The sequence below is a fragment of the Enterobacter sp. 940_PEND genome, from assembly GCF_001059415.1.
In the GTDB taxonomy this organism is placed as follows: domain Bacteria; phylum Pseudomonadota; class Gammaproteobacteria; order Enterobacterales; family Enterobacteriaceae; genus Enterobacter; species Enterobacter cloacae_M.
This window is the reverse complement of record NZ_JUMS01000015.1, coordinates 1-57,671: the sequence shown is the minus strand read 5'-3', so window position 1 is coordinate 57,671 and position 57,671 is coordinate 1. Positions and strand designations below refer to the sequence as shown.

At 55.2% G+C, this 57,671-nt stretch carries 50 protein-coding genes (1 of these 50 running past the window's edge); 34 read left to right on the top strand and 16 right to left on the bottom strand.

Annotated features, from left to right (window positions below):
• A protein-coding gene (gene nagB, locus ADJ24_RS03580; RefSeq protein WP_023310765.1) for a glucosamine-6-phosphate deaminase crosses the window boundary here: on the bottom strand, nucleotides 1-586 show its 5' portion. Its footprint begins 215 nt before the window's first position; 586 of the gene's 801 nt are visible here — the first part of the coding sequence; its start codon is at nucleotides 584-586; its stop codon lies beyond the left edge, outside the window.
• Between the two features lie 328 nt (nucleotides 587-914).
• Between nagB and nagE the strand changes: the two genes are divergently transcribed.
• From nagE to chiQ, 4 genes are all read left to right on the top strand, one after another.
• Complete coding sequence (gene nagE, locus ADJ24_RS03575; RefSeq protein WP_032668102.1) at nucleotides 915-2,936, top strand: N-acetylglucosamine-specific PTS transporter subunit IIBC; 2,022 nt, start codon at nucleotides 915-917, stop codon at nucleotides 2,934-2,936.
• Between the two features lie 169 nt (nucleotides 2,937-3,105).
• On the top strand, nucleotides 3,106-4,773 hold the full coding sequence (gene glnS / locus ADJ24_RS03570) for a glutamine--tRNA ligase (RefSeq protein ID WP_023310767.1): 1,668 nt from the start codon (nucleotides 3,106-3,108) through the stop codon (nucleotides 4,771-4,773).
• Between the two features lie 446 nt (nucleotides 4,774-5,219).
• Entirely contained in the window at nucleotides 5,220-6,617 is a 1,398-nt protein-coding gene (gene chiP / locus ADJ24_RS03565; protein WP_023310769.1) for a chitoporin ChiP, read from the top strand.
• 47 nt (nucleotides 6,618-6,664) lie between these two features.
• On the top strand, nucleotides 6,665-6,991 hold the full coding sequence (chiQ, locus tag ADJ24_RS03560; RefSeq protein ID WP_032668313.1) for a ChiQ/YbfN family lipoprotein: 327 nt from the start codon (nucleotides 6,665-6,667) through the stop codon (nucleotides 6,989-6,991).
• A 141-nt stretch (nucleotides 6,992-7,132) separates the two neighbouring features.
• On the opposite strand, the gene fur is transcribed toward chiQ, so the two are convergent.
• From fur to ybfF, 4 genes are all read right to left on the bottom strand, one after another.
• Nucleotides 7,133-7,579, bottom strand: coding sequence for a ferric iron uptake transcriptional regulator (gene fur / locus ADJ24_RS03555; RefSeq protein WP_023310771.1), 447 nt, complete (start codon nucleotides 7,577-7,579; stop codon nucleotides 7,133-7,135).
• A 290-nt stretch (nucleotides 7,580-7,869) separates the two neighbouring features.
• Nucleotides 7,870-8,400, bottom strand: a complete 531-nt coding sequence (gene fldA, locus ADJ24_RS03550; protein WP_008501067.1) for a flavodoxin FldA — start codon at nucleotides 8,398-8,400, stop codon at nucleotides 7,870-7,872.
• A gap of 155 nt (nucleotides 8,401-8,555) precedes the next feature.
• The gene (ybfE, locus tag ADJ24_RS03545; RefSeq protein ID WP_023310772.1) at nucleotides 8,556-8,843 is read right to left on the bottom strand and encodes a LexA regulated protein; all 288 of its coding nucleotides are present in this window, start codon (nucleotides 8,841-8,843) and stop codon (nucleotides 8,556-8,558) included.
• Nucleotides 8,844-8,971: 128 nt separating this feature from the next.
• Entirely contained in the window at nucleotides 8,972-9,745 is a 774-nt protein-coding gene (gene ybfF / locus ADJ24_RS03540) for an esterase (RefSeq protein ID WP_023310773.1), read from the bottom strand.
• Nucleotides 9,746-9,928: 183 nt separating this feature from the next.
• Between ybfF and seqA the strand changes: the two genes are divergently transcribed.
• On the top strand, nucleotides 9,929-10,477 hold the full coding sequence (seqA, locus tag ADJ24_RS24910; protein WP_008501070.1) for a replication initiation negative regulator SeqA: 549 nt from the start codon (nucleotides 9,929-9,931) through the stop codon (nucleotides 10,475-10,477).
• Between the two features lie 24 nt (nucleotides 10,478-10,501).
• Nucleotides 10,502-12,142, top strand: coding sequence for a phosphoglucomutase (alpha-D-glucose-1,6-bisphosphate-dependent) (pgm, locus tag ADJ24_RS03530; protein ID WP_023310774.1), 1,641 nt, complete (start codon nucleotides 10,502-10,504; stop codon nucleotides 12,140-12,142).
• Between the two features lie 143 nt (nucleotides 12,143-12,285).
• Here pgm and potE read toward each other — a convergent pair whose 3' ends face one another.
• The 9 genes from potE to kdpF all read right to left on the bottom strand — a co-directional run bounded on the left by potE (nucleotide 12,286) and on the right by kdpF (nucleotide 24,218).
• Entirely contained in the window at nucleotides 12,286-13,599 is a 1,314-nt protein-coding gene (potE, locus tag ADJ24_RS03525) for a putrescine-ornithine antiporter (RefSeq protein ID WP_023310775.1), read from the bottom strand.
• A complete protein-coding gene (speF, locus tag ADJ24_RS03520) occupies nucleotides 13,596-15,794 on the bottom strand; it encodes an ornithine decarboxylase SpeF (protein ID WP_023310776.1) in 2,199 nt (732 codons plus the stop codon). The genes potE and speF overlap by 4 nt, the downstream gene beginning before the upstream one ends.
• 254 nt (nucleotides 15,795-16,048) lie before the next feature.
• A complete protein-coding gene (gene speFL, locus ADJ24_RS23845; RefSeq protein WP_003858645.1) occupies nucleotides 16,049-16,153 on the bottom strand; it encodes a leader peptide SpeFL in 105 nt (34 codons plus the stop codon).
• A 279-nt stretch (nucleotides 16,154-16,432) separates the two neighbouring features.
• Nucleotides 16,433-17,110: a two-component system response regulator KdpE gene (gene kdpE, locus ADJ24_RS03515; RefSeq protein ID WP_008501074.1), complete on the bottom strand. Its 678-nt coding sequence runs from the start codon at nucleotides 17,108-17,110 to the stop codon at nucleotides 16,433-16,435.
• Nucleotides 17,107-19,794 (bottom strand): two-component system sensor histidine kinase KdpD, encoded by a 2,688-nt coding sequence (kdpD, locus tag ADJ24_RS03510; RefSeq protein ID WP_023310777.1) that lies wholly within the window; start codon nucleotides 19,792-19,794, stop codon nucleotides 17,107-17,109. The genes kdpE and kdpD overlap by 4 nt, the downstream gene beginning before the upstream one ends.
• The gene (kdpC, locus tag ADJ24_RS03505) at nucleotides 19,795-20,370 is read right to left on the bottom strand and encodes a potassium-transporting ATPase subunit KdpC (RefSeq protein WP_023310778.1); all 576 of its coding nucleotides are present in this window, start codon (nucleotides 20,368-20,370) and stop codon (nucleotides 19,795-19,797) included.
• A gap of 12 nt (nucleotides 20,371-20,382) precedes the next feature.
• Nucleotides 20,383-22,431 carry a potassium-transporting ATPase subunit KdpB gene (kdpB, locus tag ADJ24_RS03500; RefSeq protein WP_023310779.1) on the bottom strand — a complete coding sequence of 683 codons (2,049 nt, stop codon included), beginning with the start codon at nucleotides 22,429-22,431 and terminating at the stop codon, nucleotides 20,383-20,385.
• An 18-nt stretch (nucleotides 22,432-22,449) separates the two neighbouring features.
• Nucleotides 22,450-24,129 (bottom strand): potassium-transporting ATPase subunit KdpA, encoded by a 1,680-nt coding sequence (gene kdpA, locus ADJ24_RS03495; RefSeq protein WP_023310780.1) that lies wholly within the window; start codon nucleotides 24,127-24,129, stop codon nucleotides 22,450-22,452.
• Nucleotides 24,129-24,218 carry a K(+)-transporting ATPase subunit F gene (gene kdpF / locus ADJ24_RS24770; protein ID WP_014069365.1) on the bottom strand — a complete coding sequence of 30 codons (90 nt, stop codon included), beginning with the start codon at nucleotides 24,216-24,218 and terminating at the stop codon, nucleotides 24,129-24,131. Before kdpF ends, kdpA begins: the two co-directional genes overlap by 1 nt.
• A 309-nt stretch (nucleotides 24,219-24,527) precedes the next feature.
• Between kdpF and ADJ24_RS03485 the strand changes: the two genes are divergently transcribed.
• From ADJ24_RS03485 to nei, 7 genes are all read left to right on the top strand, one after another.
• On the top strand, nucleotides 24,528-24,734 hold the full coding sequence (locus ADJ24_RS03485) for a YbfA family protein (RefSeq protein WP_023310781.1): 207 nt from the start codon (nucleotides 24,528-24,530) through the stop codon (nucleotides 24,732-24,734).
• Between the two features lie 598 nt (nucleotides 24,735-25,332).
• Nucleotides 25,333-26,745: a deoxyribodipyrimidine photo-lyase gene (gene phrB / locus ADJ24_RS03480; protein WP_048702138.1), complete on the top strand. Its 1,413-nt coding sequence runs from the start codon at nucleotides 25,333-25,335 to the stop codon at nucleotides 26,743-26,745.
• A gap of 10 nt (nucleotides 26,746-26,755) precedes the next feature.
• Nucleotides 26,756-27,499: a type 2 GTP cyclohydrolase I gene (locus tag ADJ24_RS03475; RefSeq protein WP_023310783.1), complete on the top strand. Its 744-nt coding sequence runs from the start codon at nucleotides 26,756-26,758 to the stop codon at nucleotides 27,497-27,499.
• A gap of 14 nt (nucleotides 27,500-27,513) precedes the next feature.
• Nucleotides 27,514-28,170, top strand: coding sequence for a 5-oxoprolinase subunit PxpB (pxpB, locus tag ADJ24_RS03470; RefSeq protein ID WP_023310784.1), 657 nt, complete (start codon nucleotides 27,514-27,516; stop codon nucleotides 28,168-28,170).
• Complete coding sequence (pxpC, locus tag ADJ24_RS03465; RefSeq protein WP_023310785.1) at nucleotides 28,164-29,096, top strand: 5-oxoprolinase subunit PxpC; 933 nt, start codon at nucleotides 28,164-28,166, stop codon at nucleotides 29,094-29,096. Before pxpB ends, pxpC begins: the two co-directional genes overlap by 7 nt.
• On the top strand, nucleotides 29,083-29,823 hold the full coding sequence (gene pxpA, locus ADJ24_RS03460; RefSeq protein ID WP_023310786.1) for a 5-oxoprolinase subunit PxpA: 741 nt from the start codon (nucleotides 29,083-29,085) through the stop codon (nucleotides 29,821-29,823). The genes pxpC and pxpA overlap by 14 nt, the downstream gene beginning before the upstream one ends.
• Before the next feature lie 19 nt (nucleotides 29,824-29,842).
• The gene (gene nei, locus ADJ24_RS03455) at nucleotides 29,843-30,634 is read left to right on the top strand and encodes an endonuclease VIII (protein ID WP_023310787.1); all 792 of its coding nucleotides are present in this window, start codon (nucleotides 29,843-29,845) and stop codon (nucleotides 30,632-30,634) included.
• Nucleotides 30,635-30,733: 99 nt separating this feature from the next.
• On the opposite strand, the gene ADJ24_RS03450 is transcribed toward nei, so the two are convergent.
• Nucleotides 30,734-32,017 (bottom strand): citrate synthase, encoded by a 1,284-nt coding sequence (locus ADJ24_RS03450; protein ID WP_023310788.1) that lies wholly within the window; start codon nucleotides 32,015-32,017, stop codon nucleotides 30,734-30,736.
• A gap of 639 nt (nucleotides 32,018-32,656) precedes the next feature.
• Here ADJ24_RS03450 and sdhC point away from each other — a divergent pair.
• The 8 genes from sdhC (at nucleotide 32,657) to sucD (ending at nucleotide 42,332) form a co-directional block, all read left to right on the top strand.
• Entirely contained in the window at nucleotides 32,657-33,061 is a 405-nt protein-coding gene (gene sdhC, locus ADJ24_RS03445) for a succinate dehydrogenase cytochrome b556 subunit (protein ID WP_020684965.1), read from the top strand.
• Complete coding sequence (gene sdhD, locus ADJ24_RS03440) at nucleotides 33,055-33,402, top strand: succinate dehydrogenase membrane anchor subunit (protein WP_008501088.1); 348 nt, start codon at nucleotides 33,055-33,057, stop codon at nucleotides 33,400-33,402. Before sdhC ends, sdhD begins: the two co-directional genes overlap by 7 nt.
• Nucleotides 33,402-35,168: a succinate dehydrogenase flavoprotein subunit gene (gene sdhA / locus ADJ24_RS03435; protein WP_023310789.1), complete on the top strand. Its 1,767-nt coding sequence runs from the start codon at nucleotides 33,402-33,404 to the stop codon at nucleotides 35,166-35,168. Before sdhD ends, sdhA begins: the two co-directional genes overlap by 1 nt.
• A 15-nt stretch (nucleotides 35,169-35,183) precedes the next feature.
• Nucleotides 35,184-35,900, top strand: coding sequence for a succinate dehydrogenase iron-sulfur subunit SdhB (sdhB, locus tag ADJ24_RS03430; RefSeq protein ID WP_048702134.1), 717 nt, complete (start codon nucleotides 35,184-35,186; stop codon nucleotides 35,898-35,900).
• Nucleotides 35,901-36,170: 270 nt separating this feature from the next.
• On the top strand, nucleotides 36,171-38,978 hold the full coding sequence (gene sucA, locus ADJ24_RS03425) for a 2-oxoglutarate dehydrogenase E1 component (protein WP_023310790.1): 2,808 nt from the start codon (nucleotides 36,171-36,173) through the stop codon (nucleotides 38,976-38,978).
• A 14-nt stretch (nucleotides 38,979-38,992) separates the two neighbouring features.
• Nucleotides 38,993-40,213 carry a 2-oxoglutarate dehydrogenase complex dihydrolipoyllysine-residue succinyltransferase gene (gene odhB / locus ADJ24_RS03420; protein WP_008501093.1) on the top strand — a complete coding sequence of 407 codons (1,221 nt, stop codon included), beginning with the start codon at nucleotides 38,993-38,995 and terminating at the stop codon, nucleotides 40,211-40,213.
• A gap of 83 nt (nucleotides 40,214-40,296) precedes the next feature.
• Nucleotides 40,297-41,463, top strand: a complete 1,167-nt coding sequence (gene sucC / locus ADJ24_RS03415; protein ID WP_023310791.1) for an ADP-forming succinate--CoA ligase subunit beta — start codon at nucleotides 40,297-40,299, stop codon at nucleotides 41,461-41,463.
• The gene (gene sucD, locus ADJ24_RS03410; protein WP_008501094.1) at nucleotides 41,463-42,332 is read left to right on the top strand and encodes a succinate--CoA ligase subunit alpha; all 870 of its coding nucleotides are present in this window, start codon (nucleotides 41,463-41,465) and stop codon (nucleotides 42,330-42,332) included. Before sucC ends, sucD begins: the two co-directional genes overlap by 1 nt.
• Nucleotides 42,333-42,416: 84 nt before the next feature.
• Here the strand turns inward: sucD and ADJ24_RS03405 are convergent, their stop codons facing one another.
• On the bottom strand, nucleotides 42,417-43,133 hold the full coding sequence (locus ADJ24_RS03405; RefSeq protein WP_023310792.1) for a GntR family transcriptional regulator: 717 nt from the start codon (nucleotides 43,131-43,133) through the stop codon (nucleotides 42,417-42,419).
• Between the two features lie 169 nt (nucleotides 43,134-43,302).
• Here ADJ24_RS03405 and mngA point away from each other — a divergent pair, with 169 nt between their 5' ends.
• The 13 genes from mngA to cpoB all read left to right on the top strand — a co-directional run bounded on the left by mngA (nucleotide 43,303) and on the right by cpoB (nucleotide 57,460).
• Nucleotides 43,303-45,219 (top strand): PTS 2-O-a-mannosyl-D-glycerate transporter subunit IIABC, encoded by a 1,917-nt coding sequence (gene mngA / locus ADJ24_RS03400; RefSeq protein WP_023310793.1) that lies wholly within the window; start codon nucleotides 43,303-43,305, stop codon nucleotides 45,217-45,219.
• Nucleotides 45,220-45,242: 23 nt separating this feature from the next.
• The gene (mngB, locus tag ADJ24_RS03395) at nucleotides 45,243-47,873 is read left to right on the top strand and encodes a mannosylglycerate hydrolase (RefSeq protein ID WP_023310794.1); all 2,631 of its coding nucleotides are present in this window, start codon (nucleotides 45,243-45,245) and stop codon (nucleotides 47,871-47,873) included.
• A gap of 680 nt (nucleotides 47,874-48,553) precedes the next feature.
• Entirely contained in the window at nucleotides 48,554-50,122 is a 1,569-nt protein-coding gene (gene cydA / locus ADJ24_RS03390; RefSeq protein WP_023310795.1) for a cytochrome ubiquinol oxidase subunit I, read from the top strand.
• Between the two features lie 15 nt (nucleotides 50,123-50,137).
• Nucleotides 50,138-51,277 carry a cytochrome d ubiquinol oxidase subunit II gene (gene cydB, locus ADJ24_RS03385; protein ID WP_023310796.1) on the top strand — a complete coding sequence of 380 codons (1,140 nt, stop codon included), beginning with the start codon at nucleotides 50,138-50,140 and terminating at the stop codon, nucleotides 51,275-51,277.
• Nucleotides 51,278-51,291: 14 nt separating this feature from the next.
• A complete protein-coding gene (gene cydX, locus ADJ24_RS23370) occupies nucleotides 51,292-51,405 on the top strand; it encodes a cytochrome bd-I oxidase subunit CydX (protein ID WP_003858598.1) in 114 nt (37 codons plus the stop codon).
• Complete coding sequence (ybgE, locus tag ADJ24_RS03380) at nucleotides 51,405-51,695, top strand: cyd operon protein YbgE (protein ID WP_023310797.1); 291 nt, start codon at nucleotides 51,405-51,407, stop codon at nucleotides 51,693-51,695. Before cydX ends, ybgE begins: the two co-directional genes overlap by 1 nt.
• A 148-nt stretch (nucleotides 51,696-51,843) precedes the next feature.
• Nucleotides 51,844-52,248: a tol-pal system-associated acyl-CoA thioesterase gene (gene ybgC / locus ADJ24_RS03375; RefSeq protein ID WP_003858593.1), complete on the top strand. Its 405-nt coding sequence runs from the start codon at nucleotides 51,844-51,846 to the stop codon at nucleotides 52,246-52,248.
• Nucleotides 52,245-52,937: a Tol-Pal system protein TolQ gene (gene tolQ / locus ADJ24_RS03370; protein WP_008501101.1), complete on the top strand. Its 693-nt coding sequence runs from the start codon at nucleotides 52,245-52,247 to the stop codon at nucleotides 52,935-52,937. The genes ybgC and tolQ overlap by 4 nt, the downstream gene beginning before the upstream one ends.
• A 3-nt stretch (nucleotides 52,938-52,940) precedes the next feature.
• On the top strand, nucleotides 52,941-53,369 hold the full coding sequence (gene tolR / locus ADJ24_RS03365; RefSeq protein ID WP_003858589.1) for a colicin uptake protein TolR: 429 nt from the start codon (nucleotides 52,941-52,943) through the stop codon (nucleotides 53,367-53,369).
• 28 nt (nucleotides 53,370-53,397) lie between these two features.
• On the top strand, nucleotides 53,398-54,672 hold the full coding sequence (gene tolA / locus ADJ24_RS03360; protein WP_023310798.1) for a cell envelope integrity protein TolA: 1,275 nt from the start codon (nucleotides 53,398-53,400) through the stop codon (nucleotides 54,670-54,672).
• Between the two features lie 134 nt (nucleotides 54,673-54,806).
• Nucleotides 54,807-56,099 carry a Tol-Pal system beta propeller repeat protein TolB gene (tolB, locus tag ADJ24_RS03355; RefSeq protein WP_013097529.1) on the top strand — a complete coding sequence of 431 codons (1,293 nt, stop codon included), beginning with the start codon at nucleotides 54,807-54,809 and terminating at the stop codon, nucleotides 56,097-56,099.
• Between the two features lie 35 nt (nucleotides 56,100-56,134).
• The gene (pal, locus tag ADJ24_RS03350; RefSeq protein WP_003858578.1) at nucleotides 56,135-56,656 is read left to right on the top strand and encodes a peptidoglycan-associated lipoprotein Pal; all 522 of its coding nucleotides are present in this window, start codon (nucleotides 56,135-56,137) and stop codon (nucleotides 56,654-56,656) included.
• Nucleotides 56,657-56,665: 9 nt separating this feature from the next.
• Nucleotides 56,666-57,460 (top strand): cell division protein CpoB, encoded by a 795-nt coding sequence (cpoB, locus tag ADJ24_RS03345; protein ID WP_023310799.1) that lies wholly within the window; start codon nucleotides 56,666-56,668, stop codon nucleotides 57,458-57,460.
• Nucleotides 57,461-57,671 lie beyond the last annotated feature (211 nt).

Below are 57,671 nucleotides of genomic sequence, written 5' to 3'. Positions count from 1 at the left end.
CATCCAGCAGGGTGCCTACGCCAACGGTCAGGGCGTATTTTGGAACCTGGTTAACATCGCCGTCAAAGAAGCGGGAGTTTGCCACGCGCGTGTCATGGGTCAGCGTTTTAATACGGGTGCGGGAAGCCAGAGATGACGCCGGTTCGTTAAATGCGATATGACCATCATTGCCCACGCCACCCATGAACAGGTGGATCTTACCGTAAGAACGGATTTTTTCTTCATACTGACGGCATTCTGCGTCAATATCAGGCGCGTTTCCATTCAGCAGGTTAATATTTTCAGATGGAATATCAACGTGATCAAAGAAATTGCGGTGCATAAAGCTATGGTAGCTTTCCGGGTGGTCTTTCGGTAAGCCAACGTATTCATCCATATTGAAGGTTACAACATGTTTGAAGCTAACCTGGCCTGCTTTATGCATCTCAACCAGCGCCTTATAGGCGGTCAGCGGCGTGCCGCCTGTCGGAAGTCCAAGAACGAAAGGACGATCGGCGGTCGGTTTAAAGGCGTTAATGCGGTTAACGATATGGCGAGCGGCCCATTTACCGACTTGTTCAGCAGTTGCCAGGGGAATCAGTCTCATTGTTCACCTCAAGAGTTAAAGTAGAAGAGTGGGCGGATGGCTATCGGAACCTGATACTTAAGCGTAACCTGGAAACTTTCAGGCCGGATCAATCCGTCTTGATTTTTTGAATGATAAAATAAGTTTTCGCTGTTAGCCAGTATAAGGGAGGGTAAATAACGATATTTGGTGACAAAAATCACAAAAAGTACGCGTTTAATTTGCGATACGAATTAATTTTTCACACACTCACAATGCCAGTGAAGCATCAACTGTATCTATAGTTCGTGACACAATAAAAAACAGAGCTGAGAACATGCCTTAAACGGGGTCTCATAGGGGGAAGAAAGTGAGTATTCTAGGTTATTTACAAAAGGTTGGCCGCGCGCTTATGGTGCCGGTCGCCACGCTGCCTGCCGCAGCCATCCTGATGGGTGTCGGCTACTGGATCGACCCCAACGGCTGGGGTAATACCAGCGCGCTGGCGGCGTTCTTTATCAAGTCAGGTTCCGCCATTATCGACAACATGTCCGTGTTGTTCGCGATTGGTGTGGCTTACGGTATGTCCAAAGACAAAGACGGTGCCGCTGCGCTGACCGGTTTTGTCGGTTTCCTCGTGTTAACCACCCTCTGCTCGCCTGCAGCGGTGGCCATGATCCAAAAAATTCCGGCGGACCAGGTTCCGGCGGCGTTCGGTAAGATCAGCAACCAGTTTGTCGGCATCCTTGTGGGTATCATCTCCGCCGAACTGTATAACCGCTTCAGCAGCGTAGAGCTGCCGAAAGCGCTCTCCTTCTTTAGCGGTCGCCGCCTGGTTCCTATCCTGACCTCGTTTGTGATGATCGTTGTCGCGTTCATCATGATGTACGTCTGGCCGATGATCTTCGACGGCCTGGTGAACTTCGGTGAGCACATCCAGAAACTGGGTTCTGTCGGTGCGGGCGTGTACGCGTTCTTCAACCGTCTGCTGATCCCGGTCGGTCTGCACCACGCGCTGAACTCCGTATTCTGGTTCGACGTTGCCGGTATTAACGATATCCCTAACTTCCTGGGTGGCGCACAGTCCATCGAAGCAGGTAAAGCGGTTGTCGGTATCACCGGTCGTTACCAGGCGGGCTTCTTCCCGATCATGATGTTTGGTCTGCCGGGTGCTGCGCTGGCTATCTACCACTGCGCGCGTCCAGAGAACAAAGCGAAAGTGCTGGGTATCATGATGGCGGGGGCGTTCGCGGCCTTCTTCACCGGTATCACCGAGCCGCTGGAGTTCTCCTTCATGTTCGTGGCGCCGGTTCTGTATGTGATCCACGCCGTGCTGACCGGTATCTCCGTGTTCATCGCTGCCAGCATGCACTGGATTGCCGGTTTCGGCTTCAGCGCCGGTCTGGTGGATATGGTGCTGTCGTCCCGTAACCCGCTGGCGACCCACTGGTGGATGCTGATCCCGCAAGGTCTGGTGTTCTTCGCGATCTACTACATGGTGTTCCGTTTCACTATCACCAAATTCAACCTGATGACCCCGGGTCGTGAACTGGCCGTGGCCGGTAGCGAAGCGGATGGTCAGGATGTGAACGTGAGCGGTGCTCAGGATCAGGACGTTTCAGGCCTGGCGCGTCAGTACATCGCCGCTGTCGGGGGTTCTGACAACCTGACCGGTATCGACGCCTGTATCACTCGTCTGCGTCTGAACGTCAAAGACTCTTCCCTGGTGAACGAAGCGCTGGCTAAACGTCTTGGTGCTTCCGGTGTTATTCGCCTGAACAAAACCAGCGTGCAGATTATCGTTGGCTTCGTGGCAGAGAAAATTGCTAACGCCATGAAAACCACCGGTCCGGTAGCCGCAGCAGAAGCTTCTGCCGCCCCTGCCGCCGCGCCAGCGGCTGCAAAACCGCAGGCGGTACCTAACGCGAAAACGGTAGCCGCGCTGGTTTCACCGGTAACCGGTGAAGTCGTTGCGATTGAGCAGGTGCCTGATGAAGCCTTCGCCAGCAAAGCGGTGGGTGACGGTGTGGCGGTGAAACCAACGGAAAAAATCGTTGTGTCTCCGGCGGCCGGTATCATCGTGAAAATCTTCAACACCAACCACGCGTTCTGCCTCGAAACCGAAAATGGCGCGGAGATCGTTGTCCACATGGGTATCGATACCGTCGCGCTGAACGGCCAGGGCTTTACTCGCCTGGTGGAAGAGGGGGCAGAAGTAGTGGCAGGCCAGCCGATTCTGGAAATGGATCTGGACTTCCTGAACGCCAACGCGCGCTCCATGATAAGTCCGGTCGTTTGCAGCAACATCGACGACTTCAGTGGCCTGGTCATTCAGGCGAAAGGTCAGGTTGTTGCGGGGCAAACGCCGCTGTATGAGATTAAAGGCAAGTAATCGCTCCTGAGTAGAGTCATGCCTTAAGCGGCGGGGGATATCCTCCGCCGCTTTTTTTTGCAGCAAAAGCCCCCATTATTTTCTTCAGAGACGTTTTAAGGGTTGTCACTACGTCCGGCTTATAAGATCATATGCCGTTATACGTTGTTTACGCTTTGAGGAATCCACGATGAGTGAGGCAGAAGCCCGCCCGAGTAACTTTATTCGTCAGATCATCGATGAAGATCTGGCCAGTGGTAAGCACACCACAGTTCATACCCGCTTCCCGCCGGAGCCGAACGGCTACCTGCATATCGGGCATGCGAAGTCCATCTGCCTGAACTTTGGCATTGCGCAAGACTACCAGGGACAGTGCAACCTGCGTTTCGATGACACCAACCCAGTAAAAGAAGACATCGAATACGTTGAGTCCATCAAGAATGACGTGCAATGGCTGGGCTTCAACTGGTCTGGCGATATCTGCTACTCCTCTGACTATTTCGATCAGCTGTACGCCTACGCGGTTGAACTGATCAACAAGGGTCTGGCGTATGTTGACGAACTGTCTGCTGATGAAATCCGTGAATATCGCGGTACGCTGACCGCGCCGGGCAAAAACAGCCCGTTCCGCGATCGCAGCGTGGAAGAGAACCTGGCGCTGTTTGAAAAAATGCGTGCCGGCGGCTTCGAAGAAGGCAAAGCGTGCCTGCGTGCCAAAATCGACATGGCGTCTCCGTTCATCGTGATGCGCGATCCGGTGCTGTACCGCATCAAGTTTGCGGAACACCATCAGACCGGCAACAAGTGGTGCATCTACCCGATGTACGACTTTACCCACTGCATCAGCGATGCGCTGGAAGGCATTACGCACTCTCTGTGTACGCTGGAGTTCCAGGACAACCGTCGTCTGTACGACTGGGTTCTGGATAACATCACCATTCCTGTGCATCCGCGCCAGTACGAGTTCTCTCGTCTGAATCTGGAATACACCGTGATGTCCAAGCGTAAGCTGAACCTGCTGGTGACCGACAAGCACGTTGAGGGCTGGGATGACCCACGTATGCCAACCATCTCGGGTCTGCGTCGTCGTGGTTACACTGCCGCCTCTATTCGTGAGTTCTGCAAACGTATCGGCGTGACTAAGCAGGATAACACCATCGAAATGGCCTCCCTGGAATCCTGCATTCGCGAAGATCTCAACGAAAACGCTCCGCGCGCGATGGCGGTTATCGATCCGGTGAAACTGGTTATCGAAAATTATCCGCAGGGTGAAAGCGAGCTGGTCTCCATGCCTAACCATCCGAACAAACCGGAAATGGGAAGCCGTGACGTGCCGTTCAGCGGCGAGATCTGGATTGACCGCGCTGACTTCCGCGAAGAAGCCAACAAGCAGTACAAACGTCTGGTGCTGGGCAAAGAAGTGCGTCTGCGTAACGCCTACGTCATCAAAGCCGAGCGCGTAGAGAAAGATGCAGAAGGGAATATCACTACCATCTTCTGTTCATATGACGCTGAAACGCTGAGCAAAGATCCTGCAGACGGCCGCAAGGTGAAGGGCGTTATTCACTGGGTGAGCGCTTCTCACGCGCTGCCGGTAGAAATTCGCCTGTACGATCGCCTGTTCAGCGTGCCTAACCCTGGTGCTGCGGAAGACTTCCTGGCGACCATCAACCCGGAATCTCTGGTGATCAAGCAGGGTTATGCGGAGCCTTCTCTGAAAGCCGCTGAAGCGGGCAAAGCGTTCCAGTTCGAACGTGAAGGTTACTTCTGCCTGGACAGCCGTTACAGCACGGCGGAAAAACCGGTATTCAACCGTACCGTAGGCCTGCGTGATACCTGGACGAAGATCGGCGAATAATATTGCTGGTCTGGTCAATGAGAGACAAACGCCGCACCATGCGGCGTTTTTTTATTTAACGATCAGGGTATTAAGACAGGGCCTAAAAAGGTGTGATAAAAATATCAGGTCAATGAGGTGCTACTTATTTTTTTAAAAAAAGTTTGTGTCATTACGAAAAACAAAAAGGTGATAAAAAAGGAAAGATAATCCACGTCTAGCCACTGAAATACCTGATAATTCCCCGCCATTGCTCGCCTCTCTGCAAATGTTACAAATCACTACCAATTATGTGCACTTCGTCATAATCCTGACTTTTGCCCGCTAAAAAGCATTGATAATTCGCGTCGCGAAAAATAACCTAAAGACGGTAGTTAATTCGAGGGTATTTAAAACTACCCCTGACCATTTGGTCTTTTTTATTTACGCCGCTTCAGGCGTTTTAATTCGTCAAAGAGGAATAATCTATGCGTACGTTCAGTGGCAAACGTAGTGCGCTGGCGCTGGCTATTGCCGGTGTGACAGCAATGTCGGGCCTGGTGGTGACACCAGAGGCGAAAGCGGCAGGCTTCATCGACGATTCTACCCTCACGGGCGGTATTTATTACTGGCAGCGTGAACGTGACCGTAAAGACGTCACCGAAGACAAATACAAAACCAACCTTTCTCACTCCACCTGGAACGCCAACCTGGACTTCCAGTCAGGCTATGCCGCGGATATGTTCGGTCTGGATATTGCTGCGTTTACCGCGATTGAAATGGCGGAAAACGGTGACAGCGCCCACCCGAACGAAATTGCCTTCTCCTCCAGCAACAAAGCCTATAAAGAAGACTGGTCCGGGGATAAGAGCGGTATCAGCCTTTATAAAGCCGCTGCAAAATTTAAATACGGTCCGGTTTGGGCGCGCGGTGGTTATATTCAGCCAACCGGTCAGACTCTGTTAGCGCCGCACTGGAGCTTTATGCCGGGTACCTATCAGGGTGCGGAAGCCGGGGCGAATTTTGACTACGGTGACGCGGGGGCGTTGAGTTTCTCCTATATGTGGACCAACGAGTACAAAGCGCCGTGGCACATCGAAATGGACAAGTTCTACCAGAACGATAAAAAAACCAAAGTTGATTACCTGCACTCGCTGGGCGCGAAGTACGACTTCAAAAACGATCTGGTGCTTGAAGCGGCATTCGGTCAGGCACAAGGCTATGTCGATCAGTATTTTGCCAAGGCCAGCTATAAATTCGATGTCGCGGGTAGCCCGCTGAGCACCAGCTACCAGTTCTACGGTACGCGCGACAAGGTCAGCAACGGTGGCGTCAACGACATTTATGACGGCACCGCGTGGCTGCAGGCGTTAACCTTCGGCTACAAGGTCGGTCAGGTTGATTTACGTCTGGAAGGCACATGGGTGAAGGCGGAAGGGCAGCAGGGCTACTTCCTGCAGCGTATGACCCCGACCTACGCCTCCTCCAACGGTCGTCTTGATATCTGGTGGGATAACCGCTCTGACTTCAACGCCGACGGTGAGAAAGCGGTCTTCTTTGGCGCAATGTATGACCTGAAAAACTGGAATCTGCCGGGCTGGGCCGTGGGTGCCTCTTACGCTTACGCCTGGGACGCAAAACCTGCCGATATGGCAACACCGGACGCATACTACGATCCTAACTATCGCCTGAAAGAGTCTTCCTACAGCCTCGATGCTATCTATACCCTGCAGGATGGCCGCGCGAAAGGCACGATGTTCAAACTGCACTTCACTCAGTATGACAACCACTCCGATATCCCGAGCTATGCGGGCGGTTACGGCAACATCTTCCAGGATGAACGTGACGTGAAATTCATGGTTATTGCCCCATTCACCATCTTCTGATGAACGCACCGGCGGGCTGAGTCCCGCCGGTATGGAGACTGCACATGATGAAAAAAATCGTAATCGTCGCGTTGCTGGCATCAGGGCTGGTGGCGTGTGCTCAGAATCAGGCGCCGAAAGAGGACTCCCGTCTGAAGGAGGCGTATAGCGCCTGCATCAATACTGCGGAAGGATCGCCGGAGAAAATTCAAGCCTGTCAGAGCGTGCTGAACGTGCTGAAGAAAGAGAAAGCGCATGAGCAGTTCGCGACGCAGGAGAACGTCCGCGTGATGGATTACCAGGCCTGTATCCAGGCGCGTAAAACCGGTAACGATCAGGAAGTGGCGAAGCGTTGCGATAAGATCTGGAACGAGATACGCAATAACAATAAATAAGTGCTTTACGCCCGGTGGCGCTGCGCTTGCCGGGCCTACAAAGGTGTCATAGCCCGTAGGCCCGGTAAGCGCAGCGCCACCGGGCTTTTTCAGGCAAAAAAAAAAGCCAACCTTGCGGCTGGCTCAGAGTATGAATACTGATTATTTCGCGTCGTGCGCGTGGTCGTCTTCGCGGCAGTCGCCTTCAGCGCAGTGACCGTAAAGATACAGGCTGTGGTTCGTCAGGCGGATGCCATGACGCGCCGCGATTTCACGCTGGCGTGATTCAATGGAATCATCGCTGAATTCAATGACCTTGCCGCAATCGAGGCAGATCAGGTGATCGTGGTGCTGCTGCTGGGTCAGTTCGAAAACAGATTTACCGCCTTCGAAATTATGACGGGTAACAATGCCCGCGTCATCAAACTGGTTCAGCACGCGATAGACGGTAGCCAGCCCGATCTCTTCACCCATGTCGATAAGACGTTTATAGAGGTCTTCCGCACTGACATGGTGATTGTCTGGACCCTGAAGCACTTCAAGGATTTTTAACCGAGGAAGCGTAACTTTCAGGCCAGCCTTCTTTAATGCGGTATTGTTGTCAGTCATGCGGAATCTGTCCTGTTGCTAAACGATTCACTTCTGTGGGAAGTGACAGAAAATGCACCCGGGATAATGCGTCTCATTATAGAACTGCCATGGCTAAATGAAAACTGCAAGTCTCAGGCAAAATATGCTTATAAAAACGTGGTATCACCAACAAACTTGCTCAATGGAAAACCACGTTTTATCAGGGAGACATTGTACAGGTCTGGGCGAAAAAGTTAAAAGATTGTAGCGATTAATTTAATCGGTTTGACCTGGGGCATGGGCGCAACCGCAGTTGCGCCGCGATAAAATCAGGCGTTCAGAATATCATCCAGGTGCAGTTCTTCACGGATCTGCTTCACCCACTTCTCAACGCGCTCTGCGGTCAGCTCTGGCTGACGGTCTTCGTCGATGGCCAGACCCACGAAATGATCGTCATCGGCCAGGCCTTTAGACGCTTCGAAGTGGTAACCGGCGGTCGGCCAGTGACCTACGATAACCGCGCCGTTCGGCTCAATGATATCGCGGATGGTGCCCAGCGCGTCACAGAAGTATTCGGCGTAGTCTTCCTGATCGCCACAGCCAAACAGGGCGACCAGCTTACCGTTGAAGTCCACTTCTTCCAGCGTCGGGAAGAAATCATCCCAGTCGCACTGGGCTTCACCGTAGTACCAGGTTGGGATACCCAGCAGCAGAATGTCATAGCCTTCCAGATCTTCTTTGCTGCTCTTGGCGATGTCATGCACATCAGCAACGTCTTTACCGAGCTGTTTTTGAATGTTTTTTGCGATATTTTCAGTATTGCCGGTATCACTGCCAAAGAAAATGCCGATGATTGCCATGAGTAAAATAACCTCTTGAAACTTAATAGTATGGTGGCGCAATTTGGCCACGGATAAGGGCAATAATAGCAGAACTGGCAACCCTGCGGAAACAGCTATCGCGCAGGACTGCACTCTGTGCTACATGAAAAGGGTAATTAAGGGAATTTTCAGACTTATGCCTGGCCGCGCAACGTCTCAAGCTGGGCGATCAGCATCTCTTCAATGAGCTCGCTACGGCTGATATTTCGGGCCTCGGCCAGCTCATTAAGTGCATCGACCGCGTCGGCGTTGAGCTTCAGTTCGACACGCTTAAGCCCACGATTTTTATCGCGTTTAAGCTGGTTGCGTTTATTGATACGCAGCTGTTCATCGCGCGAAAGCGGATTCGTCTTGGGTCGTCCCGGGCGACGCTCATTCGCGAACAGATCTAGTGTCGTACGGTCCGTTTGTTCTTTGGCCATGATTCTGAGACTTCGGGGGAAACACGCCGCCCTGCTAATGCCCGGGCGATAAGCGCGCCATCATACATCACCAAAAACGGCACGCCAACGACTGGACGCCTGCAGCCTTCCAGTCGCTTTCTTTTTAATCAATTTGCAGTATCAGCGAGATAGCGGCGAATGGCGCGCAGCACAGCATCCGGTTTTTCCGCATGCACCCAGTGCCCTGCACCGGCAATCACGTGGGCGCGAGCCTGCGGGAATTGGGCCAGCAGCGTGTCGCGGTACGCGTCGGTAACGTAAGGCGAGTTGCCGCCACGAATAAACAGGGTAGGGTGGGGCCAGGCGGGCACGGTTTCCCAGCCGACGATGTTATTGTACTGGTCCCAGAGCACCGGCACGTTAAAACGCCATTGCCCGTCAACAAACGACTTCAGCAGGAACTGAACGACGCCTTCTTCATTAAGATGCTCACGCATGACGGCAGCCGCCTGTTGGCGCGTCGCGACACCCGCTTCTGTGACCGCATTAATGGCGGCAAAAATCTCGTCGTGACGGCGAACGTCATAATCCACGGGCGCGACGTCAATCACCACCAGGCCGCTAATACGGTCCGGGGCCAGTGCCGTCAGGGCCATCACCGCTTTGCCACCCATTGAATGCCCGATGAGGGTCACCTTTTGCAGGTCGTGGGCATCCAGCGTATCCAGCAGATCCTGCGCCATCGCCGCGTAGGTCATCTCGTCGGAACGCCCGGAAAGACCATGATTGCGCATATCGACCTGTAAAATATCGTGGTCGGTAACCAGATCGCGCGCCAGCACGCCCAGGTTATCCAGACTACCAAAAAGCCCGTGAACCAGTACGATGGGAGAATTATTGTTCGGCGATTGTGCAGTTTGCGCTCGGGTATTCAATTTCATGGCAAAGTTCTTTTTTTACGTATGTCAGGTTAGGGTATCATGTTGACCATTCTGCCGCCCGGCTGCAAGGTTCCAGTTTAATCTGACTTTTGCTGCCAACCTGGTTTGACGCTATCCGCTGTTGGGATTTGACCTTATAATCCCAATGACTTGTATTCAGATAAGATATCGCACTGGATTAAGATGAAAACAATCGAAGTTGATGACGAACTCTATCAGTATATTGCCAGCCAGACGCGGCATATCGGGGAGAGCGCGTCCGACATTTTACGGCGCATGCTTAAAATTTCCGCCGCTTCACAGCCTGCTACCCCAGTCACCAAAGATGTCGTGTCTCAGCCGAGCGTTGTTGCACAAGCAAAACCTGCCGTGACGCCGGCAAAAGATAAAGTGCGCGCGATGCGCGAGCTGCTGCTCTCCGATGAATACGCGGAGCAGAAAAAGGCCGTTAACCGCTTTATGCTGGTGCTGTCTACACTTTACTCACTGGATAACAAAGCGTTTGCTGAAGCGACCGAGTCGCTTCACGGCCGTACTCGCGTCTATTTCGCGGGCGACGAGCAGACGCTGCTGCAAAATGGCAATCAAACCAAACCCAAACATGTTCCTGGCACCCCATACTGGGTGATCACCAATACCAATACGGGCCGCAAGTGCAGCATGATTGAACACATCATGCAGTCCATGCAGTTCCCGGCGGAATTGATTGAAAAGGTTTGCGGTACAATTTAACCCTTGCATCAGAAGGACCCGGTAATGGCAAATCACAGCCGTGCAGGCCAACCTGCACAACAAAGCGATTTGATTAACGTCGCTCAGCTGACCGCGCAGTATTATGTGCTGAAACCGGTCGTGGGCAACGCAGAACACGCAGTGAAGTTTGGTACATCTGGTCACCGCGGCAGCGCGGCGCGCCACAGCTTTAACGAACCGCACATTCTGGCCATTGCTCAGGCCATTGCGGAAGAGCGCGCTAAAAACGGCGTTACCGGTCCGTGCTACGTGGGGAAAGATACCCATGCCTTGTCTGAACCGGCGTTCATCTCTGTTATGGAAGTGCTGGCGGCAAACGGCGTCGATGTGATTGTTCAGGAGAACAATGGCTTCACCCCAACCCCTGCGGTCTCTAACGCCATCCTGGTGCACAACAAAAAAGGTGGCGCGCTGGCGGACGGTATCGTTATCACGCCATCCCACAACCCGCCGGAAGACGGTGGTATCAAATACAACCCGCCTAACGGCGGCCCGGCTGACACTAACGTCACCAAAGTGGTGGAAGATCGTGCGAACGCGCTGCTGGCTGACGGTCTGAAAGGCGTGAAGCGCATTTCTCTGGATGCTGCCATGGCGTCCGGTCACGTGAAAGAGCAGGATCTGGTTCAGCCGTTCGTGGAAGGGCTGGCGGATATCGTCGATATGGCGGCCATCCAGAAAGCCGGGCTGAAGCTGGGCGTGGATCCGCTGGGCGGCTCCGGTATCGAATACTGGAAACGTATCGCCGAGCATTACAAGCTGGATCTGACCATCGTGAACGATCACGTCGATCAGACCTTCCGCTTTATGCACCTGGACAAAGACGGCGCGATCCGTATGGACTGCTCCTCCGAGTGCGCGATGGCGGGCCTGCTGGCGCTGCGTGATAAATTCGATCTGGCGTTTGCTAACGACCCGGATTATGACCGTCACGGTATCGTCACCCCTGCCGGGCTGATGAACCCGAACCACTATCTGGCTGTTGCAATTAATTATCTGTTCCAGCACCGCCCGCAGTGGGGCAAAGAGGTGGCCGTCGGTAAAACGCTGGTTTCCTCCGCGATGATCGACCGCGTGGTCGAGGCACTGGGCCGCAAGCTGGTGGAAGTGCCGGTCGGCTTCAAATGGTTCGTTGACGGTCTGCACGACGGCAGCTTCGGCTTCGGCGGTGAAGAGAGCGCGGGCGCATCTTTCCTGCGTTTCGACGGCACGCCATGGTCAACCGATAAAGACGGCATCATCATGTGCCTGCTGGCGGCTGAAATCACCGCTGTCACCGGTAAGAACCCGCAGGAACACTACAACGACCTGGCGGCACGCTTTGGTGCACCAAGCTATAACCGTATTCAGGCTGGCGCGACGTCAGCCCAGAAAGCGGCCCTGTCCAAACTCTCTCCTGAGATGGTCAGCGCAAGCACCCTGGCGGGCGATCCGATCACTGCTCGTCTGACGGCGGCACCGGGCAACGGCGCATCCATTGGTGGTCTGAAAGTGATGACCGAGAATGGCTGGTTCGCCGCGCGTCCGTCCGGTACGGAAGATGCGTACAAAATCTATTGCGAAAGCTTCCTCGGCGCTGAGCACCGTCAGCAGATTGAGAAAGAAGCGGTAGAGATTGTCAGCGAAGTGCTGAAAAACGCGTAAGTGCGGTATGGGTGCGGGCTGATGCCCTCACCCCGGCCCTCTCCCATAGGGAGAGGGAGAAAACACTAAAAACGGCAACCCATGGGTTGCCGTTTTGCTTTGACCTCGAAGGCCCGGTAAGCGCTAGAGCCACCGGGCTTTTTTTAACTATGCTTATTCTTCAATTCAAACCGTGGTGACACCAGACCGTACAGCGTCCAGCCCATAAAGGTCACCATTGCCCCGTAGAGCATCGCTTCCTGGCCGGATGAGTAGAGCGCATAGAAGCTGTAGATTGCCCCAATCAGCGCCACGATATTGGCCGCACGCGCTTTGCGGGGATCCACCTTCGCCACCTTCTGGATGATCACCAGCGCTGCCATCGACAGAATATACGGAATGATGTTCGTCACCACCGCCAGGTTGACCAGCACGTTGAACTGGCTGTTCAGCGACGGGCTAATAGTCATCAGCGACAATCCACTCTGGAAGATGACAATCGCCAGCATGCCCTGCACCGGCGCATCCGCTTTGGTCACGCGGGAGAAGATTTTTGGGAAGTAACCTTCATCAGCCGAGGATTTAAACACCTGTGCGATGGTGAACTGCCAGCCGAGGAGTGAACCGCAGCAGGACATCACCATCAGCCCCATAATCACCTTCCCGACTTCCGGGGTGAACATCTGCGCGAAGGCCAGCCCAAACGGCGCCGTAGAGTTTGCCAGATCCATGTTTGGCACAATCCCGGCAATCACGTTAGTCGAGACGATATAGATCACCGCCGCGCCCAGCGTGCCGCCGAGGACCGCAATCGGCACGTTCTTTTCAGGATTCTCTACCACTTCCGCGTTCGCGCAGGCGGATTCCAGACCCAGGAAGGCCCAGAGCGTCATGGCGATAGAAGAGCCGACCGCGGTAAAGAACGGCACATGGTGCGGGTTCCAGGAGTTGGCGTAGAGCGTCGGGCTAAACCAGAACCAGCCGATGATGCACAGGCCGACAACCGGGATAATCACGCCCCAGACGGTGATGCTGGATAGCTGTCCGGTGATACGCGCGCCGCCAAAGTTAGCCACGGTACAGATCCACAGCACGCCGATGGTCGCCAGCCCAATTTGCACAGGACTGAGCGTTGCGCCAAACAGCTCCGTACCGTAGCCCACGGCGGAGATGGCAATCGCCACGTTGGCGATCAGCAGCGACACGCCGTAGGTGTAGTTGGCCATAAAGTTGCCCGACTTGCCAAAGGCGTATTCGGCATAGCCGCCCATGCCGCCTGACTTACGGCTGAACATCCCGCACTTGGCGAACGCCCACGCCAGCGCCATTGAACCGACTGCCGTCACCAGCCAGGAGATGATAGAGATGGTGCCCACCTCTGCCAGTTTGGTGGGCAGCATGATAATCCCGGAGCCCATCATGTTCACCATGGTGAGGATGGTCAGCTGCATCACGCCCATCTTATTGGACTTACTCATAATTTCTCTCCTTTCAGCAGCGCGGGCTGAGCGGCGGGTTGTTTGATGACGTTACAGCGAACCTGTTTGCGACCCTCACACTCCTCGACGTACACACCCTGCAGCTCCGGCGCGAAGCCCGGCAGAAGGTTGATGCCTTCTTCCAGCGCGGCAAAGTAGCGCAGCACGGAACCGCCCCAGACTTCCCCTGGAACCACGCACAATACCCCCGGTGGATAAGGGAGCGCACCTTCGGCGGCGATGCGGCCTTCCGCGTCGCGCAGGGAGACCAGTTCAACTTCACCGCGCAGATAGGCGTAGTTCGCGTCCTGCGGGTTCATCATCACGCGCGGGAAGTGAGACTTGCGGAACATCTCTTTCTGCAGCTGTTTCACGTTGTGGCGGGCGTACAGGTCATGCATCTCCTGGCAGATCTGGCGCAGGGTGTAATCCGCGTAACGTTCCGGATGCTGTTTAAAGAGAGAAGGCAGGACGTCTTTCAGCGGAACATCGCTCTCGAGCAGTTTTTCGAAGCGCACCAGCTGCGCCACCAGCTGCTGCAGTTTGCCCATATCTTCCGCAGGCGTGAGCAGGAACAGGATCGAGTTGAGATCGCATTTTTCCGGCACGATGCCGTTTTCACGCAGGAAGTTGGCAAGGATAGTGGCGGGCACGCCGAAGTCGTCATACTCCCCGGTGCGGGCGTTGATGCCCGGTGTGGTCAGCAGGAGCTTGCACGGGTCGATAAAATACTGATGCTCAGCGTAGCCTTCAAAAGCGTGCCAGTTTTCACCCGGTACGAAGTGGAAGAAGCGCAGATCGGTCGCAATTTCCGCCGTGTCCCAGCTTTCCCACGGGCGGCCATCCACCGTTTCCGGCACGAAGGGGCGCAGATACCGGCAGTTCTCCAGGATCAGCTTGCGCGCTTCGATACCGTTCACCACGCAATCCATCCACATGTTGCGGCCGCTCTGGCCTTCATGCATACGGGCGTTAATGTCCAGCGCAGCGAACAGCGGATAAAACGGGCTGGTGGAGGCGTGCATCATAAAGGCATTGTTCAGCCGCTTGTGCGGGACATAGCGCTGTTGCCCTTTGATATGGCTGTCTTTCTTATGAATTTGCGAGGTCTGCGAGAAGCCGGCCTGCTGTTTATGCACGGACTGGGTGACCAGGATCCCCGGATCGTTTTCGTTCAGCTCCAGCAGTAGCGGAGAGCAGTCGGCCATCATCGGAATAAACTGCTCGTAACCCACCCAGGCGGAGTCAAACAGGATGTAATCACACAGATGCCCAATCTTATCCACCACCTGACGGGCGTTATAGATGGTGCCATCGTAGGTACCCAGTTGGATCACCGCCAGACGGAACGGACGCGCATCGCGTGCACGGCCCGGCGCCACCTCTGCCACCAGCTCGCGCAGATAACTTTCTTCAAAACAGTGGGCGTCAATGCCGCCAATAAAACCGTACGGGTTGCGCGCGGTTTCCAGATAGACCGGCGTTGCGCCAGCCTGGAGGAGGGCACCGTGATGGTTAGATTTGTGGTTGTTACGGTCAAACAGCACCAGGTCGCCCGGGGTGAGCAGGGCGTTAAGCACCACTTTGTTGGATGACGAGGTGCCATTCAGCACGAAGTAGGTCTTATCGGCATTAAAGACCTTTGCCGCATGCTGCTGGGCGATGCACGGCGCGCCTTCGTGGATCAGCAGATCGCCCATCGCCACGTCGGCGTTACACAGGTCGGAGCGGAAAAGCGTCTCACCAAAGAAATCGACAAACTGATTACCGGCAGGATGACGGCGGAAGAACTGGCCACCCTGATGCCCCGGGCAGTCAAACGCGCTGTTGCCCTGTTTCACATAGTCGACAAGGGCGCGGAAAAACGGCGGGCGCAGCTGGGTTTCATACTTCTGGGCTGCCGCTTCCAGCTGGCGTCCATAAAAGTCGTTGCTGGTGTCTGAATACTCAAATACGCCGTGAATGCGCGATAAATAGTCTGCCGGAATGAATTCCTCTTTGTGCGTCGCGACAAAAACAGGAATGCCAAAACCGGTGGCTTCTATTTCGTCCAGGATACCGCTGGCAATATCCGTGACCGCCAGAACAATGGCGGCAACATCAATATAATCAGAGGCACGGACATCTACCAGTTCACGCTGGGTAGTAAAGCAATCCGGACATGCACGACTGGCTGCGATTTTTAAACTTTTCATCTTTCTCTCTTTATTTTAGGTAATAAGCGTCCCTCGATTTCCTGCAAGAAAGAAATCGATAATTTACCGGAAAAAAAGCAAAGGGTGGCCGCTGATTAAAATCAGTGAATTGCTTTTTTGATGATTGAAATTCAGTCCGCCCGGTGCGGATGAGTCTGAATTAAAATGAATGAGCGCACGAGTTCACAGGCAATCGCCTGTAAAATAAGGTGTTTCAGGATAACCTGTAAGCGGGTGCGCCAGAAGTCGAAGGACTACCGGGCATTAAAGAGATGAAAGTCAAAGCAGTTTCGGTGGGCAAACATCATGATATGTGTTGTCCGCCTTATATGGGGCATTAAGCGATTGTTGTTTTCCATGTTTCATTTTCCTTTCAGTAATTGAAAGCATGGTCATTTTATCCAGGAAAAGGCGATTAACCGTGAGGTAGATCACCGTTAACCGATCAAATCAGAAATAAATATTCGTTTTAGATGAATATCGCAGATCAAAATTCTGATTTGTTGGTGTTACGTTAACAGGTTGTGTTATCAATGTTTTAAATGAACAAGAATAACCCGTAAAAATAATGCATGGGTTATTTATGAAATATTTTCTGAGGTATTTTGATTTTATTTAAAAATAAAATGAATAGTTATTCAAAGCATAAACCGATAACCGATACCGGTTTCAGTTAATAAATGGCGAGGGCGAGCGGGGTCAACTTCGAGTTTCTGACGAAGATGTCCCATATATATGCGTAAATAATGACTATGTTCCACCGCGTTGGGCCCCCACACCTGACTTAGCAGCTGGCGTTGGGTGAGAACCTTGCCGTGGTTGTTGAGCAGAACGGCGAGCAGGCGAAATTCTATTGGCGTCAGATGGATTTCTTCTTCACCGCGCACAATACGCCGCGCGGCCAGGTCAACCCGGATATCCCCAAACGTGTAGGTTGGGTCAGCAGGCGTGGTTGCGCTGTGGCGACGCAGCGCCACGCGAAGGCGAGCCTGTAACTCGCCGATACCAAAAGGTTTAATCAGATAGTCATCCGCCCCGGCATCCAGCGCCGCGATTTTATCCGTCTCTTCCGTACGCGCGGAGAGCACGAGGATCGGCATCTGGCTCCACTGGCGGACTTCACGAATAAAATCGATGCCGTCGCCGTCCGGGAGTCCAAGATCGAGGATCACCAGGTCCGGCTTGCGGGTGGCGGCTTCAATTAAACCCCGCTGAAGCGTACCCGCATCATGAACGCGCAGACCGTCCCCTTCCAGCGCAGCGCGCAGAAAACGGCTAATGGCGATCTCATCTTCAACAATCAGAACGTTGATCACAAATCCTCTGGTAATTCATTAAGTTCTGGCGGGGTTTCAAGAGGAAGTGTAACACAAAACCGCGCGCCGCCTTCGGGACGATTCTCTGCAGAGATGGACCCGCCGTGGACGTCAATGATTGCCTGGCAAATCGCCAGCCCCAGCCCCACGCCCGGAATGGCCGACTCCTTATTGCCGCGTGCGAATTTTTCGAAAATAGCCAACTCCTGCCCGGCGGGAATGCCGGGTCCGGTATCCCAGACGTCAAGGTGAAGCGTGCCGTCGTCCACCGTCGCATCCACGCCAATTTGCGCGCTGGCGCCAGCATATTTGCCGGCATTTTCCAGCAGGTTGATCAGCACCCGTTCAAACAGCGGACCATCAACGTGAATTAAGGTCAGGGGCTCGGGCATGTTCAGCGCAATATGCCGCCCGCCCAGGCCGGGTTCGAGCATTTTCAGGGCGCTGCCCACCACCTCTTCAAGCGTGAGCCACTCTTTTTTGAGGTTAAAACCGCCTGACTGGATACGCGCCATATCGAGCAGGTTATTCACCAGACGCGTGGTATTCAGCACATGCTGGCGGATCTCGCTGGCCTGAAGCGCGTGTTTAGAGCCTTCCGCCGCCAGGTCCAGCGTCAGGATTTCTGACTGACCAAACAGGACGGTGAGCGGGGTTCGCAGATCGTGAGAGAGCGCCGCCAGCAGCGAGTTACGAATGCTTTCACGCTCGCTCGCCAGCCGGGCCTGTTCTTCGCTGGCGGTGAGGGCCAGCCGCTCCAGCGCGCTGGCAACCAGCAGCGTAAAGGTCTCCAGCAGCCGCTGCTGTTCGGGGATCATCAGCTGGCGCAGGTTTGAGGGCTCAACAATCACCAGCCCCTGATTTTTATCGGCGCTGCGCAGCGGCAGAATTTGATAGGGCACGCCGGGCAGGGTGTCGGTCCCTGCGCCCGCAGGTAACCCTTTGTCAAAGCTCCAGCGCGCGATGGCTTCGTCCCAGGGCGTCATGCCTGAGGCCGACGTCAGCGGGCGCAGCTTGCCGTGTTCGTCCGGGAGCAAAATCAGGTTGCTGGCATGAAACGTCGAACGAATAAACTGCTCGCTGGTCTGCACGATATCCAGCGGCGTGCGTCCCACCGCCAGCGATTTCGACATCTCATAGAGATGGCGCGTGCGCTGCTCGCGATAGCGGGCAATACGCGCCTGGTAGCGCACGCCCGCCGTCAGATTCCCGATCACCAGCCCGACGGTGAGCATCACCGCGAAGGTAAGAATGTACTGTACGTCCGACACCGCGAGCGTCCCTCGCGGAGCAATAAAGAACAGATCGAAGCTGATGACGTTGATCACCGTCGCCAGTACCGACGGCCAGCGCCCGTAAAAGAGCGCCACCACCACTACGCCAAGCAGGTAGATCATCACCAGGTTGGCGGCATCAAACGCGATCAGCCACTGGCTGGCAATCACGGTAATCAGGGCGCAGAGCACGACGGCGACAAGACAGCCCCGCAGCTGAATGCGCCATTTATCGCTGAAGGCACGGCTGTCCGGCGCGCGGCTGGGTAACGGCGTGGGCTTATCATCCAGCGCCACGATCACCAGGTCCAGATCCGGTGCGCGGCGGGCCAGCTTGTCGGCAAACGATTCGCGGCTAAACCAGCGGCGATGCTGGCGACGGCCAATCACGATTTTCCCCAGATTGTGCTCACGGGCGTAGCGCAAAATAGCTTTATCTTCCTGAGGGTCGGAAAGGGTGGCGGTTTCGGCACCCAGCTCCTGCGCCAGGCGAAGCGAACTCAATATCGCGCGGCGCTGGTTCTCGGGCAGCGCGTGCAGCTGCGGCGTTTCGACATACACCGCATGCCAGACGCTGCCAAATTTGGCCGCCAGGCGCGCGGCGGTGCGGACAAGCTTTTCATTGCCGCTGCCGTGCCCTACGCACAGCAGGATGGCATCTCGCGTATGCCAGACGCGCTCCTGGCCCTGCAGATCGCGCCAGGCACGCATCTGATCGTCGACGCGATCGGCAGTACGACGCAGGGCCAGCTCGCGCAGGGCAATCAGGTTGCCTTTACGGAAGAAATGCTCGATGGCGCGCTCGGCCTGGCCGGCGATATAGACTTTGCCTTCATGCAGGCGCTGGCGTAAATCGTCGGGGGGCAGGTCGACCAGCACCACTTCATCGGCAGAATCAAAGAAGGGGTCGGGCACCGTCTCGCGCACCTGAATCCCGGTCACGCCGCTGACCACGTCGTTCAGGCTCTCCAGATGCTGAACGTTAACCGTCGTGAATACATCTATACCGGCTTCAAGTAGTTCTTCTACATCCTGCCAGCGTTTTGGATGGCGTGAGCCTGGCGCATTGCTGTGCGCCAGTTCGTCCATCAGGATAAGGGCGGGACGGCGGGCGAGGGCGGCATCGAGATCGAATTCGGTGACTAGCCGACCGCGGTGGCTGATACGGCGGGGCGGCTGGGTGGCCAGCCCCTTCAGCAGCGATGCGGTCTCTTTGCGTCCGTGGGTTTCTACCACGCCTATCAATATATCGAGCCCCTGCGCCCGAAGCCGCTGGGCTTCCGTCAGCATGGCGAAGGTTTTCCCGACGCCTGCGCAGGCGCCAAAGAAAATTTTCAGTTTGCCGCGATGGGCTTCGGCCGTCTGTTCAAGCAGCCTGTCCGGATCCGGGCGCATGGGCTCGTCGGTCATTTAGTTTTTCCTTAGCGCGTCCAGCGCCAGATTCAGCTCAACAATATTCACCACGGGCATGCCGATAAAGCTGACCAGCGGCTTTTGCGTGTGCTCTGCAACCAGCTGGCTAACCTGCTCGACGGTCAGCTGACGGGCCGCGGCGACGCGCGGGATTTGCCATGCCGCGGCTGCCGGCGTCAGGCTGTAGTCCAGCCCACTGGCCGAGGCGGTCACCAGCTCTACGGGCACCTCACGGCTGGCCTGCGGATTAGCGGCGCGCAGGGCTGCCACGCGCTCAGCAACGGCTTTGTCCAGCTCGGGGTTGCTGCCCGCCAGGTTACTGCCGCCGGATGCCATCGGATTATACGGGCTTTCGGCAGTGGCGGAAGGGCGTCCCTGGAAGTAACGGGCATCCGTAAAGTTCTGACCAATCAGGCGCGAACCGCGGTTTTCACCGTTTTGCATAATCAGCGAGCCGTTGGCCCGATCCTTAAACCACCACTGGCCCAGCGCGGTGGTCACCAGCGGGTACAGCCCGCCGGTAATGAGAGACAGCAGAATAAACAGAAGTATAGCGGGGCGTAACATCGTCATTTGATTCACCTTTTAAACCAGGCCGAACAGCGTCAACAGCAGGTCGATCACCTTGATACCGATGAAGGGCACCACCAGCCCGCCCAGCCCGTAAATCCACAGGTTGCGGCGCAGCATGGCGGCGGCCGTGAGCGGCTTATAGCTCACGCCCTTCAGCGCGAGCGGGATCAGGAAGACAATAATCAGAGCGTTAAAGATGACTGCGCTCAGGATGGCCGATGCCGGAGAGTGCAGGTGCATCACGTTCAACGCGTTTAATTGCGGGTAGGTCGCAGCAAACGCCGCCGGAATGATGGCAAAATATTTCGCCACGTCGTTGGCGATACTGAACGTGGTCAGCGACCCGCGCGTCATCAGCATCTGCTTGCCGATGTGCACCACTTCAATCAGCTTGGTCGGGTTAGAGTCGAGGTCGACCATGTTGCCCGCCTCTTTTGCCGCCTGGGTACCAGAGTTCATCGCCACCGCCACGTCGGCCTGCGCCAGGGCTGGGGCGTCGTTGGTACCGTCGCCGGTCATCGCCACCAGACGGCCTTCCGCCTGATACTGACGAATCAGCGCCAGTTTCGCTTCCGGTGTGGCTTCGGAAAGAAAATCATCCACGCCCGCTTCGGCGGCAATCGCCGCGGCGGTAAGACGGTTATCCCCGGTGATCATCACCGTTTTGATCCCCATTTTACGCAGCTGGGCAAAGCGCTCCTTGATACCGCCTTTGACGATATCCTTCAGGGCAATCACCCCCAGCACGTGTGCGCCCTCGGCCACCACCAGCGGCGTCGCCCCCTGACGGGCCACGCTTTCGACCAGGCTGTCCACTTCCGGCGGGAAATGGCCATTGTTGGCCTCAATGTGGCGACGGATGGCATCAACAGAGCCTTTACGGATCATGCGATCCTGAATGTTAATGCCGCTCATGCGGGTTTGCGCCGTGAAGGGCACGAAAGTGGCGTGCAGGCTCTGAACGTCGCGCTGGCGCAGGTTAAAGCGCTGCTTGGCGAGGATCACGATACTGCGGCCTTCCGGGGTTTCATCGGCAAGCGAAGAGAGCTGTGCGGCATCCGCCAGCGTTTTTTCATCCACGCCCGGGGCGGGCAGGAAATCTGACGCCTGGCGATTACCGAGGGTAATAGTCCCGGTTTTATCCAGCAGTAAGACGTCCACGTCACCGGCGGCTTCCACCGCCCGCCCGCTGGTGGCGATGACGTTGGCACCGAGCATACGGCTCATGCCGGCTACGCCGATGGCTGACAGCAGGCCACCAATGGTGGTGGGGATCAGGCAGACCAGCAGCGCCACCAGCACCGTGATGGTGACCGCGGTGCCGCCATAGGCTGAGAACGGCCACAGCGTCGCGGTTGCCAGCAGGAAGACGATGGTCAGGGCCACCAGCAGGATGGTCAGGGCAATCTCGTTCGGCGTTTTACGACGCTGCGCGCCTTCCACCATGGCGATCATCCGGTCGAGGAAGGTTTCCCCCGGGTTAACGCTACACTGGATCACCAGCCAGTCGGAGAGAATGCGCGTCCCGCCCGTCACGGAGGCGAAATCGCCGCCGGATTCGCGGATAACCGGCGCGGATTCCCCGGTAATGGCGCTTTCGTCCACCGAGGCGCCCCCTTCGATGACTTCACCGTCGCAAGGGATAATGTCCCCGGCTTCCACCAGCACCACATCGCCTTTGCGCAGTTCATCCGCCGGAACGTGGTCCATCTGCGCGCCGTATTTCGGTTCACGTAGCTTGCGCGCGAAGGCGGTTTTCTTCACCCCTTTCAAGCTGTTGGCCTGGGCTTTACTCCGGCCTTCCGCCAGCGCTTCCGCAAAGTTGGCGAACAGCACGGTAAACCACAGCCACAGGCTGATGGCGCCGGTAAACATCGCATTTCCCGGCATGTGGCCCGTACCCATGGCAATCGCCAGGGCGGTGGTCAGCACGCTTCCCGCCCAGACAATAAACATCACCGGGTTGTGCCACTGCACGCGCGGACTCAGCTTTTTCACCGCATCCATGAGCGCCTGGCGAACTAATGACGGTTCGAACAGGGCCAGTTGTTTACGACTCATGACAATTTCTCCGCAAAATCAGCGTAAAGAGAGGTATTCCGCGACCGGGCCTAACGCGAGGGCGGGGATAAAGGTCAGGGCGCCGACCAGTAAAACGGTACCCGTCAGCAGGCCGATAAACAGCGCGCCGTGGGTCGGCAATGTCCCGGTGGTGGTCGGTTGGATTTTTTTATTCACCAGCGATCCGGCAATCGCCAACACCGGCACAATGATCCCAAAGCGACCCACAAACATGCAGAACGCCAGCAGGCAGTTCCAGAACGGTGAGTTGGCGCTTAACCCCGCAAAGGCGCTGCCGTTGTTGTTGGCGGCAGAAGAGACGGCATACAGCACTTCACTAAAACCGTGAATGCCGGGGTTAAAGATGCCGCTGCGTCCGGCCTCGGTCATCAGCGCCAGCGCGGTGCCGAGCAGCACAAGCGCCGGGGTGACCAGAATCGCCAGCGCGGTTAATTTCATCTCGCGAACGTCGATTTTTTTACCGAGGTATTCCGGGGTGCGGCCAATCATCAAACCGGCAATAAACACCGCCAGCAGCACGAACAGCAGCATGCCGTACAGACCCGAACCTACGCCGCCAAAGACGACTTCGCCAATCTGCATCAGCCACATCGGGATCATGCCACCCAGCGCCGTAAAGGAATCGTGCATGGCGTTGACTGCCCCGCACGAGGCCGCCGTGGTGACCACCGCATACAGGCTGCTGGCGAGAATGCCAAAGCGGCTCTCTTTACCTTCCATGTTGATATTGCTGTTGGCCCCCAGCTGCATGAAATGGCTGTTGCCGCTCCATTCAGCCCACATCACCAGCGCCACGCAGACCACAAAGATCAGAGACATGGTCCAGAGCAAGGTGCGGCCCTGACGGCGATCGTTAACCACATCACCAAAGGCAAAGCAGAGCGCGGCGGGGATCAGGAAAATCGCCAGCATCTGCACATAATTTGTCAATGCGGTAGGGTTTTCAAATGGATGCGACGAGTTGGCGTTGAAGAAGCCACCTCCGTTCGTCCCGAGCATTTTGATGGCTTCCTGTGACGCTACAGGCCCCATCGGCAGGAGCTGTTTTGCACCTTCCAGCGAGGTATAGGACGCGTAAGGCATCAGGTTTTGCAGGGTGCCCTGCTGGATGAAGAACAGCGCGATCAGCAGCGCAATTGGCAGCAGGATCCACAGCGTAATGCGGGTCAGGTCCACCCACGCGTTACCCAGGGTATTGATTTTCTGACGCGCAAACGCACGCGTCAGCGCGAAGATTACCGCGATACCGCTGGCGGCCGAGAGGAAGTTTTGCACGGTTAACCCGACCATCTGGCTGAAATAGCTCAGCGTGGTTTCACCGGCGTAGGACTGCCAGTTGGTGTTAGTGACAAAGCTCACCGCCGTGTTCAGCGCAAGATGCCAGGACAGGCCCGGTAACTGTTGCGGATTCAGCGGCAGGATGCCCTGCAACATCAGCATGGCAAAAAGCGCAATGAGCCCAACGATATTCAGCAGCAGAATGGCGATCAGATACTGACGCCAGCTCATCTCCCGATCGTCTATTCCCAGTACGCGCCAGATCCCTTTTTCAACGCTTCCCGTGCCGGGCAAAGGGACGTTGTTGATTAATCGTGCCAGTCCCGATCCCAGTGGCCTTGCCAGAATGAACAGTACCACTAAGAAGCTGGCAATAAGCAGAAACGCCTGAGCAGCCATCAGAAGGCCTCCGCATTTATCAGGGCATAGACCAGATAACCCAATAACAGGAACACCAGCACGATGCCGGCAATAAGACCTGCACTCACAATCCACCTCCGGGTGACTTTCGTTGTTGTACTAACGGTAGGATTTCCGGCGCAAAGATTTCGCAAAAATGGGGAGGGCGGGTGTAAAAAAAGTATAAAAATGGCAAAGCCCACAATTTAACTATTGATAAGTAAATCGTTAACTTTTTTGTAACTTAATTACGGAGAGAATGTAAATATTCACTAAATGGGCAAAAATAAGTGGTCGGATGAGTAGTAAAATTACAAACAAAGCGATATTATTTTAGCCAGGTCACAGATTTTGAATTTTCCGGATGACGTTTCCGGCCAACTATAGGGGAGAAAAATATGGATCTTTATAAAGAGTATCCGGCTCATATCGTGTTCTTGCGCCGCGCTTTCGCCGTAGTGGCTGGCGTGCTGGCTCTGCCGGTGATGCTGTTCTGGAAAGATCGTGCACGTTTTTACAGCTATCTGCACCGCGTCTGGGCGAAAACCAGCGAGAAGCCGGTGTGGATGGATCAGGCCGAGAAAGCGACCTGCGATTTCTACTGATACGAAGACTACACATAGCAATAAAAAAACCGCCAACAGCAATGTGGCGGTTTTTTTGTCCCTCGGGATTCGCGGTCCGTTGGGTGGTTTTGCAGCCCCTACCCGGGATTTTTATCATACCCTCCTGTAAGCAGATGGCAATCCCTCGAAGCCTTTATAAATTCCTAATTTTATTCGAGTATCTTACCTTCTCAGCGGATGTTAATTATGATGCTGCGTCCCTTTCCGCCATCTCGCAAATGGGCATCGGTCCTGGGAAAGGTGTATTTACAGCCGTAAAGCAGCCCGCCTACCCGGGCTTGTGTCCACCGACTTATCACCGGTGGTGAACGGTGGAGCGGTTAGCAGCAGGGACCGCATAATGAAACGCTATTTTTGCATCGCGTTCATTGTCGCCAGCGTACTCGTTGTAAAGAGCGATGAGCCGAATGGGTTTGTCGTTTTATCCACGATAGCGCAGGACAAGTAGCGCCAAGGCCGCCGCGGGCGGCCTTTTTTATTTCATCCCGTCTACACTTCATGGCAAAGTAGTTCAATGCATGCTTTTTCCTTTTACGGCATGCCCTTACGGACATAATGGATAATTGCCTGGAGTTTTATGCCCACCCATCTGGTTTGGTTTCGCGCGGACCTGCGCGTACATGACAACATCGCCCTTGCGGCAGCCTGCCGCGCCAAAGACGCTAACGTATTGGCACTGTTTATGGCCACGCCCGAGCAGTGGCGGCAGCACGATATGGCCCCCCGGCAGGTGGCCTTGCTCCGGGCGTATCTGAACGATCTGCAGCACTCCCTCGCTGGAAAAGGCATACCGCTTCTCTATAAAGAGGTGGGTGATTTTGCCGCACAGCTTCAGACGGTGCAGGAGATCTGTAAGCAGCACAAGGTCACGCATCTTTTTTACAACTATCAGTACGAATTCAACGAGCAGCAGCGCGACCGTCAGCTGGAGAAGATGCTGGAAGGGGTGGTCTGCGAAGGGTTTGATGACAGCGTAATGCTGGCACCGGGCAGCGTGATGACCGGCAACCACGAGATGTATAAAGTTTTTACTCCGTTCAAAAATGCCTTTATCAAACGTCTGAAAGAGGCGCTGCCGGAGTGCGTTGCCGCGCCTGCCGTGCGAGGCGAAGCCATAAAAGAGCTGCCTGAGCTGACGTTTGATTACCCTCAGCAGCCGTTTGATGAAACGCTGTTCCCCGCCGATGAGAAATCTGCCATCGCCCAACTGCGCCAGTTCTGCAAGCAGGACGCGGCCAGTTACGACGCGCGTCGGGATTTTCCCGCCATCGAGGGTACCAGCCGCCTGTCGGCCTGTCTGGCGCTGGGTGCGATCTCACCGCGCCAGTGTTTGCATCGTCTGCTGGCGGAGCAGCCGCAGGCGTTGGAGGGCGGCGCAGGGTCCGTCTGGCTGAATGAGCTTATCTGGCGCGAGTTTTATCGCCATCTGATGACCTTTCATCCTGGTTTGTGTAAGCATCGGCCCTTCATTGGCTGGACCGATAATGTAAAGTGGCAATCGAATGATAAGCAGCTGAAAGCCTGGCAAAACGGGCAGACGGGCTATCCAATAGTCGATGCCGCCATGCGTCAGCTTAATGAGACGGGGTGGATGCACAACCGCCTGCGAATGATTACCGCCAGCTTTCTGGTGAAGGATCTGCTTATCGACTGGCGTATCGGAGAGCGCTATTTTATCTCTCAGTTGATCGATGGCGATCTCGCGGCGAATAACGGCGGCTGGCAGTGGGCGGCCTCTACCGGCACCGATGCCGCACCCTATTTCCGGATTTTCAATCCGACCACGCAGGGGCAAAAATTTGATGCGGACGGCGAGTTTATCCGCCGCTGGGTTCCTGAACTTAACGGTATACCTGCTAAAGCGATCCACGAACCGTGGGCATGGGCGGATAAACAGCGTGTAAAGCTGGATTACCCTCGTCCGATTGTCGACCATAAACAGGCGCGTGTCGCCACGCTGGCGGCGTACGAAGCTGCCCGCAAAGCATAAGAGAGTGATGATGAAAAACAGCGAACTGGAAAGCCTGATTAACGAAAAACTGAACAGTACCTCCTTCAGCGATTACGGCCCGAACGGGCTCCAGGTTGAAGGCCGTGAGACGGTGCAAAAAATTATCACCGGCGTGACGGCAAGCCAGGCGCTGCTGGACGAGGCCGTTCGTCAGAACGCCGACGCGGTGATTGTTCATCACGGTTACTTCTGGAAAAACGAATCGCCGATTATTCGTGGGATGAAGCGCAATCGCCTGAAAACGCTGCTGGCTAATGACATCAACCTGTACGGCTACCATCTGCCGCTGGATGCGCACCCGGAGCTCGGCAACAACGTCCAGCTGGCGCAGCTACTGGGGATTACCGTGATGGGTGAAATTGAGCCGCTGGTGCCGTGGGGCGAGCTGGCGATGCCGGTTCCGGGGCTGGAGCTGGCCTCGTGGATTGAAGCGCGCCTGGGCCGTCGTCCGCTGTGGAGCGGTGATACCGGTCCGGATACGGTGAAGCGTGTCGCATGGTGTACCGGTGGCGGTCAGGGCTTTATCGACAGCGCCGCGCGCTTCGGTGTTGATGCCTTTATCACTGGCGAGGTTTCCGAGCAGACCATTCACTCGGCGCGTGAACAGGGGCTGCATTTTTACGCCGCTGGCCATCACGCCACCGAGCGCGGCGGCATTCGCGCCCTCAGCGAGTGGCTGACGGAAAATACCGATCTGGATGTGACCTTTATTGATATCCCTAACCCAGCCTGACGAGAGGTAGTTAAGTGCAGCGAGCGCGTTGTTATCTTCTGGGTGAAACCGCAGTGGTTCTGGAGCTTGAACCACCGGTGACGCTTGCCACGCAAAAGCGTATCTGGCGGCTGACCCAGCGTCTGGCCGACATGCCTGAAGTGGTTGAGACCATTCCGGGTATGAATAACATAACCGTCGTGCTGCGTAGCCCGCATACCCTGGCGCTGGATGCCATTGAACGTTTGCAGCGCTGGTGGGAAGAGAGCGAGGCGCTGGAACCGGAGTCGCGCGCCATTCAGATCCCGGTCGTTTATGGCGGTACGGGTGGGCCAGATCTTGGCGTGGTGGCAGACCACTGCGGATTAACAGAAAAGCAGGTTGTTGAGCTGCACAGCTCGGTTGACTACGTGGTCTGGTTCCTTGGGTTTCAGCCCGGATTCCCGTATCTGGGCGGATTATCTCCCCGGCTGCATACGCCACGCCGTGCCGAGCCGCGCGTGAGCGTGCCGGCGGGGACGGTGGCTATCGGCGGTGAGCAGACCGGCGTTTATCCGCTGACATCGCCTGGCGGCTGGCAGCTTATAGGGCATACCGCTACACCGTTATTTGAACCCGGGCTGGAGACGCCAATACTCTTGCGTCCCGGGGATACCCTTCGCTTTATTCCGCAGAAGGAGGGTGTATGTTAACGCTTATTCGCGCCGGGCTTTACACCTCCGTACAGGATGCCGGTCGCTTTGGTCTGCGCCAGTCGGGCGTGAGCTACTGCGGTGCGCTTGACCGTCCTTCGCTGGAGATTGCCAACCTGCTTGTGGGCAACGAAGGCAGCACGGCGGCGCTAGAAATTACGCTGGGTCAGTGTGTGATTGAGTTTGGTCAGGAAACCTGGTTTGCCTTAACCGGCGCAGGGTGTGATGCGACGCTGGATGGCAAAGCGGTGTGGACCGGCTGGCGGCTGCGGGCGAAAGCCGGGCAGCGCCTGACGCTCAAACGTCCGCTGCACGGCGTGCGTAGCTATCTCGCGGTGGCTGGCGGCATTGACGTGCCGGAGGTGCTGGGTTCATCCAGTACCGATCAGAAGGCCGGGATCGGCGGTCACGAAGGACGTTTGTTGCGCGACGGCGATCGGCTGGCAATCAAACCCTCCGCGCGCCATTTCTCGACCACGCAGGGCGTAAAACAGCTGCTGTGGGGAAACCAGATCCGCGCCTTACCGGGGCCGGAATATCATGAGTTTGACGAGGCTTCTAAAGAGTCCTTCTGGCGTGCGCCGTGGAAGATCAGCCCGCAGAGTAACCGCATGGGCTACCGCCTTCAGGGGCAGCCGCTGACCCGCACGACGGACCGGGAGCTGCTTTCCCACGGTTTATTGCCTGGGGTTATTCAGGTGCCGGGAAACGGTCAGCCCATCGTATTAATGAACGATGCGCAAACTACCGGCGGCTATCCGCGCATTGCCTGCATCATTGAAGCGGATCGCTACCATCTGGCGCAAATTCCCCTCGGCCAGCCGATTCACTTCGTGCAGTGTTCGCTGGAGGAGGCGCTTAAGGCGCGGCAGGATCAGCAGCGTTATCTTGAACAGCTGGCGTGGAGGCTTGATGGTAAAGATTGATTTGAACGCCGATCTGGGGGAGGGAAGCAGCGCTGATTCGGAACTGATGACCCTGGTCACCTCGGTCAATATCGCCTGCGGCTTTCACGCGGGTGATGCCCAAACCATGCTGGAGAGCGTGCGTAATGCCATTAAAAACGGCGTCGCGATTGGGGCTCACCCCAGCTTTCCCGATCGGGAAAACTTTGGCCGCACGGCGATGGATCTTCCCCCTGAGACGGTCTACGCTCAGGTGCTCTACCAGATCGGCGCGCTGGAGGCGATGGTGCGCGCCCAGAACGGCGTGATGCGCCACGTGAAGCCGCACGGCATGCTCTACAACCAGGCGGCTAAAGATGCGGATCTGGCGGACGCCATTGCCCGGGCGGTGCGGGACTGTAATCCGCAGCTGATTCTGGTAGGCCTTGCGGGCAGCCAGCTGATTCGTGCCGGAGAACGGCTGGGCCTGACCACCCGTCAGGAAGTGTTTGCCGATCGGGGATACCAGCCGGACGGAAGCCTGGTGCCGCGGACGCAGGCCGGGGCGCTGATTACCGACGAAGCTAAAGCGCTGGCGCAGACGCTGGAGATGGTGCGCGCCGGGCGGGTGATCGCCGTGGACGGAACACCGGCAAACGTGCAGGCCGATACGGTATGTTTACACGGCGATGGCGAGCATGCGCTCCAGTTCGCGCGCCGCTTGCGGGCAGCGTTTTCTGAAGAGAGTATCCTCGTCAGCGCCGAATAATGACGATAAGGACACAAAAATGCCTGAAGGTCCGGAGATCCGCCGCGCGGCGGATAGCCTGGAGGCGGCGATAAAGGGCAAACCCCTGACGGATGTCTGGTTTGCTTTTCCTCAACTGAAACCGTTTGAATCACAGCTGGTGGGCCAGACGGTGACCCATATTGAAACGCGCGGCAAAGCCTTGCTTACGCACTTTTCCCATAACCTGACGTTATATAGCCATAACCAGCTTTACGGCGTCTGGCGCGTGGTGGAGGCGGACGAGCAGCCGCAAACCACTCGCGTGCTGCGCGTCAGGCTGCAAACGGCGGATAAGGCGATCCTGCTCTATAGCGCGTCGGATATCGAAATGCTTACGCCGGAGCAGCTGCTGACGCACCCGTTTCTGCAGCGGGTCGGGCCGGACGTGCTGGACATGCGCCTGACGGCGAGCGACGTGAAGGCCCGGCTGTTATCACCTAAATTTCGTAACCGACAGTTTTCCGGTTTGTTTCTCGACCAGGCCTTTCTGGCCGGGCTGGGCAACTACCTGCGGGTAGAGATCCTCTGGGAAGTCGGGCTGGCGGCGCAGCATAAAGCGTCTGAGCTGAATGATGAACAGCTGGAGGCGTTGTCCCACGCGCTGCTGGATATTCCCCGGCTCTCGTACAACACGCGCGGCGTGGCGGATGAGAACACGCATCACGGGGCGCTGTTCCGGTTCAAGGTGTTTCATCGGGCGGGGAAGAAGTGCGAGCGATGCGGCGGGATTATCGACAGGATTATGCTCTCTTCCAGACCTTTTTACTGGTGCCCGCACTGCCAGAAATAAAAGTAAAACGGTAACCCTTGGGTTACCGTTTTTAATGTTTTCACCCTCTCCCTGTGGGAGAGGGCCGGGGTGAGGGCATCAGGCCGCACCCAACATCTTTTAGCGCTTCAGGTCAGACTTAAAATCACGCTGCTCGTAGCCGGTATACAGCTGACGAGGACGGGCGATTTTCATGCCTTCGCTGTGCATTTCGTTCCAGTGCGCAATCCAGCCTACGGTACGGGCCATAGCGAAGATCACGGTGAACATGGAAGACGGAATGCCCATCGCTTTCAGAATAATGCCAGAGTAGAAATCGACGTTCGGGTAGAGTTTCTTCTCGATGAAGTACGGGTCGTTCAGTGCGATGTGTTCCAGCTCCATCGCCACTTCCAGCAGATCATCTTTGGTACCCAGCTCTTTCAGCACTTCGTGGCAGGTTTCACGCATGACGGTGGCGCGCGGGTCGTAGTTTTTGTAAACACGGTGACCGAAGCCCATCAGGCGGAAGGAGTCATTCTTGTCTTTCGCGCGACGCACGAACTCAGGAATGTGCTCAACGGTGCTGATCTCTTCCAGCATCTTCAGTGCCGCTTCGTTCGCGCCGCCGTGCGCCGGTCCCCACAGGGAAGCGATGCCCGCAGCGATACAGGCGAACGGGTTCGCGCCTGAAGAGCCCGCGGTACGGACGGTAGAGGTAGAGGCGTTTTGTTCGTGGTCAGCGTGCAGGATCAGAATACGGTCCATTGCGCGTTCCAGCACCGGGTTCACTTCGTACTCTTCGCACGGTGTGGAGAACATCATGCGCAGGAAGTTACCCGCGTAAGAGAGGTCATTGCGCGGATACACAAACGGCTGGCCGATGGAGTATTTGTAGCACATCGCCGCCATGGTCGGCATTTTGGACAGCAGGCGGAACGCCGCGATATCACGGTGACGCGGGTTATTCACGTCAAGGGAGTCGTGGTAGAACGCCGCCAGCGCACCGGTGATACCGCACATCACCGCCATCGGGTGAGAGTCACGGCGGAACGCATGGAACAGACGGGTAATCTGCTCATGGATCATGGTGTGACGGGTCACGGTGGTTTTGAATTCATCGTACTGTGCCTGCGTCGGTTTTTCTCCGTTCAGCAGGATGTAGCACACTTCCAGATAGTTGGATTCGGTGGCTAACTGATCGATGGGGAAGCCGCGATGGAGCAGGATACCTTCGTCACCGTCAATGTAGGTGATTTTGGATTCGCAAGATGCGGTAGAGGTAAATCCAGGGTCAAAGGTGAATACACCTTTAGAGCCCAGCGTACGGATATCAATAACATCCTGACCGAGCGTGCCTTTTAGCACATCCAGTTCAATAGCAGTGTCACCATTTAGGGTGAGCGTTGCCTTTGTATCAGCCATTTACGGTCTCCTTAGCGCCTTATGCTTAAGACTGCGCTTTACCGGATTTGCTTTCAGCTGTTAATCACCGTTACCAGATTGTTATTTGGCTTTCCGCTCAGCTCACGAGGACAAACCAGGGTACAGAGCTATGGCGCCTTGCAGGTAAACGAATGAAATATCAGTGAAACCACAGCAAATCAGCGTTTTTGCAGTCCGAATTATTCAAACCTGTATATCACTAATAACTGTCCTGATAACTTCGGTCAATACCATCACACTGTTACATAACTATTTGTCAGGTGAAAGAGAGACCTCATAACTTTTGCGCATTATATGCCTTTTCTGATGACGTTTGTAACAATATTGTTTAACATTTGTCAAATCAGATGATTAAAAATTAAAAAGATGTTGTTATCGTGACCCTGATCACTGTTCCAGAGAAAACCCGACAAACTGTATGTAGGTTAATTGTAATGATTTTGTGAACGGCCTATACTGCCGCCAGGTCTCCGGAACACCCTGCAATCCCGAGCCACCCAGCGTTGTAACGTGTCGTTTAAGCATCTGGAAGCAGTGTTTTGCATGACGCGCAGTTATAGAAAAGGAACGCTGCTTGACCCGCATCGCAGTCCGGAGGAAGGAAACAATAAGAACAGCATGTGGGCGTTATTCATGATAAGAAATGTGAAAAAACAAAGACCTGTCAATCTGGATCTCAAAACGATCCGGTTCCCTGTAACAGCAATAGCGTCCATTCTGCACCGCGTTTCTGGTGTGATTACGTTTGTGGCGGTCGGTATTTTGCTGTGGTTACTGGGCACCAGCCTCTCTTCCCCTGAAGGATTCCTCCAGGCCTCTGCCATCATGAACAGCTTCTTCGTGAAATTCATCATGTGGGGCATTCTGACCGCGCTGGCGTACCACGTCGTTGTGGGTGTTCGCCATATGCTGATGGACTTTGGCTACCTGGAAGAGACTTTCGAAGCCGGGAAACGCTCCGCTAACATTTCATTTGTGATTACTGTCGTGCTTTCACTTCTCGCAGGAGTTCTCGTATGGTAAGCAACGCCTCCGCATTAGGACGCAACGGCGTACATGACTTCATTCTGGTCCGTGCTACCGCCATCGTTCTCACTCTTTACATCATCTATATGATCGGTTTCTTCGCTACCAGCGGCACGCTGACGTGGGAAATCTGGAGTGGGTTCTTCGGATCCGCCTTCACCAAAGTGTTCACCCTGCTGGCTCTGTTCTCCATCCTTATTCATGCGTGGATTGGCATGTGGCAGGTGTTGACCGATTACGTTAAACCGCTGGCGATTCGCCTCCCACTGCAGCTGGCCATTGTTGTTGCACTGGTGGTTTACGTTATTTATGGATTCGTTGTGGTGTGGGGTGTGTAATGAAACTGCCAGTCAGAGAATTTGATGCTGTTGTAATTGGTGCCGGTGGCGCAGGTATGCGTGCCGCACTGCAAATTTCCCAGAGCGGCCAGACCTGTGCGCTGCTCTCTAAAGTTTTCCCGACCCGTTCCCACACTGTGTCTGCGCAGGGCGGTATCACCGTTGCGCTGGGTAATTCCCATGAAGATAACTGGGAATGGCATATGTACGACACGGTAAAAGGTTCCGACTACATCGGCGACCAGGATGCCATCGAATATATGTGTAAAACCGGCCCGGAAGCGATTCTGGAGCTGGACCACATGGGTCTGCCGTTCTCCCGTCTGGAAAATGGCACCATCTATCAGCGTCCGTTTGGCGGCCAGTCGAAAAACTTCGGCGGTGAGCAGGCGGCACGCACCGCGGCGGCGGCTGACCGTACCGGTCACGCACTGCTGCACACCCTGTATCAGCAGAACCTGAAAAACCATACCACCATCTTCTCCGAGTGGTACGCGCTGGATCTGGTGAAAAACGCCGATGGCGCAATCGTCGGCTGTACCGCGCTGTGCATCGAAACCGGTGAAGTGGTTTACTTCAAAGCCCGTGCTACCGTGCTGGCTACCGGCGGTGCAGGCCGTATCTATCAGTCCACCACCAACGCCCACATCAACACCGGTGACGGTGTCGGTATGGCTATCCGCGCGGGCGTGCCGGTGCAGGATATGGAAATGTGGCAGTTCCACCCAACCGGTATCGCCGGTGCGGGCGTTCTGGTAACAGAAGGCTGCCGCGGTGAAGGTGGCTACCTGCTGAACAAACACGGCGAGCGCTTCATGGAGCGTTATGCCCCGAATGCGAAAGACCTGGCGGGTCGTGACGTGGTGGCGCGTTCCATCATGATCGAAATCCGTGAAGGCCGCGGCTGTGACGGCCCATGGGGTCCACACGCGAAGCTGAAGCTCGACCACCTGGGTAAAGAAGTTCTGGAGTCCCGTCTGCCGGGCATCCTGGAACTGTCCCGCACCTTCGCACACGTCGACCCGGTGAAAGAGCCGATTCCGGTTATCCCAACCTGCCACTACATGATGGGCGGTATTCCGACCAAAGTGACCGGTCAGGCGCTGACCGTAAACGAGCAGGGCGAAGACGTGGTTATTCCTGGCCTGTTCGCGGTAGGCGAAATTGCCTGCGTATCCGTACACGGTGCAAACCGTCTGGGCGGCAACTCCCTGCTGGACCTGGTGGTGTTTGGTCGTGCGGTGGGCCTGCATCTGCAGGAATCTATTGCCGAGCAGGGCGCGCTGCGTGACGCGACCGACGACGAAATTGATGCCTCTCTTGAGCGTCTCAACCGCTGGAACGGTAACCGCAACGGCGAAGATCCGGTGGAAATCCGTAAAGCGCTGCAGGAATGTATGCAGCACAACTTCTCGGTATTCCGTGAAGGCGACGCGATGGCCAAAGGTCTTGAGCAGCTGAAAGCGATCCGCGAGCGTCTGAAAAATGCCCGTCTGGACGACACCTCCAGCGAATTCAACACCCAGCGCGTTGAGTGCCTGGAGCTGGATAACCTGATGGAAACCGCGTTCGCGACGGCGATGTCGGCAAACTTCCGTACCGAAAGCCGTGGCGCGCATAGCCGCTTCGACTTCCCGGATCGTGATGACGAAAACTGGCTGTGCCATTCCCTGTATCTGCCAGAGTCGGAATCCATGACGCGTCGTAGCGTCAACATGGAACCGAAACTGCGTCCGGCGTTCCCGCCGAAGATTCGTACTTACTAATGCGGAGACAGGATAATGAAACTCGAATTCTCAGTTTATCGTTATAACCCGGATGTTGATGACGCTCCGCGTATGCAGGACTACACCCTGGAAGCGGAAGAAGGTCGCGACATGATGCTGCTGGATGCCTTAATCCAGCTGAAAGAAAAAGATCCTACGCTGTCGTTCCGCCGCTCCTGCCGTGAAGGGGTTTGTGGTTCTGACGGGGTGAACATGAACGGCAAAAATGGCCTGGCCTGCATCACGCCAATTTCAGCGCTGCAGCATCCTGGTCAGAAAATTGTTATCCGTCCTCTGCCAGGCCTGCCGGTCGTGCGTGATTTGGTGGTAGACATGGGGCAATTCTATGCACAATATGAGAAGATTAAGCCTTACTTATTGAATAATGGGCAAAATCCACCCGCTCGCGAGCACTTACAGTCTCCTGAGCAGCGTGAAAAACTCGATGGGTTGTACGAGTGTATTCTCTGCGCATGCTGTTCAACGTCCTGCCCGTCGTTCTGGTGGAACCCGGACAAGTTTATCGGCCCGGCCGGTTTGCTGGCTGCCTATCGCTTCCTGATCGATAGCCGCGACACCGAAACCGATAGCCGTCTGGAAGGACTGAGTGACGCTTTCAGCGTATTCCGCTGCCATAGCATCATGAACTGCGTCAGTGTGTGTCCGAAGGGGCTGAACCCGACGCGCGCCATCGGCCATATTAAGTCGATGCTGCTGCAGCGCAGTGCGTAAGTAGTGAGAGGGGAGCGGTGTTCCCCTCACCCTAACCCTCTCCCTAAGGGAGAGGGGACAGATTGCAGGAAATCTTTAAAAACTGCCGACGGCATTCCCCCTCTCCCTTAGGGAGAGGGTAGGGGTGAGGGTAAAGACCCTTAGACAGTTTCTAAAGGTTCCTTCGCGGGCCAAAGTAAAAGAGCTCGCAGGTGAACCCCGGCACGTACACGTGGTGTGCGTGGTAGTTTCTACGGCGAAAGTAAGCATAAAAATGCTTAAGGGATCACGATGCAGAACGGCGCAATGAAAGCCTGGCTGGACTCTTCTTTCCTTTCTGGTGCGAACCAGAGCTGGATTGAACAGCTCTATGAAGACTTCTTAACCGATCCTGACTCAGTGGACGCAAACTGGCGTTCCATGTTCCAGCAGTTGCCTGGCACAGGGGTCAAACCGGATCAATTCCATTCCAAAACACGTGATTATTTCCGTCGTCTGGCGAAGGATGCCTCACGTTACTCTTCTGCGATTTCCGACCCTGACACCAATGCGAAGCAGGTTAAAGTCCTGCAGCTTATCAACGCTTATCGCTTCCGCGGTCACCAGCATGCGAATCTCGATCCGCTGGGACTGTGGAAACAAGACCGTGTGGCCGATCTCGATCCGGCATATCACGATCTGACCGAGGCCGATTTCCAGGAAAGCTTTAACGTAGGTTCCTTTGCCATCGGCAAAGACACGATGAAGCTGGGCGATCTGATTGACGCGCTCAAGCAAACCTACTGCGGCTCCATCGGCGCGGAATACATGCACATTACCTCTACCGAAGAGAAACGCTGGATCCAGCAGCGCATCGAATCCGTAGCGGGGCACGCGACCTTCTCGGCTGACGAGAAAAAACGCTTCCTGAACGAACTGACCGCAGCGGAAGGGCTTGAGCGCTATCTGGGCGCGAAATTCCCGGGCGCAAAACGCTTCTCGCTGGAAGGCGGCGACGCGCTGGTGCCGATGCTGAAAGAGCTGATTCGTCACGCAGGCAAGAGCGGCACCCGTGAAGTGGTACTGGGCATGGCGCACCGTGGTCGTCTGAACGTGCTGGTCAACGTGCTGGGTAAAAAACCTCAGGACCTGTTCGACGAGTTCGCGGGCAAACATAAAGAACACCTCGGCACCGGCGACGTGAAGTACCACATGGGCTTCTCGTCGGATATCGAAACCGAAGGCGGTCTGGTTCACCTGGCGCTGGCGTTTAACCCGTCACACCTGGAAATCGTTAGCCCGGTGGTTATCGGTTCCGTGCGTGCGCGTCTGGATCGTCTGGACGAGCCGAGCAGCAATAAAGTACTGCCAATTACCATCCACGGTGATGCGGCTGTAACAGGGCAGGGCGTGGTTCAGGAAACCCTGAACATGTCGAAAGCGCGTGGTTATGAAGTGGGCGGTACCGTTCGCATCGTGATCAACAACCAGGTGGGCTTTACCACCTCTAACCCGCTGGACGCGCGTTCTACCCCGTACTGCACCGACATCGGTAAGATGGTGCAGGCGCCAATCTTCCACGTTAACGCGGATGACCCGGAAGCCGTTGCTTTCGTTACCCGTCTGGCGCTGGACTTCCGTAATACCTTTAAACGCGATGTGTTCATTGACCTCTTCTGCTACCGCCGTCATGGCCACAACGAAGCGGACGAGCCAAGTGCAACCCAGCCGTTGATGTATCAGAAAATCAAAAAACACCCGACCCCGCGCAAAATCTATGCTGACAAGCTGGAGAGCGACAAAGTGACGACGCTGGAAGATGCGACCGAAATGGTCAACCTCTACCGCGACGCGCTGGATGCGGGTGAATGCGTGGTCAAAGAGCTGCGCCCGATGAACATGCACTCCTTTACCTGGTCGCCGTACCTCAACCACGAGTGGGATGAGAGCTACCCGAACAAGGTTGAGATGAAGCGCCTGCAGGAGCTGGCTAAACGCATCAGCACCGTACCGGACGCTATCGAGATGCAGTCTCGCGTGGCGAAAATCTACGCTGACCGTCAGTCCATGGCGGCAGGCGAGAAGCTGTTCGACTGGGGCGGCGCGGAAACGCTGGCCTACGCAACGCTGGTTGACGAAGGCATTCCTGTTCGTCTGTCCGGTGAAGATGCCGGCCGTGGGACCTTCTTCCACCGTCACGCGGTTGTTCACAACCAGTCCAACGGTTCAACCTACACCCCGCTGCAGCACGTGCACAACGGTCAGGGCCAGTTCAAGGTCTGGGACTCCGTGCTGTCTGAAGAAGCGGTTCTGGCCTTCGAATACGGTTACGCCACCGCAGAACCACGCACTTTGACCATCTGGGAAGCGCAGTTCGGTGACTTTGCCAACGGTGCGCAGGTGGTTATCGACCAGTTCATCTCATCCGGCGAGCAGAAGTGGGGCCGTATGTGTGGCCTGGTAATGCTGCTGCCGCACGGTTATGAAGGTCAGGGTCCGGAGCACTCCTCCGCGCGTCTGGAACGTTATCTGCAGCTCTGCGCCGAGCAGAACATGCAGGTCTGCGTGCCGTCCACCCCGGCTCAGGTCTACCACATGCTGCGTCGCCAGGCGCTGCGCGGTATGCGCCGTCCGCTGGTGGTGATGTCGCCGAAATCCCTGCTGCGTCACCCGCTGGCCGTGTCCAGCCTGGACGAACTGGCGAATGGCACCTTCCTGCCAGCCATCGGTGAGATTGATGAACTGGATCCGCAGGGCGTGAAGCGCGTGGTGATGTGTTCTGGTAAGGTTTATTACGACCTGCTGGAACAGCGCCGCAAGAACGATCAGAAAGATGTCGCCATCGTGCGTATCGAACAGCTTTATCCGTTCCCGCATCAGGCGATGCAGGAAGTGCTGAAACAATATGCTCACGTACATGACTTTGTCTGGTGCCAGGAAGAGCCGCTTAACCAGGGCGCATGGTACTGCAGCCAGCATCATTTCCGTGAAGTGATTCCATTTGGGTCAGCCCTGCGTTATGCAGGTCGCCCGGCCTCCGCCTCTCCGGCGGTAGGGTATATGTCCGTTCACCAGAAGCAGCAACAAGATCTGGTCAATGACGCGCTGAACGTCGATTAATTAAAGGATACAAAATGAGTAGCGTAGATATTCTTGTTCCCGACCTGCCTGAATCCGTAGCAGATGCGACCGTCGCTACCTGGCACAAAAAACCAGGCGATGCCGTTAAGCGCGATGAAGTGCTGGTAGAAATCGAAACTGACAAAGTGGTACTGGAAGTACCGGCTTCGGCGGATGGCGTTCTGGACGCGGTGCTGGAAGATGAAGGTACCACCGTAACTTCTCGTCAGATCCTGGGTCGCCTGCGTGAAGGCAACAGCGCGGGCAAAGAGTCCAGCGCGAAATCTGAAGAGAAAGCCTCTACGCCGGCTCAACGCCAGCAGGCTTCTCTGGAAGAACAGTCTAACGACGCCCTCAGCCCGGCGATCCGTCGCCTGCTGGCTGAACACAGCCTCGACCCGGCAGCCATCAAAGGCACCGGTGTGGGCGGTCGTCTGACCCGCGAAGACATCGACAAACACCTTGCGAAAGCGCCAGCTCAGGCAGAAGCGAAAGCCCCTGCGGCAGCACCGGCAGCACAGCCTGCTCTGGGTGCCCGCAGCGAAAAACGCGTGCCGATGACCCGCCTGCGCAAGCGCGTGGCCGAGCGTCTGCTGGAAGCGAAAAACTCCACCGCGATGCTGACCACCTTCAACGAAGTGAACATGAAGCCAATCATGGACCTGCGCAAGCAGTACGGTGACGCGTTTGAAAAACGTCACGGTATCCGTCTGGGCTTTATGTCCTTCTACGTGAAGGCGGTAGTTGAAGCGCTGAAACGCTACCCGGAAGTGAACGCGTCTATTGACGGCGATGACGTGGTTTACCACAACTATTTCGACGTCAGCATGGCGGTTTCTACTCCACGCGGCCTGGTAACGCCGGTTCTGCGTGATGTGGATACCCTGGGTATGGCTGACATCGAGAAAAACATTAAAGAGCTGGCTGTTAAAGGCCGCGACGGCAAGCTGACCGTAGACGACCTGACCGGCGGTAACTTCACCATTACCAACGGCGGCGTATTCGGCTCGCTGATGTCTACCCCGATCATTAACCCGCCGCAGAGCGCGATCCTGGGTATGCATGCCATTAAAGATCGCCCGATGGCGGTAGACGGTAAAGTTGAGATCCTGCCAATGATGTACCTGGCGCTCTCTTACGATCACCGCCTGATCGACGGCCGCGAGTCCGTGGGCTTCCTGGTCGCGATTAAAGAGCTGCTGGAAGATCCAACCCGTCTGCTGCTGGACGTCTAGTTTTGCAGTCTTGCCCGGCGGCGTATGGCTGCCGGGCCAATAAAAGCACGACCTAACGATTACCTGAAGGATGGATAGAACACATGAACTTACATGAATATCAGGCCAAACAGCTGTTTGCCCGGTATGGCTTACCGGCTCCGGTGGGTTATGCCTGTACTACCCCGCGTGAAGCAGAAGAAGCCGCATCTAAAATCGGTTCCGGCCCTTGGGTAGTTAAGTGTCAGGTTCACGCTGGTGGCCGTGGTAAAGCGGGCGGTGTGAAGGTTGTTAAGAGCAAAGAAGAGATTCGTGCGTTTGCTGAACATTGGCTCGGCAAGCGTCTGGTAACGTACCAGACAGATGCGAACGGCCAGCCGGTTAACCAGATCCTGGTTGAAGCGGCGACCGACATCGCAAAAGAACTGTACCTGGGCGCGGTTGTTGACCGTAGCTCCCGTCGCGTGGTGTTCATGGCGTCTACCGAAGGCGGCGTGGAAATCGAAAAAGTGGCGGAAGAAACCCCGCACCTGATCCACAAAGTGGCAATCGATCCGCTGGCGGGCCCAATGCCTTACCAGGGTCGCGAGCTGGCGTTCAAACTGGGCCTGGAAGGCAAGCTGGTTCAGCAGTTCACCAAGATCTTCATGGGTCTGGCAAACATCTTCCTGGAGCGCGACCTGGCGCTGATCGAGATCAACCCGCTGGTGATCACCACTCAGGGCGACCTGATCTGCCTCGACGGCAAGCTGGGCGCTGACGGCAACGCGCTGTTCCGCCAGTCGGATCTGCGCGAAATGCGCGACCAGTCTCAGGAAGATCCACGTGAAGCACAGGCTGCACAGTGGGAGCTGAACTACGTGGCGCTGGACGGCAACATCGGCTGCATGGTTAACGGTGCGGGCCTGGCAATGGGCACAATGGACATCGTTAAGCTGCACGGCGGTGAGCCAGCAAACTTCCTCGACGTAGGCGGTGGCGCAACCAAAGAGCGCGTAACCGAAGCGTTCAAAATCATTCTCTCTGACGACAACGTGAAGGCCGTTCTGGTTAACATCTTCGGCGGCATCGTTCGTTGCGACCTGATCGCTGACGGTATCATCGGTGCGGTAGAAGAAGTGGGTGTTAACGTTCCGGTTGTTGTGCGTCTGGAAGGTAACAACGCTGAACTCGGCGCGAAAAAACTGGCTGACAGCGGCCTGAATATTATTGCAGCGAAAAGTCTGACGGATGCAGCTCAGCAGGTTGTTGCCGCAGTGGAGGGGAAATAATGTCAGTTTTAATTAATAAAGATACCAAGGTTATCTGCCAGGGCTTCACCGGTAGCCAGGGGACTTTCCACTCCGAACAGGCGATTGCCTACGGCACGCAGATGGTTGGCGGCGTAACGCCAGGTAAAGGCGGTACCACGCACCTGGGCCTGCCGGTATTCAACACCGTGCGTGAAGCCGTAGAAGCGACGGGCGCAACCGCGACCGTGATCTACGTTCCGGCACCGTTCTGCAAAGACTCCATTCTGGAAGCGATCGACGCAGGCATCAAACTGATCATCACTATTACTGAAGGCATCCCGACGCTGGATATGCTGACCGTGAAGGTGAAGCTGGATGAAGCAGGTGTGCGCATGATCGGCCCGAACTGCCCTGGCGTTATCACCCCGGGCGAATGCAAAATCGGCATCATGCCGGGCCACATTCACAAGCCGGGTAAAGTGGGCATCGTGTCCCGTTCCGGTACGCTGACCTATGAAGCCGTTAAGCAGACCACCGATTACGGCTTCGGCCAGTCCACCTGCGTGGGCATCGGCGGTGACCCGATCCCGGGCTCTAACTTCATCGACATCCTGAAGCTGTTCCAGGAAGATCCACAGACCGAAGCGATCGTGATGATCGGTGAGATCGGCGGTAGCGCGGAAGAAGAAGCCGCTGCTTACATCAAAGAACACGTGACCAAACCAGTTGTCGGTTACATCGCGGGTGTGACCGCGCCGAAAGGCAAGCGTATGGGTCACGCGGGTGCGATCATCGCCGGTGGTAAAGGTACGGCTGATGAGAAATTCGCAGCGCTGGAAGCCGCAGGCGTGAAGACCGTTCGCAGCCTGGCGGATATCGGCGAAGCACTGAAATCCATCATTAAGTAAGTCCTCTCTGCTCCCCGAAAGGGGGGGCGTTGAAGTATAAAAATGTCCGTTTCGACATGGTTGGCCGCTGTAAAGCGGCCTTTTTTATTGCCTGCGTCTGGCGACTAGCGTGAACTTGTAATCATCGGTATTGAACACGTTGCGGCTGTATTCAAATACCCGTCCGTCCTTCAGAAACCCGCGGGAGACTTTTTCCAGGATCGGCTTTGCCGGATCGAGCGACAGTGCGGCGATCGCCTCCTCTGACGGCATGATCGGCACCAGCTCCTGTTCGCTGCGATCGATAACCAGCTTTTTGATCTGCTCAACGTAGTGGTATTTCGAATTCTCCATCACTTCCCAGGTGAGGTCGGGGAACATGGCCAGCGGCATCCACGTTTCTTCCAGATTTACCGGTTTTTGTTTGATAAAGCGGACGCGTTTGACGTGCCAGACTTTATCGTCATGAGAGAGATTCAGCTTTTCGGCAAGTTTTGCATCGGCTTTCAGCACTTCGAAAATGCTTACCTCACTGTGGGTATCCACGTTCCGGTCGGCCAGTTTTTCGTAAAACCCGGTGAGCTGGTAAATGTCGTAATTGACGCGCTCTTCTTTTACGTAGGTGCCGCTGCCCTGAATGCTCTCGACGATCTGCTCTTCCGTAAGCAGCTTCAGCGCCTGTCTCACCGTAACGCGACTCACGTTGAATGCCTCCTGAAGGCTGGATTCCGTCGGTAACGCATCGCCAGGCTTTAACTCTCCTTCATTAATTTTCTCGCGAAGCGCTTCTGCTATCTGCCGGTACATCGGTTTGTTACCCATCGTTATGCCTTTCTAATACCTTTTCATGGAATTATGCCTCCCACTTAGAATTTGTAAATAATACAAATTAAATACAAATTTGAATTGTTAGTGAAAGTGATCACATAAATGTATTGTATGAGCTGCCACAATTGCCGCCAGACAATAACAACGTATGTGTGAGGATCTTATGAACCTGACGACTCTGACCCGCACCAGTGCTGTCTGCGTGCAGGCGCACTATGCCAGCCGTGATGAGGCCATTCGCCAGCTTACAATGCGGCTGGTGGCGCTGGGCAAAATTACAGATGGCGATGCATTTTTGGCGGAGGTCTACCGTCGCGAATCGCAGGGGCCAACCGCCCTGGGTGAAGGGCTGGCTGTCCCGCATGGTAAATCGAGCGCGGTGAACGAAGCGGCTTTTGCGGTTGCTACGCTGTGCGAACCGCTGGATTGGGAGGGGGTGGACGGCCCTGAAAAGGTTGAGATGATCGTCCTGCTGGCCATCCCGCCAGCTGAAGCGGGATCCACGCATATCCAGGTGCTGACGGCGCTGACGTCTCGCCTTGCCGATGATGTCCTCCGGGAACGCGTTATGGCTGCAGAGACGGCAGAGGATCTGCTTGATGCGTTGAACGGTGTCTCGCAGGAAGACGAGGCTGATACGCGGGTGAATGCACCAACCGTCGTCTGTGTCACTGCCTGTCCGGCGGGGATCGCGCATACCTATATGGCCGCAGAGTACCTGGAAAAAGCGGGACGTAAGCTCGGCGTCAACGTGGTGGTCGAAAAGCAGGGGGCGAACGGTATTGAAGGGCGTATTACTGCCCAGCAGCTACAGGAGGCGAAAGCATGTATTTTTGCCGCAGAAGTGGCGATCAAAGAGAGCGAGCGCTTTCAGGGCATCCCCGCCATTTCCGTGCCCGTCGCGGAACCCCTGCGCCATGCTGAAGCGTTGATTGAGCGCGCGCTGGCGCTAAAGCCTTCTACCGATGCGCGCCATGCGCAGGTCGATACCGAAACGAAAAAGCGCGTTAAAGCTGAACTCAAGCAGGCGCTTCTCAGCGGCATCTCTTTTGCGGTGCCGCTGATCGTCGCCGGCGGTACGGTGCTGGCCGTATCGGTACTGCTGGCGCAAATCCTTGGCCTGCAGCACCTGTTTGACCAGGAAAACTCGTGGCTTTGGATGTACCGCAAGCTTGGCGGCGGCATGCTCGGCATTTTGATGGTGCCTGTCCTGTCGGCCTACACCGCCTACTCGCTGGCGGATAAACCTGCGCTGACGCCGGGCTTTGCGGCCGGTCTGGCTGCCAACATGATCGGCTCCGGTTTTCTCGGCGCTATCGTCGGCGGGCTGATCGCGGGCTATCTGATGCGCTGGGTGAAAAACCACATCCGGCTTAGTAGCCGCTACAACGGCTTTCTGACTTTTTATCTCTATCCGGTGATTGGCGTGCTGGGCGCGGGCAGCCTGATGCTGTTTGTGATTGGCGAACCGGTGGCCTGGCTCAATAACACGCTCACCGTCTGGCTTAACGGTCTGTCCGGCGCGAATGCGCTGCTTCTGGGGGCAATCCTCGGGTTTATGTGCTCATTCGATTTGGGTGGCCCAGTCAACAAAGCCTCTTACGCGTTCTGCCTGGGGGCGATGGCGAACGGGGTATACGGTCCCTATGCCATCTTTGCTTCCGTCAAAATGGTCTCAGCCTTTACCGTCACGGCGTCAACGATGCTGGCACCGAAGCTGTTCAAGTCATTTGAAATTGAAACCGGCAAATCGACCTGGCTGCTCGGCCTCGCGGGCATTACCGAAGGGGCGATTCCGATGGCGATAGAAGATCCGCTTCGCGTTATTGGCTCATTTGTACTCGGATCCATGGTGACAGGCGCGGCTGTCGGTGCGATGGGGATCGGGTTGTCTACGCCGGGGGCCGGGATTTTCTCTCTTTTTTTACTTCACGATGCCGGGTTGGGTGGTGTGGTTGCTGCGGCGGGCTGGTTTGGCGCGGCGCTGGTGGGTACCGCTATCTCCACCCTGGTTCTGCTGCTCTGGCGACGCCAGGCGGTAAAAAAGGGCAACTACGTCACTGAAGACGCCTTATCGTAAAAACGCACAAACAGGAAACGAAGATGAAAGCTGTATCTCGCGTTCATATCACGCCGCATATGCACTGGGACCGTGAGTGGTACTTCACCACCGAAGAGTCGCGTATTCTTCTGGTCAATAATATGGAAGAGATCCTGACCCGTCTGGAGCAGGATGATGAGTACAAATACTACGTCCTCGATGGACAGACGGCGGTGCTGGAGGATTATTTTGCCGTTGTGCCCGAAAACCGCTCTCGCGTGAAGGCGCTTGTCGAACGTGGAAAACTGATTATCGGCCCCTGGTATACCCAGACCGATACCACGATTGTGAGCGGCGAGTCGATTGTCCGCAACCTGATGTACGGCATCCGGGATTGTATGGCCTTCGGCGAGCCGATGAAGATCGGCTATCTGCCGGATTCGTTTGGCATGTCCGGTCAGCTTCCGCATATCTATAACGGGTTTGGCATTACCCGCACGATGTTCTGGCGCGGTTGTTCTGAACGCCACGGGACCGATAAAACCGAATTTCTCTGGCAGAGCCAGGACGGCAGTGAGGTCACGGCACAGGTGCTGCCGCTGGGCTACGCGATTGGTAAGTACTTACCGGAGGACGAAGCGGGGCTGCGAAAACGGCTCGACAGCTATTTTGAGGTTCTGGAAAAGGCGTCCGTCACCAAAGCGATTTTGCTGCCCAACGGCCACGACCAGATGCCGCTGCAGCAGAACATTTTCGCGGTGATGGAGAAGCTGCGTGAAATCTATCCGCAGCGTCAATTTGTGATGAGCCGGTTTGAGGAGGTCTTTGATCGCATCGACGCGCACCGCGATGACCTGGCAACCTTAAAAGGTGAGTTTATCGACGGGAAATACATGCGCGTGCACCGGACCATCGGCTCCACGCGCATGGATATCAAAATCGCCCATGCGCGTATTGAGAACAAAATTGTCAATATCCTTGAGCCGCTGGCGACGCTTGCCTGGACGCTGGGCTTCGACTATCACCACGGCCTGCTGGAGAAGATGTGGAAAGAGATCCTCAAAAACCACGCTCACGACAGCATCGGCTGCTGCTGCAGCGACAAGGTGCATCGCGAGATTGTCTCCCGCTTTGAACTGGCTGAGGACATGGCAGATAACCTGACGCGTTTCTTTATGCGCAAGATTGTCGACAACATGCCGCAAAGCGACGCCGATAAGCTGGTGATGTTCAACCTGATGCCCTGGCCGCGTGACGAGGTGATGAACACCACGATTCGACTGCGCGCCAGCCAGTTCCGTCTGCGGGATGACAAAGGCAATGAGATCCCGTATTTCATTCGCAGCGCGCGCGAGCTAGACCCAGGCCTCATTGACCGGCAGATTGTTCACTACGGCAATTACGAACCGTTTATGGAGTTTGATATTCAGCTCAGCCAGATACTGCCGGCGATGGGCTACCGTACGCTGTTTATCGAACCTAACGTGGCCGGGAAGGTGCTCTCTCCGGGGGTAAATACCGCATCCTTACTTGAAAACGCCTTCTGGCAGATTGACTTAAATGACGACGGTACGCTGCGCCTGCGCGACAAAAAAACCGGGCTTGTTTATGACCGCGTGCTGGAAATCGAAGAGAGCTCGGATGATGGCGATGAGTACGACTACTCACCTTCGCGGGAAGAGTGGAGACTCACTTCCACGCAGGGCGAGCATGAATTTGAGGTTACGCATGAAGGCTGGCAGAGCAGGGCGGTTATCCGCCATCGAATAGCCGTTCCGGCGAACCTGGCCGAACGCGCGGCGCGCCAGCGAAACGGCTATCTCGACGCTGAATTTGAGATTACGCTAAGCCATAACAGCAGACGCATTGACGTGGCGGTGTGCCTGGATAATCAGGCCAACGACCACCGCGTTCGCGTGCTCATCCCAACGCCGTTTATGACAGAGGAAGTGTTAGCGGATACGCAGTTTGGCTCGATCACTCGCCCGGTGCAGGACGCGGCGATGGAAAACTGGCGGGAGGAGGGGTGGAAAGAAGCGCCGGTTCCCGTCTGGAATTTACTTAACTACGCCGTATTGCAGGAAAAACGAAACGGGCTTGCGCTATTTACCGAGGGGCTGCGTGAATTTGAAGTCGTGGGCGATGAACAAAAAGCATTTGCTCTGACCTTGCTGCGCGGCGTTGGGGTACTCGGCAAAGAAGATCTGCTCCTGCGCCCCGGCAGACCATCCGGTATCAAAATGCCGGTCCCGGACTCTCAGGTGCGTGGTCCGCTAAGCTGTCGCTTTAGCCTCTTCAGCTTCAGCGGCTCGCCGGAAAACGCGGGTGTCGCGCAGCAGGCTCAATCGTGGTTAACGCCGGTGCAGTGTTATAACAAGATCCCCTGGGATGCAATGAAGCTGAATCGCGCGTCGTTGACCACGCCGGAAAGTTACAGCCTGTTAGCGCTTTCGCCAACGGGATGCGTACTCAGTGCGATCAAAAAAGCGGAAGATCGCGATGAGCTCATTCTTCGTCTGTTCAACCCTTCGCAGTCCAGAGCATGTGACGCGACGCTAGCCGTCAATCCGGGGGTGAAGCGGTGCTGCGAAACGGACATGAATGAACGGCTGAAGGACCACGGTGAAGACGAAGGCATTGTCGGGGCGTTCAAACCGGGACAGTCGCGAACCTTTAGCCTTCTTCTTGCCTGAGAACCGCTGATATCATTAAAAGGCTGCACTGTTTGCGGCCTTTTTCATTAATAGTCACTCCGCGGTGTTAAGTTAGGGGGGGGGTAAAAGTAAAATAAATGTAATTACGAAGGGTTGCATAAATGCCATGGAAAAATAACCCGGCCTGACTATGCTTTATTGTTTGCCGCGCATCGAAATGAGGCTTTTGTTTCGCGTTAATTAAAATCACTTCTGTTTATATTTTTTTTCGTCTTCGATAACCAATCACATCTTTACATGCACATATCATTAACATGGTTTTTACCATTCTTACCACGATTAAACATAGTTAACATCAAGGTTTGTTTTTGATTTAAATCAAAGTTTAATCCTTGGAAAAAGGTGTCGAAAAGCGCTAAATTGTCCCCGATCAAAATGGCCGAAAAGTGGTAATTTTGCTATAAATTGATCGCCGTCGAAAAACGTAAATGTGATTCAATAAAAACCTGTTTATTGTAAGGGTTTTGCAGCGTATTATATTTGCGGGATCAATTTGAGTTTTTTATTAACGTATTTGTAACCTCACGTCATCGTTTTTATCCTCCTTCAGGGTAATAACGACGACAAGGATGCGAATAATTTGTATTGGGGCATGCGTGTGGATCTCTCTCTGACGGGGTTCACTCTCGGAGTCTTCATGCGATGAGCAAGGAGTCATGATGTTAGATATAGTCGAACTGTCGCGCTTACAGTTTGCCTTGACCGCGATGTACCACTTCCTGTTTGTGCCACTGACGCTCGGTATGGCGTTCCTGCTGGCCATTATGGAAACGGTATACGTTCTCTCCGGCAAACAGATTTATAAAGATATGACCAAGTTCTGGGGCAAGTTGTTTGGTATCAACTTCGCACTGGGCGTGGCAACCGGTTTGACCATGGAGTTCCAGTTCGGGACTAACTGGTCTTACTATTCCCACTATGTCGGGGATATCTTCGGTGCGCCGCTGGCCATTGAAGGTCTGATGGCATTCTTCCTCGAATCCACCTTTGTAGGTCTGTTCTTCTTCGGCTGGGACCGTCTGGGTAAAGTCCAGCATATGGCGGTGACCTGGCTGGTGGCATTAGGTTCGAACCTGTCCGCGCTGTGGATCCTGGTGGCGAATGGCTGGATGCAGAACCCTATCGCGTCTGATTTCAACTTCGAAACTATGCGTATGGAGATGGTCAGCTTTGCCGAGCTGGTCCTGAACCCGGTTGCGCAGGTTAAATTCGTTCACACCGTCGCCTCTGGCTACGTGTGCGGTGCGATGTTTGTACTGGGCATCAGCTCTTACTACATGCTGCGCGGTCGTGACTTCGCGTTTGCTAAGCGCTCCTTTGCTATCGCTGCAAGCTTCGGTATGGCAGCAATCCTCTCTGTTATCGTTCTGGGTGATGAATCCGGTTACGAAATGGGTGACGTGCAGAAAACCAAACTGGCTGCCATCGAAGCCGAATGGGAAACCCAACCGGCGCCTGCTGCCTTTACGCTGTTCGGCATTCCCGATCAGGACGCGCAGGAAAACCGCTTCGCCATTCAGATCCCTTACGCGCTGGGTATCATCGCCACCCGTTCTGTTGATAAGCAGGTGACCGGTCTGAAAGAGCTGATGGTTCAGCACGAAGAGCGTATCCGTAACGGTATGAAAGCCTACTCGCTGCTGGAACAGCTGCGTGCCGGTTCTACCGACCAGGCCGTTCGCGACCAGTTCAACAACGTGAAGAAAGATCTGGGTTACGGTTTGCTGCTGAAGCGTTATACCCCGAACGTTTCTGATGCGACAGAAGCGCAGATCCAGATGGCAACCAAAGACTCGATTCCACGCGTTGCGCCACTGTACTTCGCATTCCGTATCATGGTGGGCTGCGGCATCATCATGCTGCTGATCATTGCGGCGTCCTTCTGGTCCGTGATTCGCAACCGCATCGGCGAGAAAAAATGGCTGCTGCGCACCGCGCTGTACGGTATTCCACTGCCGTGGATCGCTATCGAATCCGGCTGGTTTGTTGCGGAGTACGGCCGTCAGCCATGGGCGATTGGTGAGGTACTGCCAACGGCGGTAGCGAACTCGTCCCTGACAGCGGGCGACCTGATCTTCTCCATGCTGCTGATCTGTGGTCTGTACACCCTGTTCCTGGTGGCTGAACTGTTCCTGATGTTCAAGTTCGCGCGCCTTGGCCCAAGCAGCCTGAAAACCGGTCGCTATCACTACGAGCAGTCCACCGCGACTACTCAGCCGGCACGCTAAGACAGGAGTCATCAAATGATCGATTATGAAGTATTGCGTTTTATCTGGTGGCTGTTGATCGGCGTTCTGCTGATCGGTTTCGCCGTCACGGATGGTTTCGACATGGGGGTGGGGATGCTCACCCGTTTCCTCGGTCGTAATGACACTGAGCGTCGAATCATGATCAACTCCATCGCCCCTCACTGGGACGGTAACCAGGTGTGGCTGATCACCGCTGGCGGCGCGCTGTTCGCTGCCTGGCCGATGGTCTACGCGGCTGCGTTCTCCGGCTTCTACGTGGCGATGATTCTGGTGCTGGCCTCTTTATTCTTCCGTCCGGTTGGTTTCGACTACCGTTCCAAGATTGAAGACACCCGCTGGCGCAACATGTGGGACTGGGGCATCTTCATCGGTAGCTTCGTTCCACCGCTGGTGATCGGCGTGGCGTTCGGTAACCTGCTGCAGGGCGTACCGTTCCACCTGGACGAATACATGCGTCTTTATTACACCGGTAACTTCTTCCAGCTGCTGAATCCGTTTGGCCTGCTGGCCGGCGTGGTGAGCGTGGCGATGATCATCACTCAGGGCGCAACCTATCTGCAGATGCGTACGGTTGGTGAACTGCACCTGCGTTCGCGCGCGACGGCTCAGGTCGCTGCGCTGATCACGCTGGTCTGCTTTGCACTGGCCGGTGTGTGGGTGGTGTACGGCATTGATGGTTATGTGGTGACGTCTGCAATCAATCATACTGCGCCGTCTAATCCGCTGACCAAAGAAGTGGCGCGTCAGGCAGGTGCATGGCTGGTGAACTTTAACAATACCCCTGCGCTGTGGGCTATCCCGGCTCTGGGCGTATTGCTGCCGCTGCTGACCGTGTTGACGTCTCGTCTGGAGAAAGGCGCGCTGGCGTTCGTGTTCTCATCACTGACCCTGGCGTGCATCATCCTGACATCGGGTATCGCGATGTTCCCATTCGTCATGCCATCCAGCACCATGCTGAATGCTAGCCTGACCATGTGGGACGCAACGTCCAGCCATATGACGCTGAACCTGATGACGTATGTTGCTTGCGTGTTCGTTCCGATTGTTCTGGCCTACACCATCTGGTGTTACTGGAAAATGTTCGGTCGTATCACTAAAGAACATATCGAAAGCAACACCCACTCTATGTACTAAGTAAGGAGCTGAATATGTGGTATTTCGCATGGATTTTAGGGACGCTTCTTGCCTGTGCATTTGGTGTCATCACTGCCCTGGCGCTTGAGCACGTCGAAGCGACCAAAGCGGGTGAAGAAAAACACTGATGAATATTATCGCGAAACTTTACGCGGTAATGGACAAGCGCCCGTTACGGGCGCTTTCTTTAGTGATGGCATTACTGCTGGCAGGTTGTATCTTCTGGGACCCTTCGCGCTTTGCAGCGAAAACCAGCGAGCTTGAAATCTGGCACGGCTTCCTCATTATGTGGGCGGTGTGTGCAGGTGTGATCCACGGCGTGGGCTTTCGTCCGAAAACCGTTCACTGGCAGGGAATTTTTTGCCCGCTGATTGCCGATCTGGTGCTTCTCGCCGGTTTGATTTTCTTCTTCTTCTGAATAAGAAATGTCCGTTAACGTTATGGGCTTACCCGAGCCCATAAAAATTTACTCTCCGTTTACTTTCTCCCATTCCCAACCCTCTTTCCCGCGCGTATAGTAGCGAAGTTTAAAAGCATTAACTTTTGTTGCATTACCGGGATGTAAAGTGAATACAACGCTGTTTCGATGGCCGGTTCGTGTCTATTACGAAGATACCGATGCCGGTGGTGTGGTTTACCACGCCAGCTACGTTGCTTTTTATGAACGGGCACGCACAGAGATGCTGCGCCATCATCACTTTAGTCAACAGGTGCTGTTGGCTGAGCGAGTTGCCTTCGTGGTACGCAAGATGACGCTTGAGTATTTTGCGCCTGCCAGACTCGACGATATGCTCGAAGTCCAAACTGAAATTACATCAATGCGCGGGACCTCACTGGTTTTCACGCAGCGGATAGTCAACGCAGAGAATACCGTACTGAACTCAGCTGAAGTGCTGATTGTTTGTGTTGATCCAACCATAATGAAGCCTCGTGCGCTTCCTAAGTCTATTGTCGCGGAGTTTAAGCAGTGACTGACATGAATATCCTTGATTTGTTCCTGAAGGCAAGCCTTCTGGTTAAACTTATCATGTTGATTTTGATTGGTTTTTCAATCGCATCCTGGGCCATCATCATCCAGAGAACGCGTATCCTCAATGCCGCTGGCCGTGAAGCTGAAGCGTTTGAAGATAAGTTCTGGTCGGGTATTGAGCTTTCTCGTCTGTATCAGGAAAGCCAGGGGCGCCGTGAAAACCTTACAGGCTCCGAGCAAATTTTTTATAGCGGTTTCAAAGAGTTTGCTCGTCTGCATCGTGCAAACAATCATGCGCCAGAAGCGGTGGTGGAAGGTGCCTCGCGTGCGATGCGCATCTCTATGAACCGCGAGCTGGAAAATCTCGAAACGCATATTCCATTTCTCGGCACTGTCGGTTCCATCAGCCCGTATATCGGCCTGTTTGGTACCGTGTGGGGGATCATGCACGCCTTTATCGCGCTGGGCGCGGTGAAGCAGGCGACGTTGCAGATGGTTGCACCGGGTATCGCTGAAGCACTGATTGCGACCGCTATCGGTCTGTTTGCGGCAATTCCTGCGGTTATGGCTTACAACCGTCTGAACCAGCGCGTGAACAAACTGGAACTGAACTACGACAACTTTATGGAAGAGTTCACTGCGATTCTGCACCGTCAGGCGTTTACCAGCACCGAGAGCAACAAGGGGTAAACCATGGCCAGATCGCGTGGACGAGGTCGTCGCGAGCTCAAGTCCGAAATCAATATCGTTCCACTGCTGGACGTCCTGCTGGTACTGCTGCTGATCTTCATGGCGACAGCGCCAATCATTACCCAGAGTGTGGAAGTGGATCTGCCGGATGCGACAGAATCACAGGCGGTGAGCACCAATGACGATCCTCCGGTTATCATTGAGGTTTCCGGCGTAGGGCAATACAGCGTCGTGGTTGAGAAAGATCGTATGGATCAGCTGCCGCCTGAGCAGGTTATTGCTGAAGCGCAGCGTCGCCTCGAGTCAAATCCGAAAACGGTCTTCTTAATCGGTGGCGCGAAAGACGTACCCTACGATGAAATTATTAAAGCGCTGAACTTGCTACATAGTGCGGGTGTTAAGTCAGTTGGCTTAATGACCCAACCTATTTAATCATCCGCGTAGTTTTTGGGAACCGATAGTGTCAAAGGCAACCGAACAGAACGACAAGCTTAAGCGAGCGATAATCGTCTCCGCAGTGCTGCACGTGATTCTCTTTGCAGCGCTGATCTGGAGTTCGTTCGACGAGCATATTGATGCATCAGCCGGCGGCGGTGGAGGGTCTTCCATTGACGCCGTGATGGTGGATCCCGGTGCGGTAGTACAGAACTATAATCGCGAACAACAGCAGAAGGCGAGTGCCAAACGGGCTGAAGAGCAGCGTGAAAAACAGTCGCAACAGCAGGCGGAAGAACTGCGTGAAAAGCAGGCCGCAGAGCAGGAGCGTCTGAAGCAGCTTGAGAAAGAGCGTTTGCAGGCGCAGGAAGCCGCGGAACAGCAGAAGCAAGCCGAAGAGGCCGCGAAGAAAGCCCAGGAACAGCAAAAGCAGGCGGAAGAGGCGGCAGCAAAAGCCGCAGCGGACGCGAAAGCGCAGGCTGATGCCCAGGCAAAATTAGCGGCAGAAGCGGCGAAGAAAGCCGCTGCTGATGCTCAGAAGAAAGCTGAAGCGGAAGCCGCGAAGAAAGCCGCTGCTGATGCCCAGAAGAAAGCTGAAGCGGAAGCCGCGAAGAAAGCCGCCGCTGATGCTCAGAAGAAAGCCGAAGCGGAAGCCGCGAAAAAAGCCGCTCAGGAAGCAGAGAAGAAAGCTGCTGCCGAGGCCGCGAAGAAAGCGGCTGCTGCTGAGAAAGCGGCTGCAGAAAAAGCTGCCGCCGCTGAAAAAGCCGCTGCCGATAAAAAAGCTGCAGCTGAGAAGGCTGCCGCCGATAAGAAAGCTGCTGCTGAGAAGGCCGCTGCCGATAAGAAAGCTGCTGCTGATAAAGCGGCTGCCAAAAAGGCCGCAGCCGCTGAAAAAGCCGCTGCCGCCGCAGGGGTTGACGATCTGCTGGGCGATTTGAGCTCAGGTAAGAATGCACCGAAAACGGGCGGTGGGGCGAAAGGAAACAACGCAGCGCCGACGGGAAGTGGTAACACTAAGAGTAACGGTGCGACAGGGGCTGAAATCAACGGTTATGCCGCGCAGATTAAATCCGCTATTGAAAGCCGATTCTATGATGCGTCTTCCTATACCGGTAAAACGTGTACGTTGCGTATAAAACTGGCTCCGGACGGCATGCTGCTGGATATTAAGTCTGAAGGTGGCGACCCGGCTTTATGTACTGCGGCCCTGGCTGCAGCGCGTCAGGCGAAGATGCCTAAACCGCCGTCTCAGGCAGTTTACGAAGTCTTCAAAAATGCGCCGCTGGACTTCAAACCTTAAGTTACATTTTCCCCGTGCAAACGGGGAAAAATAGACCAGGTTTAGTCACAGGGTTCTGGTAGTTTTGTCTATTTGAGTTTGTTAACATTCTGCTAAATTATCGTGGGTAAGGTTACCCGGATAAGGGAGATATGATGAAGCAGGCATTACGTGTAGCATTTAGTTTTTTAATGCTGTGGGCAGCAGTATTGCACGCAGAAGTACGTATCGAGATCACCCAGGGGGTGGACTCGGCACGCCCAATCGGTGTTGTTCCGTTCCAGTGGGCCGGTCCTGGCGCTGCACCTGAAGATGCCGGTGGCATCGTGGCGGCTGACCTGCGTAACAGCGGTAAATTCAACCCGTTAGATCGTTCTCGTCTGCCGCAGCAGCCGGGCAGCGCGCAGGAAGTACAGCCTGCAGCATGGTCTGCACTGGGTATTGATGCCGTGGTTGTGGGTCAGGTTACGCCTAACCCGGACGGCTCTTACAACGTGGCCTGGCAGCTGGTGGATACCGGCGGTGCACCGGGTACCGTTCTGGCACAGAACTCTTACAAGGTCACTAAGCAGTACCTGCGCTACGCGGCACACGCTGCCAGCGATGCGGTATTTGAAAAACTGACCGGCATTAAAGGGGCGTTCCGTACCCGTATTGCTTATGTGGTACAGACCAACGGTGGTCAGTTCCCGTATGAGCTGCGCGTATCTGACTACGACGGCTACAACCAGTTCCTGGTGAAACGTTCTTCTCAGCCGCTGATGTCTCCAGCCTGGTCTCCGGACGGTTCTAAACTGGCCTATGTAACCTTCGAAAGCGGCCGTTCAGCGCTGGTTATCCAGACGCTGGCAAACGGTGCTGTTCGTCAGGTGGCCTCTTTCCCACGTCACAACGGTGCGCCTTCCTTCTCTCCGGACGGGTCTAAACTGGCGTTTGCGCTGTCAAAAACAGGTAGCCTGAACCTGTACGTGATGGACATTGGCTCTGGCCAGATTCGTCAGGTGACCGACGGTCGCAGCAACAACACCGAACCTTCATGGTTCCCGGACAGTCAAAACCTGGCGTTTACCTCTGACCAGGCTGGCCGTCCACAAATTTACAAAGTCAACATCAACGGCGGTGCTCCGCAGCGTATTACCTGGGAAGGTTCGCAGAACCAGAACGCAGACGTGAGCAGCGACGGTAAATTTATGGTAATGGTGAGCTCCAACGGTGGGCAGCAGCACATTGCCAAACAGGATCTGGTAGCGGGTGGCGTTCAAGTTCTGTCGTCAACGTTCCTGGATGAAACGCCAAGTCTGGCACCTAACGGCACGATGGTAATCTACAGCTCTTCTCAGGGGATGGGATCTGTGCTGAATCTGGTTTCTACAGATGGGCGTTTCAAAGCGCGTATTCCGGCAACTGATGGACAGGTAAAATCACCTGCCTGGTCGCCGTATCTGTAAATAATAATTAATTGATTACTAAAGGAATCATAGAAATGCAACTGAACAAAGTGCTGAAGGGGCTGATGATCGCTCTGCCTGTAATGGCAATCGCAGCGTGTTCTTCTAACAAGAACGCCAGCAATGACCAGAGCGGCGAAGGCATGATGGGTGCCGGCACCGGTATGGACGCGAACGGCAATGGCAACATGTCTTCTGAAGAGCAAGCGCGTCTTCAGATGCAGCAGCTGCAGCAGAACAACATCGTTTACTTCGATCTGGATAAATACGACATCCGTTCTGACTTCGCTGCGATGCTGGATGCTCACGCTAACTTCCTGCGTAGCAACCCATCTTACAAAGTCACCGTAGAAGGTCACGCGGACGAACGTGGTACTCCAGAGTACAACATCTCCCTGGGTGAACGTCGTGCTAACGCTGTTAAAATGTACCTGCAGGGTAAAGGCGTTTCTGCTGACCAGATCTCCATCGTTTCTTACGGTAAAGAAAAACCTGCAGTACTGGGTCACGACGAAGCGGCTTACTCCAAAAACCGTCGTGCCGTACTGGTTTACTAAGAGAATTGCATGAGCAGTAACTTCAGACATCATCTGTTGAGTCTGTCGTTACTGGTTGGAATAGCGGCCCCCTGGGCCGCTTTTGCTCAGGCACCAATCAGTAGTGTCGGCTCAGGCTCGGTAGAAGACCGGGTCACTCAACTCGAGCGTATTTCTAACGCTCACAGCCAGCTTTTAACCCAACTCCAGCAACAACTCTCCGATAACCAAAACGATATTGACTCTCTCCGCGGCCAGATTCAGGAAAGCCAGTATCAGTTGAACCAGGTTGTGGAACGTCAGAAGCAGATTTTGCTGCAGATGGATAGCCTGAGCAGCGGTGGTGCAGCAGCACAAGCACAGCCAGCCGCGGGCGATCAGACCGGTGCGGCGACATCAGCTCCGGCTGCGGATGCTTCTGCTTCAACAGGTGCGCCTGTACAGAGCGGTGACGCGAATACGGACTACAACGCGGCCATTGCCCTGGTGCAGGATCAATCTCGTCAGGATGACGCGCTTGCTGCGTTTCAGAACTTTGTTAAGAAATACCCTGATTCCACTTATCAGCCAAATGCGAATTACTGGCTCGGTCAGCTGAATTACAACAAGGGTAAAAAGGACGATGCGGCGTTTTATTTTGCCTCCGTGGTAAAAAACTACCCGAAATCGCCAAAAGCGCCTGATGCGATGTACAAAGTGGGCGTCATCATGCAGGACAAAGGCGACACTGCGAAAGCTAAAGCGGTTTACCAGCAGGTAGTCTCAAAATTCCCGGGTACCGAAGGTGCTAAGCAGGCGCAAAAACGTCTGAATTCGATGGGATGATTATCGCATGACCAGAAATCGCGTTATTTCTGGTCGTGCAGCATGATTCGTAAGCAGTTAAGTGATCTTCATCGAAATTTTTGTTGCGCTGAATTCTTAAATCAGTAATATATGCCGCCGTTGCCACGGGATATCAAACAACGTGAAAACAGCGTAAAAGTGGGTCGTTAGCTCAGTTGGTAGAGCAGTTGACTTTTAATCAATTGGTCGC

What these genes read in the sequence shown, in the direction of transcription:
- glnS (WP_023310767.1), top strand. Translation starts at nt 3,106, where the DNA reads ATGAGTGAGGCAGAAGCCCGCCCGAGTAACTTTATTCGTCAGATCATC.
- chiP (WP_023310769.1), top strand. Translation starts at nt 5,220, where the DNA reads ATGCGTACGTTCAGTGGCAAACGTAGTGCGCTGGCGCTGGCTATTGCC.
- chiQ (WP_032668313.1), top strand. Translation starts at nt 6,665, where the DNA reads ATGAAAAAAATCGTAATCGTCGCGTTGCTGGCATCAGGGCTGGTGGCG.
- fur (WP_023310771.1), bottom strand. Translation starts at nt 7,579, where the DNA reads ATGACTGACAACAATACCGCATTAAAGAAGGCTGGCCTGAAAGTTACG.
- fldA (WP_008501067.1), bottom strand. Translation starts at nt 8,400, where the DNA reads ATGGCAATCATCGGCATTTTCTTTGGCAGTGATACCGGCAATACTGAA.
- ybfE (WP_023310772.1), bottom strand. Translation starts at nt 8,843, where the DNA reads ATGGCCAAAGAACAAACGGACCGTACGACACTAGATCTGTTCGCGAAT.
- ybfF (WP_023310773.1), bottom strand. Translation starts at nt 9,745, where the DNA reads ATGAAATTGAATACCCGAGCGCAAACTGCACAATCGCCGAACAATAAT.
- seqA (WP_008501070.1), top strand. Translation starts at nt 9,929, where the DNA reads ATGAAAACAATCGAAGTTGATGACGAACTCTATCAGTATATTGCCAGC.
- pgm (WP_023310774.1), top strand. Translation starts at nt 10,502, where the DNA reads ATGGCAAATCACAGCCGTGCAGGCCAACCTGCACAACAAAGCGATTTG.
- potE (WP_023310775.1), bottom strand. Translation starts at nt 13,599, where the DNA reads ATGAGTAAGTCCAATAAGATGGGCGTGATGCAGCTGACCATCCTCACC.
- speF (WP_023310776.1), bottom strand. Translation starts at nt 15,794, where the DNA reads ATGAAAAGTTTAAAAATCGCAGCCAGTCGTGCATGTCCGGATTGCTTT.
- speFL (WP_003858645.1), bottom strand. Translation starts at nt 16,153, where the DNA reads ATGGAAAACAACAATCGCTTAATGCCCCATATAAGGCGGACAACACAT.
- kdpD (WP_023310777.1), bottom strand. Translation starts at nt 19,794, where the DNA reads ATGACCGACGAGCCCATGCGCCCGGATCCGGACAGGCTGCTTGAACAG.
- kdpC (WP_023310778.1), bottom strand. Translation starts at nt 20,370, where the DNA reads ATGACGATGTTACGCCCCGCTATACTTCTGTTTATTCTGCTGTCTCTC.
- kdpB (WP_023310779.1), bottom strand. Translation starts at nt 22,431, where the DNA reads ATGAGTCGTAAACAACTGGCCCTGTTCGAACCGTCATTAGTTCGCCAG.
- kdpA (WP_023310780.1), bottom strand. Translation starts at nt 24,129, where the DNA reads ATGGCTGCTCAGGCGTTTCTGCTTATTGCCAGCTTCTTAGTGGTACTG.
- ADJ24_RS03485 (WP_023310781.1), top strand. Translation starts at nt 24,528, where the DNA reads ATGGATCTTTATAAAGAGTATCCGGCTCATATCGTGTTCTTGCGCCGC.
- phrB (WP_048702138.1), top strand. Translation starts at nt 25,333, where the DNA reads ATGCCCACCCATCTGGTTTGGTTTCGCGCGGACCTGCGCGTACATGAC.
- ADJ24_RS03475 (WP_023310783.1), top strand. Translation starts at nt 26,756, where the DNA reads ATGAAAAACAGCGAACTGGAAAGCCTGATTAACGAAAAACTGAACAGT.
- pxpC (WP_023310785.1), top strand. Translation starts at nt 28,164, where the DNA reads ATGTTAACGCTTATTCGCGCCGGGCTTTACACCTCCGTACAGGATGCC.
- pxpA (WP_023310786.1), top strand. Translation starts at nt 29,083, where the DNA reads ATGGTAAAGATTGATTTGAACGCCGATCTGGGGGAGGGAAGCAGCGCT.
- nei (WP_023310787.1), top strand. Translation starts at nt 29,843, where the DNA reads ATGCCTGAAGGTCCGGAGATCCGCCGCGCGGCGGATAGCCTGGAGGCG.
- ADJ24_RS03450 (WP_023310788.1), bottom strand. Translation starts at nt 32,017, where the DNA reads ATGGCTGATACAAAGGCAACGCTCACCCTAAATGGTGACACTGCTATT.
- sdhC (WP_020684965.1), top strand. Translation starts at nt 32,657, where the DNA reads ATGTGGGCGTTATTCATGATAAGAAATGTGAAAAAACAAAGACCTGTC.
- sdhD (WP_008501088.1), top strand. Translation starts at nt 33,055, where the DNA reads ATGGTAAGCAACGCCTCCGCATTAGGACGCAACGGCGTACATGACTTC.
- sdhA (WP_023310789.1), top strand. Translation starts at nt 33,402, where the DNA reads ATGAAACTGCCAGTCAGAGAATTTGATGCTGTTGTAATTGGTGCCGGT.
- sdhB (WP_048702134.1), top strand. Translation starts at nt 35,184, where the DNA reads ATGAAACTCGAATTCTCAGTTTATCGTTATAACCCGGATGTTGATGAC.
- sucA (WP_023310790.1), top strand. Translation starts at nt 36,171, where the DNA reads ATGCAGAACGGCGCAATGAAAGCCTGGCTGGACTCTTCTTTCCTTTCT.
- odhB (WP_008501093.1), top strand. Translation starts at nt 38,993, where the DNA reads ATGAGTAGCGTAGATATTCTTGTTCCCGACCTGCCTGAATCCGTAGCA.
- sucC (WP_023310791.1), top strand. Translation starts at nt 40,297, where the DNA reads ATGAACTTACATGAATATCAGGCCAAACAGCTGTTTGCCCGGTATGGC.
- sucD (WP_008501094.1), top strand. Translation starts at nt 41,463, where the DNA reads ATGTCAGTTTTAATTAATAAAGATACCAAGGTTATCTGCCAGGGCTTC.
- ADJ24_RS03405 (WP_023310792.1), bottom strand. Translation starts at nt 43,133, where the DNA reads ATGGGTAACAAACCGATGTACCGGCAGATAGCAGAAGCGCTTCGCGAG.
- mngA (WP_023310793.1), top strand. Translation starts at nt 43,303, where the DNA reads ATGAACCTGACGACTCTGACCCGCACCAGTGCTGTCTGCGTGCAGGCG.
- mngB (WP_023310794.1), top strand. Translation starts at nt 45,243, where the DNA reads ATGAAAGCTGTATCTCGCGTTCATATCACGCCGCATATGCACTGGGAC.
- cydA (WP_023310795.1), top strand. Translation starts at nt 48,554, where the DNA reads ATGTTAGATATAGTCGAACTGTCGCGCTTACAGTTTGCCTTGACCGCG.
- cydB (WP_023310796.1), top strand. Translation starts at nt 50,138, where the DNA reads ATGATCGATTATGAAGTATTGCGTTTTATCTGGTGGCTGTTGATCGGC.
- cydX (WP_003858598.1), top strand. Translation starts at nt 51,292, where the DNA reads ATGTGGTATTTCGCATGGATTTTAGGGACGCTTCTTGCCTGTGCATTT.
- ybgE (WP_023310797.1), top strand. Translation starts at nt 51,405, where the DNA reads ATGAATATTATCGCGAAACTTTACGCGGTAATGGACAAGCGCCCGTTA.
- tolR (WP_003858589.1), top strand. Translation starts at nt 52,941, where the DNA reads ATGGCCAGATCGCGTGGACGAGGTCGTCGCGAGCTCAAGTCCGAAATC.
- tolB (WP_013097529.1), top strand. Translation starts at nt 54,807, where the DNA reads ATGAAGCAGGCATTACGTGTAGCATTTAGTTTTTTAATGCTGTGGGCA.
- pal (WP_003858578.1), top strand. Translation starts at nt 56,135, where the DNA reads ATGCAACTGAACAAAGTGCTGAAGGGGCTGATGATCGCTCTGCCTGTA.
- cpoB (WP_023310799.1), top strand. Translation starts at nt 56,666, where the DNA reads ATGAGCAGTAACTTCAGACATCATCTGTTGAGTCTGTCGTTACTGGTT.